General features: G+C 70.0%; 40 protein-coding genes and 3 pseudogenes (2 of these 43 running past the window's edge). 14 read left to right on the plus strand and 29 right to left on the minus strand.

Going from position 1 to position 57671, the window contains the following annotated elements; all coding sequences use genetic code 11:
- From WMF46_RS05335 to WMF46_RS05360, 6 genes are all read right to left on the minus strand, one after another.
- Window positions 1–1957, minus strand: partial view of a caspase family protein gene (locus tag WMF46_RS05335; RefSeq protein ID WP_437984602.1) — the 5' portion only. 1559 nt of this gene lie to the left of the window's left edge; 1957 of the gene's 3516 nt are visible here — the first part of the coding sequence; its start codon is at window positions 1955–1957; its stop codon lies off the left edge, out of view.
- Between the two features lie 355 nt (window positions 1958–2312).
- Window positions 2313–2531, minus strand: coding sequence for a hypothetical protein (locus tag WMF46_RS05340; RefSeq protein ID WP_012233609.1), 219 nt, complete (start codon window positions 2529–2531; stop codon window positions 2313–2315).
- Between the two features lie 36 nt (window positions 2532–2567).
- Window positions 2568–3173 (minus strand): PH domain-containing protein, encoded by a 606-nt coding sequence (locus tag WMF46_RS05345; RefSeq protein WP_437984603.1) that lies wholly within the window; start codon window positions 3171–3173, stop codon window positions 2568–2570.
- An 80-nt stretch (window positions 3174–3253) separates the two neighbouring features.
- Window positions 3254–3517: a GIY-YIG nuclease family protein gene (locus tag WMF46_RS05350; RefSeq protein WP_437984604.1), complete on the minus strand. Its 264-nt coding sequence runs from the start codon at window positions 3515–3517 to the stop codon at window positions 3254–3256.
- Window positions 3514–5901, minus strand: a complete 2388-nt coding sequence (locus WMF46_RS05355; protein WP_437984605.1) for a tetratricopeptide repeat protein — start codon at window positions 5899–5901, stop codon at window positions 3514–3516. The genes WMF46_RS05350 and WMF46_RS05355 overlap by 4 nt, the downstream gene beginning before the upstream one ends.
- A gap of 11 nt (window positions 5902–5912) precedes the next feature.
- Window positions 5913–6761 carry an SDR family oxidoreductase gene (locus tag WMF46_RS05360; RefSeq protein WP_437549869.1) on the minus strand — a complete coding sequence of 283 codons (849 nt, stop codon included), beginning with the start codon at window positions 6759–6761 and terminating at the stop codon, window positions 5913–5915.
- Between the two features lie 406 nt (window positions 6762–7167).
- Between WMF46_RS05360 and WMF46_RS05365 the strand changes: the two genes are divergently transcribed.
- Complete coding sequence (locus WMF46_RS05365; RefSeq protein ID WP_437984606.1) at window positions 7168–10086, plus strand: protein kinase domain-containing protein; 2919 nt, start codon at window positions 7168–7170, stop codon at window positions 10084–10086.
- A gap of 653 nt (window positions 10087–10739) precedes the next feature.
- Here WMF46_RS05365 and WMF46_RS05370 read toward each other — a convergent pair.
- Window positions 10740–11354: a hypothetical protein gene (locus WMF46_RS05370; protein ID WP_437984607.1), complete on the minus strand. Its 615-nt coding sequence runs from the start codon at window positions 11352–11354 to the stop codon at window positions 10740–10742.
- Window positions 11355–11927: 573 nt separating this feature from the next.
- Here WMF46_RS05370 and WMF46_RS05375 point away from each other — a divergent pair.
- Window positions 11928–12143: pseudogene (locus WMF46_RS05375) on the plus strand (Mu transposase domain-containing protein); the annotation flags it as partial.
- A gap of 352 nt (window positions 12144–12495) precedes the next feature.
- Here WMF46_RS05375 and WMF46_RS05380 read toward each other — a convergent pair.
- Together WMF46_RS05380 and WMF46_RS05385 are read right to left on the minus strand one after the other, a co-directional pair.
- The gene (locus tag WMF46_RS05380; protein ID WP_437984608.1) at window positions 12496–12645 is read right to left on the minus strand and encodes a hypothetical protein; all 150 of its coding nucleotides are present in this window, start codon (window positions 12643–12645) and stop codon (window positions 12496–12498) included.
- A gap of 251 nt (window positions 12646–12896) precedes the next feature.
- Entirely contained in the window at window positions 12897–14027 is a 1131-nt protein-coding gene (locus WMF46_RS05385; protein WP_437984609.1) for an IS110 family transposase, read from the minus strand.
- Window positions 14028–15671: 1644 nt separating this feature from the next.
- Between WMF46_RS05385 and WMF46_RS05390 the strand changes: the two genes are divergently transcribed.
- Window positions 15672–15815, plus strand: coding sequence for a hypothetical protein (locus WMF46_RS05390; protein ID WP_437984610.1), 144 nt, complete (start codon window positions 15672–15674; stop codon window positions 15813–15815).
- 154 nt (window positions 15816–15969) lie between these two features.
- On the opposite strand, the gene WMF46_RS05395 is transcribed toward WMF46_RS05390, so the two are convergent.
- Both WMF46_RS05395 and WMF46_RS05400 read right to left on the minus strand, forming a co-directional pair.
- Window positions 15970–16092 (minus strand): hypothetical protein, encoded by a 123-nt coding sequence (locus tag WMF46_RS05395; protein ID WP_437984611.1) that lies wholly within the window; start codon window positions 16090–16092, stop codon window positions 15970–15972.
- 490 nt (window positions 16093–16582) lie between these two features.
- Window positions 16583–18157, minus strand: coding sequence for an IS110 family transposase (locus WMF46_RS05400; RefSeq protein ID WP_437984612.1), 1575 nt, complete (start codon window positions 18155–18157; stop codon window positions 16583–16585).
- A gap of 377 nt (window positions 18158–18534) precedes the next feature.
- On the opposite strand from WMF46_RS05400, the gene WMF46_RS05405 reads away from it, so the two are divergent.
- Both WMF46_RS05405 and WMF46_RS05410 read left to right on the plus strand, forming a co-directional pair.
- A complete protein-coding gene (locus WMF46_RS05405; protein WP_437984613.1) occupies window positions 18535–19329 on the plus strand; it encodes a hypothetical protein in 795 nt (264 codons plus the stop codon).
- Window positions 19248–19664, plus strand: a complete 417-nt coding sequence (locus tag WMF46_RS05410; RefSeq protein WP_061614382.1) for a nuclear transport factor 2 family protein — start codon at window positions 19248–19250, stop codon at window positions 19662–19664. Before WMF46_RS05405 ends, WMF46_RS05410 begins: the two co-directional genes overlap by 82 nt.
- 56 nt (window positions 19665–19720) lie before the next feature.
- Here the strand turns inward: WMF46_RS05410 and WMF46_RS05415 are convergent, their stop codons facing one another.
- The 4 genes from WMF46_RS05415 to WMF46_RS05430 form a co-directional block, all read right to left on the minus strand.
- On the minus strand, window positions 19721–23911 hold the full coding sequence (locus tag WMF46_RS05415; protein WP_437984614.1) for an ATP-binding protein: 4191 nt from the start codon (window positions 23909–23911) through the stop codon (window positions 19721–19723).
- A 155-nt stretch (window positions 23912–24066) separates the two neighbouring features.
- A complete protein-coding gene (locus tag WMF46_RS05420; protein ID WP_148313982.1) occupies window positions 24067–24465 on the minus strand; it encodes a YybH family protein in 399 nt (132 codons plus the stop codon).
- Window positions 24466–24577: 112 nt separating this feature from the next.
- Window positions 24578–30007 carry a type I polyketide synthase gene (locus tag WMF46_RS05425; protein ID WP_437984615.1) on the minus strand — a complete coding sequence of 1810 codons (5430 nt, stop codon included), beginning with the start codon at window positions 30005–30007 and terminating at the stop codon, window positions 24578–24580.
- Window positions 29994–35225, minus strand: coding sequence for an amino acid adenylation domain-containing protein (locus WMF46_RS05430; RefSeq protein ID WP_437984616.1), 5232 nt, complete (start codon window positions 35223–35225; stop codon window positions 29994–29996). The genes WMF46_RS05425 and WMF46_RS05430 overlap by 14 nt, the downstream gene beginning before the upstream one ends.
- Window positions 35226–35733: 508 nt before the next feature.
- On the opposite strand from WMF46_RS05430, the gene WMF46_RS05435 reads away from it, so the two are divergent.
- Entirely contained in the window at window positions 35734–36243 is a 510-nt protein-coding gene (locus tag WMF46_RS05435) for a transposase (protein WP_437984617.1), read from the plus strand.
- 3 nt (window positions 36244–36246) lie between these two features.
- Here WMF46_RS05435 and WMF46_RS05440 read toward each other — a convergent pair whose 3' ends face one another.
- The 4 genes and pseudogenes from WMF46_RS05440 to WMF46_RS05455 form a co-directional block, all read right to left on the minus strand.
- Window positions 36247–36849 (minus strand): transposase, encoded by a 603-nt coding sequence (locus tag WMF46_RS05440; protein ID WP_437987858.1) that lies wholly within the window; start codon window positions 36847–36849, stop codon window positions 36247–36249.
- 262 nt (window positions 36850–37111) lie between these two features.
- Window positions 37112–37321 (minus strand): annotated as a pseudogene (locus WMF46_RS05445) (LysR substrate-binding domain-containing protein); the annotation flags it as partial.
- A complete protein-coding gene (locus tag WMF46_RS05450) occupies window positions 37322–37528 on the minus strand; it encodes a hypothetical protein (protein WP_437984618.1) in 207 nt (68 codons plus the stop codon).
- 66 nt (window positions 37529–37594) lie between these two features.
- Window positions 37595–39394, minus strand: coding sequence for a CotH kinase family protein (locus tag WMF46_RS05455; RefSeq protein WP_437984619.1), 1800 nt, complete (start codon window positions 39392–39394; stop codon window positions 37595–37597).
- A 178-nt stretch (window positions 39395–39572) separates the two neighbouring features.
- Between WMF46_RS05455 and WMF46_RS05460 the strand changes: the two genes are divergently transcribed.
- From WMF46_RS05460 to WMF46_RS05470, 3 genes are all read left to right on the plus strand, one after another.
- Entirely contained in the window at window positions 39573–40049 is a 477-nt protein-coding gene (locus WMF46_RS05460; RefSeq protein WP_437987859.1) for an enoyl-CoA hydratase/isomerase family protein, read from the plus strand.
- 728 nt (window positions 40050–40777) lie between these two features.
- On the plus strand, window positions 40778–41191 hold the full coding sequence (locus WMF46_RS05465; protein WP_437984620.1) for a hypothetical protein: 414 nt from the start codon (window positions 40778–40780) through the stop codon (window positions 41189–41191).
- A 51-nt stretch (window positions 41192–41242) separates the two neighbouring features.
- On the plus strand, window positions 41243–41779 hold the full coding sequence (locus WMF46_RS05470; RefSeq protein ID WP_437984621.1) for a transposase: 537 nt from the start codon (window positions 41243–41245) through the stop codon (window positions 41777–41779).
- 54 nt (window positions 41780–41833) lie between these two features.
- Here the strand turns inward: WMF46_RS05470 and WMF46_RS05475 are convergent, their stop codons facing one another.
- From WMF46_RS05475 to WMF46_RS05490, 4 genes are all read right to left on the minus strand, one after another.
- Entirely contained in the window at window positions 41834–42613 is a 780-nt protein-coding gene (locus WMF46_RS05475) for a hypothetical protein (RefSeq protein WP_437984622.1), read from the minus strand.
- Between the two features lie 525 nt (window positions 42614–43138).
- Window positions 43139–43288: a hypothetical protein gene (locus WMF46_RS05480; protein WP_437984623.1), complete on the minus strand. Its 150-nt coding sequence runs from the start codon at window positions 43286–43288 to the stop codon at window positions 43139–43141.
- Between the two features lie 462 nt (window positions 43289–43750).
- Window positions 43751–45325 carry an IS110 family transposase gene (locus WMF46_RS05485; RefSeq protein ID WP_437984624.1) on the minus strand — a complete coding sequence of 525 codons (1575 nt, stop codon included), beginning with the start codon at window positions 45323–45325 and terminating at the stop codon, window positions 43751–43753.
- Between the two features lie 823 nt (window positions 45326–46148).
- Window positions 46149–47105, minus strand: coding sequence for a LysR family transcriptional regulator (locus WMF46_RS05490; RefSeq protein WP_437984625.1), 957 nt, complete (start codon window positions 47103–47105; stop codon window positions 46149–46151).
- 84 nt (window positions 47106–47189) lie between these two features.
- Between WMF46_RS05490 and WMF46_RS05495 the strand changes: the two are divergent.
- A pseudogene (locus tag WMF46_RS05495) lies at window positions 47190–47303 on the plus strand (hypothetical protein); the annotation flags it as partial.
- A 310-nt stretch (window positions 47304–47613) separates the two neighbouring features.
- A complete protein-coding gene (locus tag WMF46_RS05500; protein ID WP_437988041.1) occupies window positions 47614–48177 on the plus strand; it encodes a hypothetical protein in 564 nt (187 codons plus the stop codon).
- 175 nt (window positions 48178–48352) lie between these two features.
- Here WMF46_RS05500 and WMF46_RS05505 read toward each other — a convergent pair whose 3' ends face one another.
- Together WMF46_RS05505 and WMF46_RS05510 are read right to left on the minus strand one after the other, a co-directional pair.
- Entirely contained in the window at window positions 48353–48985 is a 633-nt protein-coding gene (locus tag WMF46_RS05505; RefSeq protein ID WP_437984626.1) for a HupE/UreJ family protein, read from the minus strand.
- 16 nt (window positions 48986–49001) lie between these two features.
- Entirely contained in the window at window positions 49002–49586 is a 585-nt protein-coding gene (locus WMF46_RS05510) for a DUF6640 family protein (RefSeq protein WP_437984627.1), read from the minus strand.
- A gap of 84 nt (window positions 49587–49670) precedes the next feature.
- On the opposite strand from WMF46_RS05510, the gene WMF46_RS05515 reads away from it, so the two are divergent.
- Together WMF46_RS05515 and WMF46_RS05520 are read left to right on the plus strand one after the other, a co-directional pair.
- Complete coding sequence (locus WMF46_RS05515) at window positions 49671–50576, plus strand: LysR substrate-binding domain-containing protein (protein WP_437984628.1); 906 nt, start codon at window positions 49671–49673, stop codon at window positions 50574–50576.
- A gap of 169 nt (window positions 50577–50745) precedes the next feature.
- The gene (locus WMF46_RS05520; RefSeq protein WP_437984629.1) at window positions 50746–51636 is read left to right on the plus strand and encodes a LysR family transcriptional regulator; all 891 of its coding nucleotides are present in this window, start codon (window positions 50746–50748) and stop codon (window positions 51634–51636) included.
- 31 nt (window positions 51637–51667) lie between these two features.
- On the opposite strand, the gene WMF46_RS05525 is transcribed toward WMF46_RS05520, so the two are convergent.
- Window positions 51668–53980, minus strand: a complete 2313-nt coding sequence (locus WMF46_RS05525; RefSeq protein WP_437984630.1) for a hypothetical protein — start codon at window positions 53978–53980, stop codon at window positions 51668–51670.
- 306 nt (window positions 53981–54286) lie between these two features.
- The gene (locus tag WMF46_RS05530) at window positions 54287–55246 is read right to left on the minus strand and encodes a TetR/AcrR family transcriptional regulator C-terminal domain-containing protein (protein ID WP_437984631.1); all 960 of its coding nucleotides are present in this window, start codon (window positions 55244–55246) and stop codon (window positions 54287–54289) included.
- Between the two features lie 207 nt (window positions 55247–55453).
- Between WMF46_RS05530 and WMF46_RS05535 the strand changes: the two genes are divergently transcribed.
- Window positions 55454–56635 (plus strand): FAD-dependent monooxygenase, encoded by a 1182-nt coding sequence (locus WMF46_RS05535; protein WP_437984632.1) that lies wholly within the window; start codon window positions 55454–55456, stop codon window positions 56633–56635.
- On the opposite strand, the gene WMF46_RS05540 is transcribed toward WMF46_RS05535, so the two are convergent.
- Window positions 56589–57446, minus strand: coding sequence for a LytR/AlgR family response regulator transcription factor (locus tag WMF46_RS05540; protein ID WP_437984633.1), 858 nt, complete (start codon window positions 57444–57446; stop codon window positions 56589–56591). The two genes, WMF46_RS05535 and WMF46_RS05540, sit on opposite strands and share 47 nt — an antisense overlap.
- A protein-coding gene (locus tag WMF46_RS05545) for a sensor histidine kinase (protein ID WP_437984634.1) crosses the window boundary here: on the minus strand, window positions 57443–57671 show its 3' end. It continues 878 nt past the right edge of the window; 229 of the gene's 1107 nt are visible here — the last part of the coding sequence; its start codon lies off the right edge, out of view — the gene reads right to left on this strand; the stop codon is at window positions 57443–57445. The genes WMF46_RS05540 and WMF46_RS05545 overlap by 4 nt, the downstream gene beginning before the upstream one ends.

Genomic DNA, 57671 nt, shown 5'->3' on the forward strand with positions numbered 1-57671 from the left:
GCCGGCTCAGCTCGAAGAGCGTGAGGTGCCCGATGCTCACCGGCTCGAGGCGCTCGGACATCGATCCTGTCCCGCTCAGGTGCGGCGCTTGCTCCCGCGCGTCCAGGTGGGTCTGCATGCGCCTCGCGATCTCGTCCCTGAGCTCTTCGAGCGTGGTGCTCGGTGTCGCCGTCTTGAGCTGTTCGACCAGCGCCCATGAGAAGAGCCCGCGGCGGCCGTAACGCTCATCGATGTGCACCGTCGAAGCCTGCCGTCCGGCGCAGGCCCCGAACAGGGCCGCGTAGGATGCATCGCGGGCGAGGTCGAACAGCTTCGGCGGCGTGTCGGTGTCCATGATGAGCGTCTTGCGCCGTGAGCGGATGCGTTGGAGCGCCCTGTGAATCTCGTCCGGCGTGATCGACGGTTCGGCGTCCCCGGCGCCCGCTGCCGGGTCGAGGCTGCCGACGCGGTAGGAAGGGATCGCGTCGTCTCGAAGGGGCGAGAGGCCTCGGCAGCCGCTGTAGAAGACGACCACCGCGTCGTCCCCGGTCGCGGAATGGGCGAGCTTCTCGAGCGCGCCCAGGATGCCGTCTCGGGTGGCATCAGGCCCGCAGAGCAAGGTCACGTCGTCGTCGGCGAAGCGCCACCGGTCGAGCAAGACCTCGCGAAGCGAGCGCGCGTCGTTCGCCTCCACCGCGTCGTCGTCCGTTCCCTGGCCAGCGTGGCCGACGCCGATCAACAGCGCGCGCCGGGTTCCCGCGGTCGTGCGGCGCGCCGGGGCCTCCAGGAGATCGCGCGCGAAGGCCGCTCGCGGATCGCCGGGGTTCTTCGCGAGGAAGGACTCGATAGATTGCTTCGCGGCGCTCGCGCCGTGAGCCTTCGCGAGCGCGACGCCCAGGTAGTAAGCCGACTCGACCGCTCCGGCTTCGCCCCGGCTCACCACGGCCTGAAACGCCGGGATGGCGCGGTCGCAGTCCCCGGCATCGAGGCGCGCGAGACCCAGGTCCACCGTGTTGTCGACGAAGAGCTCGCTGGCCACGTCCAGGCTGACTCGATCGCCCAGGAACCGCGCGATGTCAGCGAGATCGCGGCCGAGCGTCTGCCGTTCCTCGTTGTCGAGCGTCGCCCTCCAGGCGAGGGGCAGGTTGTTGTCGAAGCCGTTTCCGCTGATCCATGGGTGTTGCGGCGTGGGCTCCGTGGCGGCGATCACATTCTTGCTCACATAATCGTAGAGGCTGCTCACCGTCACCTTGCCGGTGTCCTCCTCCGCGGCATCGCCGCCGAGCCCTTTGAGCAGGAAGTGCGTGAAGACGCCGTGGCCGCCGTCCCACTGTGCGCCTTCTTGCGCCGCCTCGTTCGCCCGCGTGGACGAGATCGTCGCGATCCCGGCCTGTGCCTTGCTGAGCGCCTCGGCTTGCTGGTTCATTACCTCGCCCGCGCTGAGGCTCTGCGCTCGTGTCGAATCACCGATCGGCGAACCGTGGCAGACATCGACCAGGATGACCCCTCGTTCGGCCAGCACATAGTCGTTCAGGGCGTTCTGCACCTCTCGCATCGGCAGGGCCGTGGACCCGATGTCTTTGGGGTCGGTGTCCCATGTGATCAGATAGAAGATGTTGCCCCGAGCTCCCACGTCCGGCTGGCCGTGGCACGCGAAGTAGAGGAGGATGATATCGTCCCTGGCAGCTTTTTTAAGGAAGCTCCGGAGCGCCCAGGTGATCTTGGCTGTCGTCGCTTGCTCGTTGAGCAAGAGCTGGACGTTGTCCCGCTTGAAGCCGCAGCTCACCGTGAGGATCTTGTCCAGGTCTTCGGCGTCGCGAGCTGCGTAATTCAGGTTGAGGCTCGCGTCCTTGTACCTGGAGATCCCCACGACCACCGCCCACTTCTCCGCATAGGTGCCATAGATGGAAGGGCTGACCGGCCGCACGTTCCGGTCGAACGCAGGCTCGATTGCGATGCTCCTCTCTCGAGCTGCCATGGGGTCGCTCGTCACCCTCGAACCGTCGGAGGTTTACTCGTCTTCTCGTGCGCTCGCGTGTCCGCCGCTGCGAGGGGCAGCTTCGGGAGGACGTGGCAACGGCCGCTCGGGGCTGCTCGCCGCGTGCTCGGATCGTGCGTGGCCATGCAGCCTCCGATGACCCAGCGCCGCTGCGCGTCGCCCTCCGCCTCGGGTGGGGCGGGCGGCGCGGAGCAGCCTGGCTCTGGAGGGGTCGCGAGCTTTCCCGCGGGTCGCCGGAGACGCCGGGGGCCACGAGACCCTGCGGATGCACGCGAAGCCCGACGAGACGAGGGCGTTCGCGAGGCGCAGGGAGGCGCCGCGCGCCGGAGCGCCCTCAGCGCACGCCGACGAGGCGCTGCATCAGGCGCTGGAACTCGGGGACCGAGAGGTCGATGTGCTCGACGACGCGGCCGTAGAGCGTGGCCGTGGGCACGTTGCGGCCGTTGAACTCCTTCTCGAGCTCGGAGAGCTTCCAGAGGATGATGCGCTCGGCGCGGGTCAGGCCGTCGCGCACGTCCGGGAGCTCGTCGAGCGGGGATCGCCTAGGGGGCATGGTCAGGCTCCGAGATCTGGCCTTCGTGGGCCGCGCTCACTGCACGACGCCGAGCACGCGCTGCTGGCGCGCGAGCTCCGCCGCGTTCTTGAGCGCCTCGAACAGGTCGCGCGACGCCGGAAGCCCCCGGATGACGAGCTCCGGATCGCTCGCGTCCTTCGTGAACACGCGGATCTCGGCGACGTCGAGCAGCCGCTGCATGAACGTCTGGCGGAGGTCGATGTCGAGGACCCGCCAGAGCTGCAGGGTCTCGATCCGGCGCGTGAGCAGGCCGGCCTCGTAGTCGATCGTGCGATCGGTGATCTTGTAGCGGAGGCTCTTGCGCTTCCAGTGCAGGATGCCGAGCCAGATGAGGCCCACCAGCACGAGCGAGAGCACGCTCGCCGCCACGTAGGACCAGAACCACGCCTTCCAGCTCGGAGTCCCCTCGAACAGGACGCGCGGCGCGCCCGGCGCGGGGGCGAGCGCGCCGCCGGCGGGGGCGAGCGCGCCGGGAGCGGGGGCGGCGGGGGCGAGCGGGGCCGCGGCCACCGGCGCTCGCTCGTCGAGCATGCTGCCGCAGAATCGGCACTTGATCGCGGCGTCCTGAATCTGCTCCGCGCAGAAGGGGCAGGGCTTCACCCCGACGATTCTAGTCGACATCCCGGGCGTGAGATCCACGGCAACCACCAAGCCTCGCGCCGCGTTGTCCTACATCCGAACATTTACGTGGTCGTGAACGTTTACGTTGCCTCCCGGCCCCCGGCGGCGAGCGCAGCCTTGCCCGCGCGTCCCAGCCGCCGGATCGCCGCCTCCCTCCGCAGGGCTTCCCCCCTGTCAGCCGCCGCCTCGACGTGGACCAGCGCGAGCGGCCCCCGTCCGCGCGTGTACCGCGCCCCGCGCCCCGCCGCGTGCTGCGCGAAGCGCGCCTCCACGTCGCGGGCGATCCCCGTGTAGAACGACCCGTCTCCGCAGCGCAGGATGTAGACGTGCCAGCCCGCGGTCACTCCTTCGGCCCCTCGTTGTAGCCCCGCGGCCGGTACTTCGGGTCCACTCCGCCGTGCGTCGCGCCGTTGTCGAGCGTGTCGGTCGCGAGGTACGCGAGCCACGTCCCGGGGTGCTCCTCCGCAAGCCGCCGGAGCTCCGCGTCGTGCGCCGCGAGGCGCTGCTCGTCGTGCAGGCACTGGAGCGCGAGCGCGATCAGGCTCAGCTCGTTCGGGCCGAGCTCCATGCCGCGCTGGTAGTGCGGGAAGGCCTCGTCGGGGCGGTGCATCCGGCAGAGCGTGTCGCCCGTGTACACGTGCGCCATCGGCCACGTCGGGGCGAGATCCATCGCGATCTTGCTCTCGGCGAGGCGGGTCTCGAGGTCGCCGCGGGCGCCCTTCATCACCGAGTAGTTGAGGTGCGCCTTGGCGCTGTTCGGGACCGCCTCCTTCGTCGCCGCCCAGAAGTCGAGGTCGTTGCGGTAGTCCATCGCGTGCCGGTAGGCCTGCGCGCACTGGAAGCCGAAGAAGAGCACGAACAGCGCCGGCGTCACCCACGCCCTCCACGACCAGCGCGCGCGCGGCGTGAGGGTCGAGCCCGCGAGCGCCTCGTGGAGCCACGAGAAGGCGACGGCGAGCACGAGCGACGAGCCGATGGCCGGGAAGTACCAGAAGCGCTCGGCGCGCACCGTCGGCAGGACGACAGGGATGTTCGAGTGCGGGAAGTAGCTCACCACGACCCAGGTCAGCCCGATCGCCGCGATGCACATCCCCGCGTAGCCGCGGCGCAGCGGCACCCAGGCGCTCCGGTCCGCCGTCGCCGGGCAGGGCAGGGGGCGCGCGCCCTCGACGAGCAGCCCGAGCCCGAGCAGGAACGCGGGCAGGAACGGCAGCGGCCAGAGCACGAGCGGCAGCGCCCGGAGCAGCGGCACGCGCCCCGCCGGGCGGAGCACGTGCCAGTCGTACGCCGCGAGCGCCGCCGCCGCGATCGCGAGGAGCGCCCCCGCGAGGAGCAGCGGCCACCTCCGCGACGTCGCCTGGCCGCCGTCCACCAGGAAGGCGGCGCGCACCGAGCGCCGCTCGCGCCGCTCCAGGTGCTCGCGGCGGAGGGCCGCGATCCACAGCGCGAGCGAGCCGAGCGGGGGCAGCACCATCATCGCGGCGCCGGCGACGCTGCCGAAGAAGACAAGCCTGTCCGGCACCGGCTCCTGCGGGTACGAGTAGTCGCCGCTCAGCGTCCACGGGAACACGATCTGGGTGAGGCCCCGCCAGTAGACGCGCAGCGCGCCGGCGATCCGGTGCTGCATGTCCGCGGCGCCGAGCGGGTTGTTGAGCGGATCGCGCGGCAGGGGCGCCTGGTGGAACCAGACGAGCGCCTCGTGGAGCGCGCGCTTCACGAGCGGCGCGCCCTCGGGGAGCGGCGCGGCGAGCTCGGCCGGCATGGGCGCGGGGAACCAGCGCCGCCGGAGCTCGACGTAGAGCACGAACGCCGCGGCCGCGGCGAGCAGCGCGAGCAGCGCACGGACGAACCGCGCCGGCCGCGTGGGGTGGGTGAGCGGCGCGGCGATCAGCGCGGCGAACGGGACGAGCGGCACGCAGACGAGCGCGCTCTCCTTGGAGAAGAGGCCGAGGAGCACGGCCGCGAACACGCCGAACGGCATCGCCCACGCGGGCAGCGCGAGGGCGGCGAGGGCGGCGATCGCCCCCATGCCCCCGAGCACGTCGGCGATGCCCACGATGCCGCTCACCGCCTCGGTGAGCACCGCGCAGCCGACGAAGAGCAGCCCGGTGAGGTACGCGAGCCCGCGCCGCCGCGTGAGCCAGAACGTGACGCACGTGAGCAGCGCGCCGTTCACCGCGTGGAAGAGGACGTTGTAGAAGTGGTGGAAGAACGGCTGCTTCGTGACAGCCCAGATCGTGCGCCAGAGGAAGTTCGGCAGCGGGCGGTAGGAGCCGACGCTCCGGTCGGGCGGCAGCCCCCAGAAATCGCGGTGGATCGCTTCGAGGAAGCCGATCCCGCCCTTCGCGTTCACGTACGGGTTGGCGAGGAGCGCCTCCTGCTCGTCGAAGATGTAGTTCGTCGACGGTGCGCGCGTGAAGAGGATGACGGCGACCAGCGCGAGCGGCGCGATCGCGGACAGGAAGGTCGGGTCGAGCGCGAGGAAGTAGTCGCGCACGCGCCGCGCGGCGTCCCCGAGGAAGGACGGCGTGGCGGGCGGCCCTGCCGACGGCGGCAGCCCGGAGGACGGCGGCGGGCCGGAGGACGGCGGCGGCCCGAAGGACGGCGGCGGCCCTGCCGACGGCGGCGGCCCGGAGGACGGCGGCCCGTACGGCGTCGTCGTGTCGTCGTCGAGCGCGCTGGACATGGGGTCGCGCGCGGCGGCAGGGGACGGGGGCCGATAGGTCACGCCGCGCCCTCTCAGCCCTTCACGTCCGGTGGAGCGCCCGGCGCGCCGTCCGGCTCGGGGATGGACCAGATGTCGCCCCAGAGCGGCTGGCCGCCGTCGACGCCGTAGACCGCGCCCGTGATGAAGTCGTTCTGGTCGCTGGCGAGGAAGACGATGAGCCGCGAGACCTCCTCGGGGGTGGCGAGGCGCTTGAGCGGCGTGGCGCGCCGCGCGAGCTCGAGCAGCTCGTCGCCGTACTGCGATGTGCCGCTCGACCGGATGTTGCTGCCGGGCGCGACCGCGTTGACCCGGATGCCGAGCGCGGCCCACTCGACGGCGAGCGAGCGGGTCAGGTTCTCCACGCCGGCGCGCGCGGCGCCCGTGTGCGCCATGCCCGGGAAGCCGCGGCTCACCGACGCGGTGACGTTCACGATCCGGCCGCGGCGCGCCGGGAGCATCGCGCGCCTCGCGACCTCGCGCGTCATGAAGAAGGTCCCGTTCAGGTTGTTGCGGACGACCGCCTCCCAGCCCTTCGGCGTCATCTCGCTGGCCGGGCTCGGGAACTGGCCGCCGGCGTTGTTCACGAGGACGTCGACGCGGCCGAATTTCCCGAGGACCTGGCCCACGAAGGCGGCGATCTGCTCCGGCTCGCGGATATCACACGGCGCGGCGAGCACGTCGTCGCCGGGGACGCCGTCGCCCGCGAGCGTGCTCGCCGCGGCTTCGAGCTTGTCGGCCCGGCGGCCGCAGAGGGCGACCTTCGCGCCGAGGTAAGCGAGCTCACGCGCGCACGCGAGGCCGATGCCGCTGCCCCCGCCGGTGACGATCGCCACCTGGCGTTCGAAGAGTCCTGGGGCGAAGATCGAGCGCACCTGGGTCACGCCCCGCGTTTACAACGGCTCTGCGGGCGCCGCCACACGCTGGGCGATCCTGGGGGGATCCGGCGTCCCAGGCAGAAAGGCCCCGGCGTTCGGGGGCGCTTGCCCGTCCGGCTCCGGCGCCTGGCGCGGAGTGCGCCGCGGCTCGGCGATCGCCCGGCGCGCCTGCCAGGCGCCTCGCGGCCAGCGCGCGGTCGGACCGCCGATCCCGCTGCGCGACGCCGGCGCTGCTCACGTGAGCGACAGCGCCTCTCGATCGAGGCATTGTTGAACGAATTGGGTCATTTGGGTGTCCTCACGACGTCCCCGGGCCCCGGAGCCGCCCTTGCCTCGGGGCACGATTCCGGCGCTCCGGTAGAGCGGACCGCGCGGAGAGCAGCGCATTCCACATGATATCCTCTCGCTCCTCATGGACTCTGCGTACCTCGAAGGGCATGTGATCGCCGATCGCTACCGCGTCGTTCGCGTGCTTGGCCGCGGCGGCAACGCGATCACCTACGAGGCCGAGGACCTCTCGACCGGGGGGCGCGTCGCCGTCAAACAGCTCCTGATCTGGAAGCACGCGGAGTGGAAGGCCCTCGATCTGTTCGAGCGCGAGGCGAGGGTCCTCTCGAGCCTCACCCACCCCAGCATTCCTCGCTATATCGATTACCTCAAGCTCGACGGCGCGCAGGGGCCTTGCTTCTATCTGGTGCAGGAGCTCGCGCCGGGGCGACCGCTCTCGGCCTGGGTCAAGGACGGATGGCGCGCCGAGGAGGCCGAGGCGACGACCATCGCGCGGCACGTCCTGCGGACGTTGCTTTATCTCCAGGGCTTCAGCCAGCCCATCGTCCACCGCGACATCAAGCCGCAGAACCTCCTCCGCCACGAGGACGGCTCCGTGTACCTCGTCGATTTCGGCGCCGTGGGGGAGGCGCGGGACACGACCTCGGGAGGGAGCACGGTGGTGGGCACGTACGGTTACATGGCCCCGGAGCAGTTCCGCGGCCGCGCCGCGCCCGGGAGCGATCTCTACGGGCTCGGCGCCACGCTGCTGCACGTGCTCTCCGGCCGCGATCCCGCGGATCTGCCCCAGAAGGGCATGCGGTTCGATGTCCGCGGCAGCGTCCAGGTCTCGCCCCCCTTCGCCGACTGGCTCGATCGCATGCTCGATCCCGACCTGGATCGCCGGTTCGCCACGGCGAGGGAAGCGCTCCTCGCGCTCGATCGTCCGGCGGAACGCGGCCCCCGGCGGGGCCTGTTCGCGGTGGCCGCGGTCGCCCTCGGCCTCACGGTCGCCGGCGGCGCCGCCCTGGTCGTCCATCGCACCCGATCGGCTCCGCTCCCCACCGCGGCCGTCTCGCGCGACGCGCCCGGCACGCCCGGCTCGCCCGCGACGACCGCCGCGAAGGAAGCGAAGGGACGGGCGTCCTTCGCCCCTCTGCGCACGCTCTCGGGCCACTGGTCCGCGATCTTCGAGGTCGCTTATGACCCCGGGGGCAAGCGACTCGCGAGCGGCAGCAACGATCTCGCGCTCAAGCTCTGGAACCTCGACGACGGCCAGCCGCTGCGCTCCTTCGCCGGGCACACGAAGCGCATCGGAGGGATCGCGTTCACGCCGGACGGCAAGGTGCTTGTTTCTGCGGCCGACTCGACCGTGCGGCTCTGGGACGTCGACTCCGGCGCGCCGCTGAAGACGCTCGACGCCGGCGCCGGGGTCATCACCGATCTCGCGCTGTCCGCCGACGGCGGCCGGGTCGCCGTCTCGAGCATGGATGGGACCGTGCGGGTGTTCTCGATCCGGACTGGCCAGAACGAGAAGACGTTCCAGAACGGCGGGCGCGTCATGTCCGTCGCCATGACGGCCGACGGCCGCGTGGTCCTGAGCGGCGACGACCGCGGGGCCGTCAGGGTCTGGTCGGTCGAGACGGCCAGCGAGATCGGCGTGCTCTCGGGTCACGCCGGCCCGGTGAACCGCATCGTGATCGGGCCCGACGGGCAGACCGTGATCAGCGCGAGCGACGATCGGACCATCCGCCTCTTCCACCTCGGCAGCCGGAAGCCGCTCAACACGCTCTCCGGGCACACCGACGAGGTCTGGTCGCTCGCGCTCTCACCGAGCGGCGACACCCTGGTGAGCGGCGGCAAGGACGACATGATCCGGGTCTGGGACGTTTACTCTGGCAAGCTCAGGAGAGAGCTGCGCGCCGGCCTGAACGGCGTGCTCGCGCTCGCCTTCCACCCGGGCGGCGCGCAGTTCGCCGCGGGCGGCGGGAACAACCAGATCCGCATCTGGGCGGCGCCGGGCAAGGTGTGGAGGCCGCCGGTGCCGCCCGCCGACCACACGCCAGTGCCCGTCGCCCCCGAGCCGTCGCCCTCCGTCGAGGCGTCGCTCGTCCGCGACGCCAACGCGCTGCTCGACGAGGCCAGATCGCAGAGCGTCTACCAGCGGGCGCGCGCGCTCCTCGATCAGGCGATCCGCACGAACCCCGCCTACGCGCCGGCCCACGCGGCGCTCGGCCGCGTCGCGTACAAGAGCGGTTACCTCCGTGGCAACGAGTACGAGCCCGACAGCCTTGTGCGCGCCCACGAGCACACGGACAAGGCGCTGGAGCTCGATCCCAGATGCCTGGACGCCCATGTGGTCAAGGGCTGGGCCTACCTCTTCCAGAAGAACCACGGCGAAGCGCGCAAGAGGGTCGAGGCCGCGGAGGCGCTCCGTTCCGACGCCGACGACGTGATCCTTCTTTCGGCCACCCTCGCCGAGCGCGAGGGGAAGACGGAGGAGGCCCTCGCGGGCGCGAAGCGGATCATCGAGACCAGCAAGAACCCGCAGGTGCTGGCGCGCGCTTACGACATCCTCACCGACGTCTACAAGGCCATGCGTGAGTGGGACGCGGTGGAGGACACCTATCTGGCGATCGTTCGCCTCGATCCGAAGTCCGCCTGGGCCAAGGGCAACTACGCCAACTTTCTCACGTGGAGAGAGGAGCACGATCGGGCGGTGGACATGGCGCGAGCCGCCCTCGCCACGAACGATTACCCGATTGGGCGCACGATCCTGGCCAGCGCGCTGTGCGGCAAGGGCCGGCAGCTGCTCGCCCGGCAGGACATCGAGGGCGCGCGGGCGCAGTTCCTCGCCGCGAAGGAGGCGTATCCCGGGAGCGCCGAGGCGCCGCACGGCATGGCGCTGTACCTCCGGGCGCTGGCGGACAAGGAGCAGGAGCAGCCGCGACGCGCCGAGCTCCTCGCCGAGGCGAAGAAGCACCTCGAGGAGGCGCTGCGGCTCGATCCCAAACACCGGGGCGCGCAGGAGGCGCTCGCAGCGCTCGACCGGCCCGCGCGCTGAGCGCGCTGGGATCGCGGGTCAGAAATCCCGCCAGAGAAACCGGCCGATAACGAGCGGTCGCTGGAAACATTAGCAATTTTATTAGTTTCCGCCTGTCTCGCCGCCGAGGGCGGCTCCGGTGTGGCCCAACGGAGCGCCCTCCGCCGCCGACTCGCCCGCGGTGGAGGGCCCGCGGCATCACCGATCGGGGTCGGCGCCTGGCCCGGCGGCAGGGCGGCGAGCGAATCTCCTTCGCTCGCCGCCCCACTGCCGGGCTCTTCGATGCGCTGCCGCCTGTGTCGGGATCGTGCGTGCGTCCCCCACTCTGCCGGCCTAACAACCCGACGAACTCAGGGAGAGCTCAGGCAAGGAGGCGCTCACAGCGTGAGTGCAGGCCGATGCGACAACTACCTTGACGGTCACCGATCCTGCACCAGCCGATCGAAGTTGGGGCCGACGGCGCTATATGCAGCGCTTACGCTGAATCGCACACCGGTGAACTTCACCGGCATCTGGCGCGGACTCCACCGGCATCCGGCGTGCCTTTCACCGACATCGGGCGCGGATTTCACTGCTGAACTTCACCGAATTCTCGCGGGCTACCACGATCATCTACAGCCAAGTGCTGCGGAAATCCGTTCTGGCAGCGCGAAGGTCTGAGGGAGCAATTGGTGCTAGCACTCGTAGGGAACGCGGCAGTGGAATGTCGGATAGTTGCAACACCCACAGATTCCGCGGCAATACCAATCGATGCCGCACCATGTCCCGCAATCGCTTTTTTCAGCGTCTGCGGAATGTAGCACGACAAGATTGGCCTGAATGTGAACATTACCGTACTTCTGCGCGAGAACCGTCCACCAAAGAGCCAAGGCTCGGCTCTGGCACGTCTCCAGAGTAGAAAGATCTTGCGATAGGATGACAGTTGCCGTTTTCTCGTTTGTGGTTACAAGAGGTCCACTATCATTGGATTGATCATAAGACAACCTAGCGGTATATTGGGGCTCGCCGATCAACAGCATCGATATATCTACTTTGGTATCATCTCCCTCCACCACGAATGCCCACACGTCGTCATCCTTTGTCAATACGCATAGCGTGTTGGTCGGCACTCCGAGCTTGGAAAGCGCAGCTGCGTCATCAGTCAGGAGGCAATGAAGTGTCAGTCGGCGGTTTGTCGCATCTGGACCTGCTGCGAGGATCCGGATGTTGGCTACCGAACTTATGTTCGGTGCGAGTTTTCCTGCTTCCATGTTGGAATCAATCCGATGGCTTACGTTGAGCGCTCTCATTCATTTTCTCCTGTGAGATCAGATCCTATAGTACTGAGGTAGTCTGGTAGCTCTCGCTCACGACGCCAATCGACAAGGGCATGGACTCGCGCGCGATTGGCCTTCGCCTGCCCAACTATCAGTCGATTGGTCAAGCGAAGCCGCCGGACCAGGTCTGTCTAGCTCGTCGCCTTTTGAGGCCTCCCCCACGGAAAGTCTCACGGATCGGCTCTGCGCCGCAAGGCCCAAATCCTGTCCAGCGCCATAGGGTACAGCCGGCTAACTCCGGCGGCAGTCGCTGCCTTTCCGGGGGGTCGGGAGCGCGTGGAGGGGGCGCGGCGGATGCGCTGCCGGAGGCGCCGCGTCGCGCCTGGGTGACACGGCGCGGCGGCCTCATCGCAAGGTTACCGGACACATCCGCGAGCACCGCAGAATAAGGGCAATGTCGAGGCGGGCGTCAAGTACGTCAAGCGCGACGGCCTGGCCGGTCGCGAGGGGCAGGACGTGGACGAGGTGCGCGCCGCGCTGGGTCGGTGGGTCGCCGAGATCGCGGGCACGCGGCGGCACGGCACCACGAGGCGAAGGCCGCTGGAGGTGTTCGAGGCCGAGGAGAAGAGCCGGCATTTGTCGCTGCCGCTGCGCCCGTACGAGCTGGTGACCTGGAAGCGAGCGCGGGTGCATCGCGACTGCCACGTCGAGTTCGGAGGACGGCTGTACTCGGTGCCTTGGCGGCTGGTGGAACGCGAAGTCTGGATACGTACGACGCCGTCGAGCGTGGTGGTGTACGCCGACGATGAGGTCGTAGCGCGGCACGATCGGCGCGGCGCAGGGTTGCGCAGCACGCTGGAGCGGCACCTGCCCGACGAGCGCGCGGCGCTGACATGCTCAAGCAGCTGCGCGCTGGCCGCGCCGACAGCAGCTACGACCGCCAGCTGGCCAGGCTCGTGGGGTCGACCTGCTCGTCGTCGACGACCTCGGTCTCCGCTCGTTGACCGTCGAGGAGGCACCCTCACGATGGGGCGCTATAAGCGACGTGACCGCCTACCGGCACGCAACCATCACGCGCGGGCGTTCTCAGCAGAGCCTGCGGGCGCTGGCGAGGGGCAACGCTCCGGCAGCGAGTCGACGCGAGCGGCGGGCCCGACGTTCGGCCCAAGCTTGCTCACGCCTCCGGTGCGACCGGCAGCCCGAGCAGGCGACCGATCGCCTCGTGAACGACCAGGGCTGCCTCCCCATCGCCGAGGGCGACGGCGCGGCTCAGGGTGCTGGCGAGCGAAGCGACCACCGCAGCCCGACGCGACGGCTCGGTCACGGCGAGCTCCCCAGGCCCGGGGCCTGACGGTTGGGCCCGGGTTCGGTCCATCCGCATTCACAGGCCGGCGGTCGCCCTGGTGGCCTGGATGCACACTGGGGTCCGAAACGGGACCGTGGAGGCGCATTCTAGGGGACGGCATGTTCGACCCACAGGCCGATTACCCGGGAGGCTTCCGCGCTCATCCACGTGGCCCTCTTTCACGCTCCCAGCGTGACGCGCTCGTGGCGCACGTTCCCGTAGGGGGAAACTCAGTGCATCGAGGCCGTCCTTGAGGTTGAAACCGGCCTCGACCGAGCCGTTGCCCGAGCGGTGCCGAGTCCCTTGTCGATCGAGCGCTGCCGGCGACGCGCCTTGACCGCGGCCTCCGTTATGCTTGTCGCCTGCTGCTCGATCGACTGTGCTTGCAGCCGCAGGCCCTTGGCCGAAGCGACCGCTGCGCTCTGCGCATCGTAGACCGTGTCGTCGCGCCACATGGCCCACAGCACCCCCGACAACCGCCGCGCCAGCGCCACGACCGCGACGTGGCGACCCCGGCGCTCATCGATGGCCTTTGCCCATCGGCCCAGCGGGTCGTCGCCGATCCTGTGCCGCAGGATCGTATGCGCGGCCTGCGTCAGCAGCGCGCGCAGATAGGCGTTTTCTTGCTTGGTGATCGAGCCCAGCCGCTGCTTGCCGCGCCCCCCGGAGGTGTCCTCCAGGGGTACCAGACCGAGATAGGAGGCGAGCTGGTGGGCGTGGTGAAAGTGCTTGGCTTCGTCCACCACCGAGACGAACGCGGCGGCGACGACCAGCCCCACGCCGGGTGCCGTGGTCAGCCGCACGATCACCGGCTCGTGGGTGCACAGCTGCTCGAGCGCGGGATCGGCCAGCGCGATCTGAGGGGTGAGCATCTCCGGCGCCGTCACCAGAGGTCCAACGAGCTGGCGAGTCTCGGCCGGCGAGGCTGCCGCGCTCAGCACCGTGAGGAATCCCTCGGTGGCGCACGTCGCGAGCTTGTGTCCGCAAGCGCGCAGGATGCCGGGCACGGTGGTGACGTACTGGGCCCGCGTCTCAACCAACGCGCGCCGGACGGCCAGCTGATGGCGAATGGCCCGCCGGTGAGGCGACAGCACGTGAGCGAGTGGAATGCCCCCGCGCTCGACGGCGCGCGCTAACGCCTCGGCATCAGGGCGGTCATTCTTGCGGCCGTGCTGGCCGATGCCGAGCTGACGAGCTCGCGTGGTGTCGACAACCCGCACGTCGTGACCCCAGTCGCGCAGCTTGTCGTGCACCGCCCAGGCCTCGCGGCAGGCCTCGATCGCCACCCGGGCCGGCGAAGACGACGGGCTGAGGAGATCTTGGAGCGAATCGAGCGAGCGGACCGTGCGTCGCATCACCACGGCCCCGCCCGCCACCTCGCAGAATGAGATCTCATGGCCCCCCCACATCCAGCGCTACACTTGTTGAAAGTCAAACTGGTTGATGCTCTCTCGCTCGGGCTGGCTGATGGCCATCGCGACGGTGAGCGGGCTTCGGTCACGGGCGTGATGGTCGGCCCATCGCGTCCTGAGCGTGCCGGGGTGCTCGGACGCGTCAAGGGTTCCCTCGCAGGGCTCGGCGGCTGCGCCGCCCTTGACGCGCCCCGCGCGCCCCGGCGGCCGCGGCGCGCGGGCGATGGGCGGACGGAGCCTCCGGCGGGGGCTCCGCGCACCGGATGGGCCAGCTATGGCCATCTCGCGCCTGAGCGAGCCCTCATCCTGCGTGAGCGAAAAGCGGCCCTCACCCATCATCTACCGCGAGCGTCAACAGCTAGCCACGTTGTTGTCGATGGTCCCTCCGAGACGCTCTTTGCCCTTCGAACGTGAGTTGCTCATTTGAGTCCGTCGCTATCTGGCGCAAAGATGCTTCATCGCTGGGTGAATCATCGTCTTGAGGAGGGACCGCGACTAACAGATCAAGTGACTGCCCCAGAACAATCCTGACACTCAATGTGCTGCCTAATATCCGGACCTGGCGGGCTTCGTCGACGAAATATCAGTGTAATGGGACCAGGTTGTAAAAACCGAACCTCGCAATGGTATGTGCCTGCTGATGTCCACTCGCGCTTTACCCTGGCCCGCGCTGGGGAAACCTGCTCTGGGGAGAAAGTCCACTCCCATATATATGGGAAGTCGCCTCCAGGGGAGTACGAGTACTCATAATCTTTGCCTGCACAAGGAGTAATTTCTCCCTCGATACGGCCAGCCATTTCTTGATCGCCTTTCATCTCAGCTCTGAGAACTTAGCAAAATTCGCACCAACAATGCGGAGCCCCCTGGGTGTCATAATAACAGCAGACCCGTGCAGAGTCCCCGCCACAGCTGCCACACGGGTAGTAATCGCACGTGAGTGTTCCTGAGGCAGCAAGGCCACGAAGGAATCCAGAAGCCTCCGGACCCGACTCCATCTGTGCCAGTTTTCCCGATAGAGATTGGAGGATTGTCCTGAGTTCACCTGTCGCGGCTCGCATGGCTGCCAAGCGCAGTAGTCAGAGATGTATGCCCTTTAGCGTGATCCGCGATCGGAATGAGGATCCTTGCCAGAGACTGTTCATTTGGGACAGCGTTTGTCCGTTCTTGCCGCTCCTCTTGCAACTATGAAGAGGTGCACTGTCGTGGCGTCTCTACCGAAGTGCAAGCTAAATTCGCGCAACAACTGTCTGTGTACAGCTGCCCACCTCGTGCTCGTAGGTGGGCTGGATGTCGCATGTCCTTCGTTGACCAGACCGCATCCCGTCCGCCCAACTATCAGTCGATTTATCAGCCGAAGCCGCCGGACCAGGTCTGTCTAGTTCGTCACGTATTATAGTTTATATAACAGAAATTCTACGGATCGGCTCTTCGCCGCAAGGCCCAAATGCTGTCCAAGGCCATCGGGTAGCAGGTGTATCCCTCGCCAAGCCGTTTCTGCCGGGCGGACACGACGCGTCGCCATACGCGGCGCGAACGCGTTGAGCAGAGGCTCGGGTCAGTGCGGTCGGCATGATGAGTCCAGGCGCCGCTTGGGTGCCTCATCCCATCCACCTGCCGCAGCAGAAGACGGCGTGGGGCAGCGCCGGGAACGATGCCGAGGTGACGACCAGGCTGGCTCGATCCGTCGTCGGCCGTACCCAGACGACGAGCCGGACGAACCTCGTGACATACCGGTAGCGGGCAGAGTAGCTCGCGAGATGATCGAGCGCCTCGCCGAGGCTCCTTCGACACGCTACTACTGCGCGAGCGATCTCAGCAAAGTCCGCGGGCGCTGGCCAGCAGCAAGGCTCCGGCAGCGAGCCCACGCGAGCTCGCGTTCGGCCAAGCTTGCTCACCCCTCTGGCGCCACCAGCAGCCCGAGCAGCCGACCGATCGCCTCGTGAACGACCCGGGCCCCCACCTCATCCCCGAGGGCGACGGCGCAGCTCAGCGTGCTGGCGAGCGAGGCGACCACGGCAGCGCGACGCGACTGGTCGGTCAGGGCGATCTCCCCGGACCCAGGGCTTGACCATTGGGCCCGGGTTGGGCCCATGCCTCCCGACGATGAGGCAGCCCTGAGGTCAAGGGCTTGAGCGCTCTCTTTGCGCGGCTGGTCGGCTTCGGCTCGGCAGCGACGGCGCTCGGCGTCGTCAGTGCAGGTCGTTTCGGCATGGACATCTCCCTTCGCCCTGGTCGGGCGTCGTTCCGCTTGTGCTTGAGCACCTCGTCGCGTCCGCAGGAGCGAGCTGTGGCTCGATCGACGATCCGCATTCACAGGCCGGCGGTCGCCCTGGTGGCCTGGATGCATGCTGGGGTCCGAAACGGGACCGTGGAGGCGCATTCTAGGGGACGGCATGTTCGACCCACAGGCCGATCACCCGGAAGGCTTCCGGGCTCATCCACGTGGCCCTCTTTCACGCTCCCAGCGTGACGCGCTCGTGGCGCACGTTCCCGTAGGGGGAAAGTCAGTGCATCGAGGCCCTCCTTGAGGTCGAGACCGGCCTCGAGCGAGCCGTTGCCCGAGCGGCGCCGAGTCCCTTGTCGATCGAGCGCTGCCGGCGGCGCGCCTTGACCGCGGCCTCCTTCATGCTTTGCGCCTGCTGCTCGATCGACTGGGCTTGCAGCCGTAGGCCCTTGGCCGAAGCGACCGCTGCGCTCTGCGCATCGTAGACCGTGCCGTCGCGCCACATGGCCCACAGCACACCCGACAGCCGCCGCGCCAGCGCCACGACCGCAATGTGGCGACCCCGGCGCTCGTCGATGGCCTTTGCCCATCGACCTAGCGGGTCGTCGCCGCTCTTGTGCCGCAGGATCGCGTGCGCCGCCTGCGTCAGCAGCGCGCGCAGATAGGCATTGCCTTGCTTGGTGATCGCGCCCAGCCGCTGCTTGTTGCGTCCCCCGGAGGTGTCCTCCGAGGGGACCAAGCCCAGGTAGGAGGCGAGCTGGTGGGCGTGGTGAAAGCGCTTCGCTTCGTCCACCACCGAGACGAATGCGGCGGCGATGACCAGCCCCACGCCGGGTGCCGTGGTCAGCCGCACGATCACCGGCTCGTGGGTGCACAGCTGCTCGAGCGCGGCATCGGCCAGCGCGATCTGAGGGGTGAGCATCTCCAGCGCTGTCACCAGGGGTCCAACGAGCAGGCGAGTCTCGGCCGGCAAGGCAGCCGCGCTCAGCACCGTGAGGAAGCCCTCGGTGGTGCACCTCGCGAGCTTGTGTCCGCAAGCGCGCAGGATGCCGCGCACGGTGGTGACGTACTGGGCCCGCGTCTCAACCAACGCGCGCCGGACAGCCAGCTGGTGGCGAATGGCCCGCCGGTGAGGCGACAGCACGTGAGCGAGTGGAATGCCCCCGCGCTCGACGGCGCGCGCTAACGCCTCGGCATCAAGGCGGTCATTCTTGCGGCCGTGCTGGCCGATGCCGAGCTGACGAGCTCGCGTGGTGTCGACGACCAGCACGTCGTGACCCCAGTCGCGCAGCGTGTCGTGCACCGCCCAGGCCTCGCGGCACGCCTCGATCGCCACCCGGGCCGGCGAGGACGACGGGCCGAGGAGATCCTCGAGCGAATCGAGCGAGCGAACCGTGCGTCGTAGCACCACGCTCCCGCACGCCACCTCGCAGAATGAGATCTCATGGACCCCCAGATCCAGCGCTACACTTCGCATGGCTGACCTCTCCTGGGCCCCCGTCTTCTGCGTCGTCGAACGCGTGGGGGTGCCCGCAGGCAACCCTGCAGGCGAGAGGTCAGCCACATTGCTCGCTGCTGCGAGCGGCTCTTTCTTGCTCGCTCCTCTCCAGAGCCTGGAGCCCCCGCCGGAGGCCTCCGTCCGCCCATCGCCCGCAGCTTTGTCCGGCTGGAGCGCGCAGGGGGAGTCAAGGGCGGCGGAGCCGGCGAGCTCCGCTCGCGAACCCTTGACGCCTCCGAGCACTCCAGCACCCTCGGCTGCCGATGGGCCGACCTCCACGGTGCTGCGGGCTGTCTTCGCAGGCCCCGCCGCGCGAATGCGTCGAGCAGAGGCTCGGGTCGGTGCGGTCGGCATCATGGGTCCAGGCGCCCCGTGGGCTGCCTCATCCCATCTAGGGGGTGCGATCCGTCGTCACGCTCCCCCCAGATCCCCGGGGAAGCGACGGAACACGCCGGTTCGCCCCCGCGGGACAGTCCCGCCAGGGATTTCTGCGACAGCGAGAAGGGGCCGGAAGATGGCTCGGCATTTCCAACACTTTCCGTCTGTCTTTCCGCCGAGCGGGGCTCGGCCGTGGCCCAACGTGGCGGTCGCGGCGGTCGCGGTGGAGCGCGCCGATCTCCCGCTGTTCTGCGCGGCGGTCTGCGGCGTCGGTCTGCAAGGCGCGTTCGTGCAGCAGTATCGCTTCGCGATCCTCGAGGGGCAGCCGAGCAGCAAGGGCGCCGGGCCTGCTGACCATGATCCAGCTCGCCAGCGCCGCTGGCATCGTCCCCGGCATCTCGCTCTTCGGCCTGCTGGAGGGGCGGACGTCCAGGTACATGCCCGCTGCCCTGCTGATGCTCGCGGCGCTCCAGCTCATGGCGGCGCTCTCGTTCGCGGCGTACGGGCCGCAGGAGGCGCGCGCCGCCGAGGCCTCCGCCGCGCCGGACGCGCGCGCCCGCGCGCTGTACTGGCCCATGGTGGCCATGGGCGCGGGCGCCTTCCTGGTGATGAGCCTCCTCATGGTGCCGACGCCGCTCCAGATGTGCGGCGTCGAGCAGCGCTCGGTCCAGCAGGCGAGCTGGGTGATCCAGGTGCACCTCCTGAGCATGTACCTGCCCTCGCTCTCGGTCGGCGCCCTCCTGAAGCGGATGTCGATCGCGCAGCTGCAGGGCGTGGGGCTGCTGTTCCTGCTCGTGGGGTTTCTGGTCAGCTGGGTTCCGGGGTTCGAGGGGGCACCTGGTCGGCTGGCGCTGGTCGGGGTCGTGTGGTGTTACGTGTTCGTGACCGCGACGACCCTTGTCGCGCGCAGCCGCCCGGGCTCCGAGCGCTTTCGCGCGCAGGGCGTCGCGCGTCGCCTCCGGGGTGCTGTATGCTCGGCCGAGATCAGGCTCGGATCGGTACGGGAGCAGCGGATCGCATGGAGTCCTCGGAGAGAAAGCCGGCAAGTCCAGAAGATTCGGTTCGCCAGATGCTCGTCGAGTTCGCGCGCGCCTTCGAGCGAGGCGACGTGGACGCGTTATGCGACATGTTCGTACGTGACGATGCCCTGATCTTCTACGGCACACACGACAAGCTGCACTTCACGCGCTGGGCCGAGATCGAGGCCTCGTTCCGGCGGCAGAGCGAGATCCTGAAGGACCTCGTGTGCAGGATCACCGGCGATGTCCAGGTGCGGCTGCTGGCCGGGGGAGCGGCCGCCTGCGCCGGGACGGCCGGCTTCGGTATCCACGCCACCATGGGCGGCGTGCGCTTCGACCTGCCCGCGCTCCGACTGACCTGCACGGTGGAGCGCCACGGGGATCACTGGCGGTTCGTGCAGCTCCACCTCTCCGTGTCGGACAGGCCGTTCCTCGACAGCGTGGGCCACGTGCTCGAGAGCGCCTGAGAGCGCCTGAACGCCGCGCCGCCACACCACGCCGGTGCGGCGGCGCGGCCCGCGCCTCACGTGGGGACGTCGCTCGACTCCGCCAGATCCCGGAGCGCCCTCTCGCTCCGGCGCAGCGCCTCCTCGGTCCGCTGGACCTTCAGCGCCTCCTGCTCCAGCTCGCCGCGGAGCACGGTGTTCTGCAGCGACAGCGCGGCCAGGAACTCGAGGAGCGGCAGCCGGCGCAGGATGAACGCGCCGTGGACCAGCCGGTTCTCCAGGTAGAGGAGGCCGCCCACCTCGCCGGGGTTCTTCATGAGCGGCATGCACAGCACCGACTTCGGCCGCTCGCGCACGAGGTACTCGTCCCCGGCGAAGGCGCCGCTCGCCCCGACGTCGCTGAGCACCACCCGCTCCCGCGTCCGCTCGACATAGTTGACGATCGACGCCGGGACGCGGGTCGCGAGCGGCGCCGTGCTCCGCTCGTACACGCGGATGCTGATGCCGTCGCGGTCCACCACGGCCTCGGCGGCGAGCCGCAGGCCGTCCCCGGTGAGCAGGAGACAGCACCGCTCCGCCCCCTCGTGCTCGACGACGAGCCGCATGAGCGACTCCATCATCTCCTTCGGCGTCATGTCGCTCGAGAGCGACCGCGAGACCTTGACCGCGGTCTGCGCGTCGATGGCCTCCGCCGCCATCGTCATGACGCCGCTGCTCGTCGCGCGGCGCTGCTCCTGGTTCAGGACGAGCGCATGCCGCTGCTCGAGCTGCCTCACCTTCTCGCTCGCGCCCCAGCGCGAGTACGACGCCACCGCCTCCCGCAGGTAGAGCCCCGGCAGGCCGCTGTAGCCGCGATCCAGGTAGAACCGGGCGGCGAGCTCGCTCGCGAGCGCCTCCTGGTGGATGAACCGGGACTCGCGGAAGGCCACGATCGCCTTATCGTAGAGCGCCGCGGCCTCGTCGCGCCTGCCGTCGACGCGCGCGCGCTCCGCCGCTACGAGCGCGTGTTTGCCGGCGAAGTTGTCGGGGCAACTCTCGGCCCAGACGCGCAGCTGCTCCTCGTGGCCGGCGAGCGACCGCCGGAGCCCGGCCTGCTCCTCGGCCGGGGCCCCGGAGAAGCGGGCCGCCCGGGCGAGGGCGCCGAAGTAGTGGTACTCGGCCGAGAACAACATCCCGTTGCCCCCCGAGATGTTGCGCTCCGCCTTCTCCGCGGCCAGGGCCGCCTCGTCGGGGTTGGAGGCCAGGAGGTGCTGCGCGGTCTTCATCACGTAATGGACGAGCCGCACGCTCGGGAAGCTCTCCTTCTCGAGGCGGTCCTCGAACGCCTGCTCGTCGAAGTCGTCCGCGCTCATCGTGCCGAGGTGGCGCGTGGCGCCCCTCATCGCCTGGACCAGGCGCAGCATGCTCGTCACGGCGTCCGCGGCGAACGTGATCTTCGCCTTCGTCGCGTAGTCGAGCGCGCTCACCGCGACCTTGTACGCCTCCTCGATCGGGTCGCCCCGCACGATCACGTTCAGGGTGAGCTGGATGTTGCTGAAGCTCCCCCACGTCAGGTTCCCGACCTCGTTCGCGGCCTGGATGCTCACGCGCTGGCAGGCGATCCCGGTGTCGATGTGGCGCGTCCAGACCGAGATCAGACAGCCATAGAGGTTGGCCACCTCGGGCTTGTAGACGAGCGCGTTCATCTTCTCGGTCAGCTCGTAGCCCACCCTGCCGATCCGGTCGCCGTCCTGGTACGCGCCGAGCTTCTGGCAGAGCGCCTTGCCGAGGCACGTGTACCCGATGCCGGTCGGCTCCGCGTTGCCGTGGAGCAGGCTGAGCCGGACCATCTGGCAGACCAGGAGGTCGTTGAGGTTCGGATCGGTGTAGAAGGTCGAGGCGTACATCACGGCCATCACGCCCATCGCCGCGAGCATCGGCGGCGCCGTCATCCTCGGCTGGCCGAGGATCTCGTCGGCCGTGCGATCGCGGAGCGCGTCGCGCAGCGCCGTGATCTCCGCGACAACCTCCTCGTCGGCCGGCTGCCTCCCGAGCTTGATGCCGAGCAGCGCGAGGCACTCCAGCCCGACGCCGATGCACGCGTCGTGCTCGGACCGGGCCATGTGGTTCTGCATCAGGACGCGGTAGGCCGCCGCCTTGTCGAGCTGCGTGCGCGCGCGCTCGAGGAGCACCGAGCAGAGGTCGATGGACCGATCGAACTCCCCGTTCACGCACGCGCTCTCGGCGAGATCGAGGTGCAGCGCGAAGGCGAGCAGATCGTCGGCTCCCGCCCAGTCGTCCTCCCCGGTCAGCGCGCAGCCCGCGGCGAAGTAGGCCACCGCGGAGCCGTAGGCCCCGGAGGCCCTCGCCTTCCTGCCGGCGCGGAGGTTCAGCTCGGCCGTCCTGCGCCGCTCGCCCGGATCGGTGATGAAGGAGGCGCCGATGTTCAGCTGGTTCGTGATCTCGAACAGCCGGTCCTCCAGCGCCTCCTCCGGCGTCTGGACGAGCAGCAGGCGCCCGATGCGCAGGTGCGTCGAGGCGTGGTTGCCCTCGCGGATGAGCAGGTACGCGGCCTGCTGCACGCGGTCGTGGAGGAACTTGTACGTGCTGCCTCGGCGCGCCACGAGCCCCTCGCGGATGGCCGGGGAGATGGCGGCGTGCGTCGTCTCGGTCGACTCGCCGTACATGGCCGAGAGGACCTCGGCGTCGAAGCGGGCGCCGAGGCACGCGGCGAGGGAGAGGACCCGCTGCGTCTCGCCGTCCAGCCGCCTGAGGCGGCCCAGCACCAGGTCGACGACGTTGTCGGTCAGGTTCTGCGCGGCGATGGCCTCGATCTTCCAGCACCAGACGGCGCTCACGGGATCGACCCAGACCAGCTTCTGGCGATAGAGCTCCGTCAGGAACTGGCCCACGAAGAACGGGTTGCCGCCCGTCCTCTGGACGAGGAGCCTGGTGAGCTGAGCCCCCAGCTCGTCCTCGCAGCGGAAGGTGTCCATGACGAGCTCGAGGACGTTCTCGTGCGGGAGCGGGTCGAGGCTGAGCGTCGAGACGCGCGCGCCCGTGGCGTGGATCTGCCGGAGCACCTCCATGAGCGGGTGCGACGGGGTCACCTCGTTGTCGCGGTACGCCCCGATCACGAGCAGGTGCCGCTTCTCGGGCGCCGCGACGACGTCGCGGATGAGCCTCAGGCTGGCGGGATCTGCCCACTGCAGGTCGTCCACGAACAGCACGAGCGGGTGCCGCTTGCGCGCGACCACGCCGAGGAACGCATGGAACACGCGGACGAAGCGGCTGCGCGCCTCGTTCGGCGCGAGCGGCGGCACCGGCGGCTGCTCGCCGAGGATCAGCGAGAGCTGCGGGATGATGTCGATGATGACCCGCCCCTCCTCGCCGAGCGCGTCGCTCAACCGGTGCTTCCACCCCGCGAGCGACTGCGGGCTCTCCGTCAGGATCTGCCGGACGAGCTCCCCGAACGCCTGGGCGATCGTGCGGTAGGGGATGTCGCGCTGGAGCTGATCGAACTTCCCGGAGATGAACGCCCCGCGCTCGCGGACGATGGGCGCCTGCACCTCCTTCACGAGCGAGGTCTTCCCGACGCCCGAGTACCCGGCGACGAGCACGAGCTCGGCCGTGCCCGTGGCGACCACACGCTCGAACGCCTCGAGCAGGATCGCGCGCTCGCGCCTCCTGCCGTAGATCTTCGTCGGGAGCTGCAGCCGGTCCGGGATGTCGGCCGTCCCGAGCGGGAACGAGTCGATCATCCCGAGCTCCTCCAGCTCGGTCTGGCACATGAGGAGATCCGACCAGAGCCCGCGGGCGGTCTGATAACGCTCCTCCGGAGACTTCGCGAGGAGCTTCATCACGATCTCGGAGACGATCCGGGGCACGTCATGCACCAGCTCCGCGAGCGGCACAGGGGCCCTCGCGATGTGGGCGTGCGCCCACGCGGGCGCGTCGTCCGCGTCGAGCGGCAGCTTGCCGGAGAGCAGCTCGTACAGCGTGACGCCGAGCGAGTAGAGATCGGCGCGCTCGTCGATCGGCCAGTCGACGCGGCCCGTCCGCTCCGGCGCGATGTAGGGCAGCGACTCCGGCTTGATCTTCGTCTCGTCGGAGAGGCCGAGATCGCCGCGCACCGCGGCCAGCCCACCGTCGAGCGCAACCTCCCCGCTCTCCGGGTGCACGGAGAGGTTCGCGGGGCGGATGTCCAGGTGAAGCGTGCCTGACTTATGAAGTTTCGACAGCGCAGATGCGATCTGCACCGCGTGCGTGAGGAACCGGCGAAGATCCATGAGAGCCCTGATGATCGTCGATAGGACGATCCTGAGTGTACGGTACTCGAAGCAGGATCCCTGTCAACGTTTCCTCCGGCCTCGCCGGCGAGGCGCCGGCCGCCGGAGCGCTTCGACGCGGTCGGCGCGGTCGGCGCGGTCGGCGCGGACGTCGATCACGACGCGTCAGGGATCCTCGTCGTGTGGTGCACGAGGGCTTTCCATTCACCGCCCTTGAGCTCCCAGACCGCGGTGAAGGCGATGGTGTTATCGAGCTTGACACCGCCCTTGAGCTCGGCGCGCGAGCGGTAGACGCCGCTCACGATAGCGACGTCCCCGCCGACGATACGCACGTCGCACTGCCGGAGCTCCTGCGTGTACGTCAACATGCTGTCGACGAGCTTCAGGTACTCGTCCTTGCCGCGCTGCACTCCGTTGTAATCGACGTACCGCCAGCCTTCGGCCAGGTGGCGATCGAGGAAGCCGTAGTCCTTGACGGCCCCCACCGCCTTCGTCCACGCCTTGAGGAGCGCGACGTGCTCCTCTCTCGCCTGCTCCGCGGTGATCTTCGACATTCTCCACCTCCGCCGCGCGCCCTGGCCGCACTCGAGCCCGCGCGACCGCGCGGGGGCGTCGCCGTCGCCGCTCCACACCCATGGTAAAGAGCCCGCCGGCCGGGCGTCAACATCAGCCCTGATGTCCCGCCGCCTCGAGGGCCGCGCGCAGATGATCGGCCATGACTTGCACGTTCGGCGGCAAATTCATGGTGATGTGATTGCCAGGGACCTCGTGGACAGTGAGCTGGCCCTGGATCAAATCGAGCCATCCCCGCGCCGGGTTGTTCACGGTCATGGCGTCGCGCTCGCTCGCCTCGAAGAAGAGCACGTCACCCGGGTAGGGGCGGGGGACATAGCGCAGCATCGCCTGCAGGTTGGCGGTGACGATCTTGCGGAACGTGGCGAGCTCCTGGAGCGCCAGCTTCGGGAACATCCGGGAGACACCCTTCTTGCGCTGGAGCACGTGGAGCAGCTGCTCGTCCGGGGAGAGGTGCCGGATCTCCTCCGCGGGGACGGGGAGACTCGCATCGCCGCTGATCAGGTAGGCGAGGCGCTCGGGGGTGTCGAGATCCTCGGGGAACACCGCCGAGGGCGCGGGCGTGTCGATCATCATGAGAAGCGCGACGCGCTCGCCCCCGGAGATGAGCTGGTGCGCCATCTCGAAGGCGACGACCCCGCCGAAGGACGACCCGCCGAGCACGTAGGGGCCCTCCGGCTGGATGTGCCGCCGTACCGCCTCGAGGTAGCGCGCGGCCATCTCCTCGACGCGGGTCAAGGGCGGCGCCTTGCCTTCGATGCCCTGCGCCTGCAGCCCGTACACGGGCTGCGCCGGGTCCAGGCAGGTGGCGAGATCGTGGTAGAAGTAAACGTGCCCTCCGACCGGGTGCATCAGGAAGAGCGGCCGCCCGGTGCCGGGCTTGATCCGCACGAGCGACGCGGGCAAGAGGCGCGCGGGAGAGCGCCTCGACAGCGAGGTGGATGAGGGCGAGTCGGACTGCGCGATGAGCTCGGCCAGGGCCGCCACGGTCGGCGCGTTGAGCAGGCTGTGGCCGGGGAGATCCATGTTCACGACGCTGCGCAGCCGGGAGATGAGCTGGACGGCGAGCAGCGAGTCGCCGCCGAGCGCGAAGAAGTCGTCGTGGACGCCGATCCGCTCGATGCCGAACAGCTTCTCCCACGTCTCGGCGACGGCGCGCTCCAGCGGATCGCGCGGCGCCACGTAGGCCGTGCCGAGGTCGGGCCGCGGGTGGACCGATCTCGGGATGCCCTCGGACTCGACGTCCCGCGAGGGCGGCGCGATCGAGCTGGCCGAGGGGCGCTGCTTAGCCTGCGCTTCCCGCTTCAGGACCAGGACGTGGGGCGTGGGGCTCGTGAGGACGCGCATCCAGGCGTCGAGCGCCTCGTCGCGCGAGATCCCCTCCTCCGCGGCGGCCGCGCCGCCCTCGCTCGAGTCGGCCGCGGGCTCGGGATCCTTGCCGCGCGAGGCGTCCTGCCGCTGCCACGGGTCCCACTCGATCGCGATCGTGAGCGGGCCGTCACCGGCGGCCCGCCGCTGCGCGAAGGCGCCGAGGAAGGCGGTCGCGGCGCACTGGCCCGCGAGGCCCGCCCCGCGGGCGCCCGCGGTCCGCGCGGCGCACAGCGCGACGAAATCGGGCCGGAGGCCCCGGAGCGACTCGTCGAGGACGAGCGCGCCGTCGAGCTTCGGGGCGAGGAGCGCCTCGCCCTCCTCGCGCGTCATGCGCTGGAGGGGCACGGCGCGGCGGGCGCCCGCCGCGTGGATCACGCCGTCGATCCGCCCGAAGCGCTGGAGCCCCTCGGCCACCGCGCGCTGCATGTCGTCGAGCCGCGTGACGTCGGCCGTCACGAGCAGCACCTCGGCGCCCAGCCGCTCCATCTCGAGCACCGCGCCGATCTTGCGGCGTAGCGCGTCGAAGGCGCCCGCGCCGGCGAGGCCGTCCCAGGCCTCCCGGGGCGGGAGCGCCGTCCGGCCCGCGAGCACGAGCTTCGCGCGCGCGACCTTCGCGAGGTGCTCCGCGAGGGCGGAGCCGACGGCCCCGAGCCCGCCGGCGATCAGGTAGACGCCGCCCTCCCGGAGGCGCGGCGGCAGGCCCTCGGCGCGGTCCATGCGCGCGGGCTCGAAGATCCGGACCCAGCGCTCCCCGTTCCGGTAGGCGATGACGGGCTCGGTCTGCTCCAGCGTGACCTCGGCGAGGAGCTGGTCGATGAGCCTCGCCTCCTGCAGCGTCCGCGGCTCCGGCAGGTCGATGTCGACGCTGATGCACGAGACGTTCGGGTACGCCCTGGGGATGGCCTCGCACGGGCCGAGCAGCGTGGCCTTCTCGGGGCAGAGCACGGCCGCGTCGGTCACCTTCTGCATGTGGCTCGTCACGACGCCGAGCCGCACCTCGTCGCGAATCCCCGCGTCGCCGATCCCCTGGGCCAGCGCGACGAGGCTGGCGAACCCGAGCCGCTGGGCCTCCGCGAGGCGGCCGGCGTCGAGCGGCGCGCGCGCGGGCTTGGTCACGCCCCACAGGAACATGATGCGCGAGGGGGACACGCCCGCCGCGCGCAGCGCGCCGAAGAGGGACGCGTGGTCCGCGCGGCTCGCGGGGGCGACGGTGAACTCGCCCTCGCCCGTCTCGGCGAAGCCCTCGCCCGGCCGCACGGTGATGACCTTGTAGCCGTCCCGGCGGAGCCGCATCTCCATCCGGGCGCCCAGCCCGTAGCTGTCGGCGAAGACGACGCAGCACTGCGCCCTGGCCGGCCGGGCCGACGCCTTCATCGACCCCGACAGCACCGAGCGCTTCCAGGCCAGGAGGTGGATCAGGCCGGCCGGCTCCGGCGCGCTGCGCGCCGGCCGGCGCGCGGCGCTCGAGGGCGGGTCGATCCAGTACCGCTTCCGCTCGAACGGGTAGGTCGGCAGGGGCACGCGCCGGCGGGGCTCGTGGGTGTAGAAGCCCGACCAGTCGACGCGGACGCCGGAGAGCCAGAGCTGGCCCAGCGTCTCCAGCAGGAACCCGATGTCGGACTGGCGGTGGTGGACGTGCCGGATCGACGAGAGCATCACCCGGCGGGCGCCCCGCGCGGGGTGCTGCTTGGCCAGGGTCGCGAGCACCCGGCCCGGGCCGACCTCGAGCAGGGCGCGCGTCGGATCGGCGAGCACCTCGCCGAGCCCCGCCATGAAGCGCACCGGCTCGCGCACGTGCCTCGCCCAGTACCCGGGGTCCTGCGCGTCGGCCGCGGACAGCCAGGTGCCGGTGACGTTCGACGCGATCGGGATCTTCGGGGCGCTCGGGCGCGCGCGGGCCACGATCGCGGTGAACGACGCGAGCATCGGCTCCATCATCCGGGAGTGGAACGCGTGCGACGTCTGGAGGCGCGTGCACTCCAGCTCGCGCTCGGCGAAGAGCCGGTCGGAGAGCGCCTCGACGGCGTCCTCGGGCCCGGCCACGACGCAGGCGGCCGGCCCGTTGACGGCCGCGAGCGAGAGCGCGCCGCCCCCCTCGTCGAGCAGCGGATGCACCTCGGCCTCGGGCAGCGGGACCGCGAGCATCGCGCCCGGCGGCATCTCCTGCATCAGCTTGCCCCGCCGGGCGACGATCTTCAGCGCGTCCTCCAGCGAGAAGACGCCCGCGAGGCAGGCCGCGACGTACTCGCCGAGGCTGTGGCCGATCATCGCCGCGGGCCGGATGCCCCACTCCATCCAGAGCGTGGCGAGCGCGTACTCGATCACGAAGAGCGCGGGCTGGGCGAAGCGCGTCTGCTTGAGCAGCTCCGCGGCCGCCGCCTCCCGCCCCGGGGGCGGGTAGATCACCTCGCGGAGATCGAACCCGAGCTCGGGCTGGAGCATGGCCGCGCAGAGATCGACGCCGGCGCAGAACGTGGGCTCCCGCTCGTACAGCTCCCGCGCCATGCCGGCGTACTGCGTGCCCTGCCCCGGGAACATGAGGACGACCGGGCGATCGATGGCCTCCTCGACGTGCGCGAGGACCCGCCGCTCCCCGAGCGTCGACAGCAGGCTCACCGCCTCGTCTGTGTCGTTGCAGACGAGCATGCGCCGGTGCGGGAACGTCTTGCGGCCGACCTGGAGCGTGAACGCGACGTCCGGCAGGCTGACGTCCGGGTGCGCCTTGAGGTACCCGACGAGGTTCTCGGTGATCGTGTCGAGCGCGGTCCTCGTGCGGGCGGAGAGCAGGAGGAGCTGCCAGGACCGCCCGCCGGGCGCCGCCGCCGCGTGGGGCGCCTCCTCGAGGATGGCGTGGGCGTTGGTGCCGCCGATGCCGAACGAGCTCACGCTGGCGCGGCGGGGCCCGTCGCCGGGCTCCCAGTCCGCGAGCGCCGCGTTGACGTAGAACGGGCTGTTCGCGAAGTCGATCTCCGGGTTCGGCGTCTTGAAGTGCAGGCTGGCCGGGATCTGCCGGTGGCGGAGCGCCTGCACGACCTTGATCACGCCGGTGATGCCGGCGGCGACGTCGAGGTGCCCGACGTTCGGCTTGACCGAGCCGAGCGCGCACCAGCCCTTGCGCTGGCCGCGGGACCGGGCGCGGAACGCCCGGGTGAGCGCCGCGACCTCGATGGGATCCCCGAGGCGCGTGCCGGTGCCGTGGGCCTCCACGTAGCTGATCGTCTCGGGATCGGTGTTCGCCATCGCCAGGGCCTGCGCGATGACCTGCGCCTGCCCCTCCACGCCCGGCGCGGTGAACCCGATCTTGCCCGAGCCGTCGTTGTTGACGGCCGAGCCCCGGATCACCGCCTCGATGTGATCGCCGCTGTCGAGGGCGTCCTCGAGCCGGCGCAGCACGATGACGCCCGCGCCGTTGCCGACCACCGTCCCCTGCGCCTCGGCGTCGAACGCGCGGCAGCGCCCGTCGGGCGAGAGGATCATGCCGTGCCGGTACAGGTAACCCGACCGCGTGGGGACGTTGATGGCCACGCCGCCGGCCAGCGCCATGTCGCACTGGTAGGTGAGCAGCGCCTGGCAGGCCATGTGGACGGCCACGAGCGAGGTGGAACAGGCGGTCTGGACCGCGACGCTCGGCCCGCGGAGGTTCAGCTTGTACGAGGTCCGCGTGGGCAGGAAGTCCTTGTCGTTGGCGACGTAGACTTGATAGTCCATCGCCTTCCTGAGCTCGTGGTTCGGGTAAAGGTTGCTCAGGAAATACGTGTCGTGGCCGCTCGCGCCCGCGTAGACGCCGATGGTCCCCTTGAACGCCTCGGGGTTGTACCCGGCGTGCTCGAGCGCCTCCCACGCGCACTCCAGGAAGAAGCGGTGCTGCGGATCCAGGATCTCGGCCTCTCGCGGGGTCATCCCGAAGAAGGCCGCGTCGAACCACTCCACCTCGTCGAGCACGGCCCGCGCGCGGACGTAGCTCGGGTCCGAGGCCACCTCCGGGGGCACGCCCGCCGCGGCGAGATCCTGATCCGAGAGCGCCGCGATCGACTCGACCCCATCGCGCAGGTTCTGCCAGAAGGCGTCGACGCTCCTCGCGCCCGGGAAGCGGCCGGCCATCCCGATGATCGCGATTTGGTCCTCCGGGACGGGTTGATCAAGCGGATCCATTCTGTCTGCTCTTGGCTGCCTGCTTCTTTCGTTTCAGGATCTCTCGCTGCTTCAGCGCCCGGGCGTCGGCCTCCGAGAGGTCGCTCCCGCCGCCGCTGCCGCTCGCGAGGAACGCGGCGAGATCGGTGACCGTCGGGCGCGCGAACAGATCGACGATGGAGAGATCGCTGCCGAACGACTCCCGGACGCGCTCGTGGAGGCGCATCAGGAGCAGCGAGTGGCCGCCCAGATCGAAGAAGTTGTCCTGCACGCTCACGCGCTCGATGCCGAGGACGTCCTGCCATATCGCGGTGAGCCGCTCCTCGAGCGAGCTCCGCGGCGCCACCATGGGCGCGCTCTCGGGGCGGAGCTCGACGGGGGCCGGGAGGGCGCGGCGGTCCACCTTGCCGTTGCCCGTGAGGGGCAGCGCGTCGAGCAGCACGATGGCCGAGGGGTGCATGTAGTCGGGCAGCCGCCGCTGCACGTGATCGCGGATCGCACGCTCGAGCCCGCCGGTCGGATCCGCCATGAACGGGCGCGCGCGGACCCCGGCTTGCGCGGGCGGCGCCGCGGCCCTGCCGCCGTGCGGGACGACGTACGCCACGAGGCGCCGGTCGCCCGAGCGCGCCGGCTGCGCCACCACGACCACCTCGCGCACGGCCGGGTGCTCGCCGAGGACCACCTCGATCTCGCCGAGCTCGATCCGGTAACCGCGGACCTTGACCTGCTGATCCATGCGGCCGAGGAACTCGAGCTGCCCGTCCGGCATCAGGCGGACGCGATCGCCGGTCCGGTACAGCCGCCCTCCCGGCTCGCCGCCGATGGGATCGTGGATGAACCGCTCCGCGGTGAGCTCCGGCAGATCGAGGTAGCCGCGCGCGAGGCCCTCTCCGCCGATGCAGAGCTCCCCGGGGACGCCGGCCGGGACCTCGTTGAGATCCCGGTCGAGCACGTGCACCCTCGTGCCGGGGATCGGGCTTCCGATGGGCACCGTGTGGCCGACCGGGCGCTCCACCGCGGCGCAGCAGGCGAACGTCGCGGCCTCCGTGGGCCCGTAGCCGTTGATCATCCGGCACCCCGGGAGCTCGGCGAGGACCCGGTTGACGTGCTGCGGGGACAGGACGTCCCCCCCGGCCACGATCTGGCGCAGGCCGCGCAGCGCCGTGATCCGCTCGTCCACGAGGAGGTGGAAGACGCCGGCGGTGAGCCACACCGTGGTCACCCCGTGCTGCCGGATCACGCGATCCAGGTCGTCGAGCGACGCGGGCGCGGGGGGCATGACGACCAGCCGGCCGCCGTTGAGGAGCGCGCCCCAGATCTCGAACTGCGACGTGTCGAAGGAGATCGACGCGAGCTGCAGGAAGACCTCGTCCGGCGCGAAGCGCGCGTACGTCGTGCCCTTGACGAGCCGGGCCACGCCCCGGTGCGGCACGGCCACGCCCTTGGGCCGGCCGGTGGAGCCCGACGTGTACATGACATAGGCGAGTTGGTCCGGCGTCGCCAGCTCCGTCGGGTTGTCGTCGCGCGCCCGGCCGATCTCCTCGGGATCCGCGTCCAGGCAGAGGACGCGCGCGCGGCACCCCGGCAGCACCGCGCCGACGCGCACCTGGGTGAGCATCACGCGGACCCGGGCCTGCTCCAGCATGAACGCGAGGCGCTCGGTGGGGTAGGTCGGATCCAGGGGCACGAAGGCGAGGCCCGCCTTCAGCACGCCGAGGAGCGCGACGATCATCTCGATCGACCGGTACATGCACACGGCCACGCGGTCTTCGGGCGCGAGGGCGCCCTCGTCGGTGCGCGCGAGGGCCCCCTCGTCGGGGCCGGGCGCGGCTTCGGGCCCCGGCGCCCCCGGCGCCCCCGGCGCGCGGAGGCCGAGCAGGGTGTGCGCGAGCTGGTTGGCCCGCCGGTTCAGCTCCCGGTAGGTGAGCGACGTGACGTTGCCCGCGCCGTCGTCGAAGACGACCGCGACGGCCTCGGGAGAGCGCTCGACCTGGGCCTCGAAGAGGCGGTGAATGCACGCGTCCGACCCGGGGCCGGCCGGGGCGGTGCCCCACGCGCGGAGCGCGCTCCGCTCCTCGGGCGTGAGCAGCGGCAGCGCCGAGAGGCGCAGATCGACGTCGCGCGACGCGCCCTCGAGCAGGGCCTCGTAGTGGCCCGCCATCCGCTCGATGGTGCGGGCGTCGAACAGCGCGGTGCTGTACTCGATGCGCCCGATGATGCCGTCCTCGCGCTCGTCGAGCTCCAGCATCAGGTCGAACTTGGACGCGCCCGTGTCCACGTCGAGCTGGCTCAGGGTCCAGCCCGGATCGAGCGCCGGCACGGGCGGCTCCAGCACGAAGGCGACCTGGAACAGCGGGTTCTGGCCGGGGACCCGCTTCGGCTGGAGCGCCTGCACGACGCTGGCGAACGGCACGTCCTGGTGCGAGAGCGCGGCCTGGCTCACCGCCCGCACGCGCCCGAGCAGCTGCCGGAACGTCGGGTCGCCGCGCAGGTCGGTGCGCAGCACGAGCGTGTTCAGGAAGAAGCCGAGGAGGTCCTCGGTCTCCGGCGGGTGGCGGCACGACGCGGACGTGCCCACGACGACCTCGTCCTGCCGCGCGTACCGGTAGAGCATCGCCTTGAAGGCCGAGAGCAGGACCACGAAGAGCGTGACGCCCTGCTCCCTGGCCAGCGCCTTCAGCCGGAGCGTGAGCTCCCGCGACAGGGCGACGCAGTGGCGGGCCCCCGCGAGGCTCGGGGCGGCCGGGCGCGGCCTGTCGGTCGGCAGCTCCAAGGTGGGCAGGTCGGCGAGCTGTCGCCTCCAGTAATCGAGCTGCGGCTGGAGGGCGCCGCTCAGCTGCTGCTCCCGCTGCCAGACCGCGTAATCGGCGTAGTGGATCGCGCGCTCGGGCAGCGGCGACGGCCTGCCCGCGGCGAACGCCTGGTAGAGCGCGTGGAGCTCCCTCGGGAGCGCGTCGAAGATGGAGACTCCATCCATCAGGATGTGGTGCACCACCACGAACAGCACGTGGTCGGCCTCGTCGAGCCGGACCAGCGTGGCCCGGAGCAGCGGGCCGCGGGCGAGATCGAACGGGCGCCGGGCCTCGTCTGTGGCGAGCGCGACGGCGCGCCCCCACCGCGCCTCGGCCGGCAGCGCGGTCAGCTCGACGACCGGCAGATCGAGCGGCGCCGGGGGCAGGATCTGCTGCACGGGCTCGCCGCCGACGACCGCGACGACGCTCCTCAGGATCTCGTGGCGCCTGAGGAGCTCGTCGAGGGCGCGCCCCAGGACCGGGACGTCGAGGGGCCCGCGGAGGCGCAGGGAGAACGGCTCGTTGTAGAACAGCGCGCCCGGGTGGAGCGAGGCGTGGAGCCAGATCTGCCGCTGCCCGTGCGAGAGGGGGATGGGCCGGTCGCGCGGCGCAGGCCGGATGGCCGCGGCGGCCGGGCGCTGCTTCGGCCGGGGGAGCGACTCCACGAGCTCGGCCAGCGCGGCGACCGTGGGGGCGTCGCACAGGCTCTGCAGGGAGAGCTCGACGCCGAGCGCGCGGCGCAGCCGCGACAGCACCCGCGCGGCGAGCAGCGAGTGCGCCCCGAGGTCGAAGACGTCGTCGTGGACGCCGAGGTGCTCGATCCCGAGCGCCTCGGCCCACGCCGCGGCGATCGCCGCCTCGATCTGGTTGCGCGGCGCGAGGGGCTCGCCGTCGCCGCGATCGGGCCGGGCGGCGTCCGGCGGCGGCAGGGCCGCGCGGTCCACCTTCCCGCTGGGGCCGAGCGGCAGCGCGTCGAGCAGCACGAACGTTGACGGGATCATGACCTCGGGGAGGCTCTCGCGGAGGAAGCTGCGCAGCGCGGGCACGACGGCCCGGGGGGCGGCCGGGGGCGCGTCCGGCGCGTCCGGGCGCGCGACGACGTAGGCGACGAGGCGGCCCTCGCTGGCGACGGCCACCGCCGCGCGGACGGCGGGGTGGCGCCCAAGCGCGGCCTCGACCTCGCCGAGCTCGACGCGGTGGCCGCGGATCTTCACCTGCTGGTCGACGCGCCCGAGGAAGGCGAGATCGCCGCCGGGCAGGCGGCGCACCACGTCCCCCGTGCGGTAGAGCCGGGCCTCCGGGGTGGAGCTGAACGGATCGGGGACGAACCGCGCCGCCGTGAGCTCGGGCCGTCCCAGGTAGCTCCGGGCCAGCCCGGGTCCACCGAGGTAGAGCTCGCCGGCCTCGCCGTCCGGGACCGGGCGCATGGCATGGTCGAGCACGTAGCAGCGCGCGTTCCTGATCGGCCGGCCGATGGAGAGGGGCTCGCCGGGGTCCCGAACCGGGTCGAGCCCGTCGGCCATCGTGGCGCACACGGTGAACTCGGTGGGACCGTAGGCGTTGATGAACCTGCGCCCCTGCGCCCAGCGCGCGGCGAGGTCGGCCGGGCAGGTCTCGCCGGCGACGATGAGGGTCCGGAGCGCGGGCAGCGAGCGCTCCGCGCCCTCGGGGAAGGCGGCGAGCGCGGAGGGGGGGAAGGTCGCGATCGACACCTCCTCCGCGCGCATCCGATTGAGCAGCGCGGGCCCGGGGATCATCTCGGCCTGCGCCCCCATCACCAGGGTGCCTCCCCGGGCGAGCGTCATCGCGATCTCCCAGACCGACGCATCGAAGCTGAGGGACGCGAACTGGAGCACGCGGCAGCCCGGCGCCACGTCGAATCGCTCGGCCAGCGCGCGGGTGAGGTTGGTGAGGCCGCGGTGCGTCAGCAGCGTGCCCTTGGGCCTGCCGGTCGAGCCCGACGTGTAGATGACGTAGGCGAGGTCGTCGGGGCCCGTGGTGTCCGGCGGGTCCTCGCCGCTGAAGCCCGCGGTCAGATCGCGATCGCCGTCCAGGAGGACCACGCGCGCCCCGTGGCGCGGCAGCGACGGGAGCAGCCGCGCCTGGGTGAGCAGGACGGGCGCCCCGGCGTCCTCGAGCATGAAGGCGACCCGCTCCCGCGGGTACGCGGGGTCGACAGGGACATAGGCGCCGCCGGCCTTGAGCGCCGCGAGCAGCCCGATGAGCGCCTCCAGGGAGCGCTCGGCGCAGAGCGCGACGAGGACGTCGCGGCCGACGCCCAGGCTCCTCAGGTGGTGCGCGAGCTGGTTCGCGCGGCGATTCAGCTCCTGATAGGTGAGCCGGTCAGGGCCGAAGGATGCGGCCACGACGCCGGGCGTGCGCCCGGCCTGGAGCTCGAACGAGCGGTGAATACTGGCGTCCTCGGAGCTGAAGTCGTGATAGCTCATGTCGTGTGTGGTGGTAGGAGTCTCTTCAGGGGCAGAACATCAGCCGCCGTGTGCGAGCCCGAGCAGCGACGCGAGGGCGTCACGCATCTCGTTCAGAACCGTCCCAGGAGCACCGGAGTGAGCTCCAGGGCGGCAGCCGGTGACACGGGCGCGCCCCCGACGTTTCAGGGGCGCGGTCGGCACGGATACCATGCTGCATCACGCTGGTACTCACGCTTCGATGGGCGAGTCCATCGACGCCGTGGCAGGGTGACGGTCCACAATTCAAGGCTATTCGCAGCGCAGCCGATTACACACAACCGCGGAATGAAGGTCAAGCGGGACGTACGGCTTTTTTCGGCGTGGAGGGGCATGTGGTCGCGGCGCTGCGTCATGAGGCGATCGCTCCCGGCCGGCAGTCCTGTCCCGCGTGGCCCGCGTGGCCCGCGTGGCCCGCGACGACCGCGCCGGGCTCGCACACCGCGACGGAGCCCGCCGCGAACGAGGCGTCGGGAGCACTCATAATCAGGTGGTGATCGACGATGTCCCGATTGCCGATCGTACGGGTTTCATGAATCGAACATCGCCGATCTTCAGAGGTCGCCGAGAGGGGCTGTCGAGCGTCCGCCCCGGCCCCGACCGCGCCGAGACATCCCTCGCGCGGAGCCCTGCCGCGGGGCGGGCCCGCGGCGCGTCCATCGCCGGCGCCGCCTCACCGCGCCTCCGCGGCGGACGCGCCGCGACCCGGACCGGCGAAAGCGATCCCTCGAAGTTCGCGGTCACGACGCTGGGGACCAAGATGTCCAAGAAGCAGATCGTACGCCAGTACAAGGAGCGCTATCGAACTGAGCAGGCCTACGAAGAGATGAAGGGCGAGCTGGGGCTCGATCACTTCGAAGGGCGGCGATTCCGAGGCTGGCACCACCATGTTTCCGTCGTCCTGTGCTGTTACGCCTTCATCGTGGCCGAGCGTGATCGGTCTTTTTTTCCCTCGGCAGACGCCGAAGGTCACGCCCACCCGCTCCGCTTCGCGGCCTGAGCGTCACTTCGCCGACTCGCTCGCGACCGTTCGCCGCGCGATCGCTCGCGCCTTGATCGCGTGGCTGCCTCGTTGCCCTGCGTGCCACCGCCCGCCGTTACGCCGCAGCGCGCATTGGTTCGTGTCCGCGCCGCGCTGACACAGTAGTGGTAGGCTCTTCTGGCTTCGCAGGGCGCGGTCCGATGCGCTTGCGCGCCAACGTGGGCGACTTGCCGAGGCGAGCACGCCAGCGTACTTGACGGTGTGAAAGCGCGGCGGCGGGACGCTGGCCGCGAGGCGGCACACGAGCGAGAGCGGATCCATGTCCACCGCGACAGTCCCGTCAGCGAAGGCGCGCCTCCGCGACAGCCGCACCAGGCCGTCCTGCTGCGGCTCGACGCGCTCCTTTGCGATCGGGGGTCGCAGCACGTAACGCAGCAGCGCCTCCCTCGCCGCGGCATGGTGCGCACCGGCGCGCGTCGCTGCGTGCGAGGTGAAGCCATCGAGCGCAGCGCACAGCGGCTTGTCGTACGCGAGCGCGCTCGGAGAAGACGGCGAGAGCCCGCGGAGCCACTGCGGGGCGACGACGTATGGCGCGGCTCTCGTCCCGAGACGGCGGAGGCACAGAGCGCTGCCTCGGGCTCATCGTCCTCCTCGACGTCGTGCTCGAGCTCGAGATGCCCGTGCCGCCGGAGAAGCCGGGCGATGACGAGCGGCCACCGGAAACAGTAGATATTTCATCGTTTTCGCCTGTTGCGCGCAGAGGGCGGCTCCGGTGTGGCCCAACGGGGCGCCCTCCTCCGTCGCGTCGCCTGCGGTGAAGGGCCCGCCGCATCACCGATCGGAGTCGGCGACTGGCCTGGCGGCGCAGCACCGCGATCACGGTGCGGGTGAGGCCACGCGCGGCCAGCGCCTCGTCCACCGGGCCCCTCGCGCTCCCGCGACGCGAGACCACCACATGCCCGTACTCCGCATAGCGCCGGGCGCTCACCTTGCCTTCGGTGACGAGCGGGTGTCCCTCCCGGACTGCGCCGACGAACTGGTCATGGAAGAGCGCCTGGACCTGAACCTCCGGCCCGGTTTGGCCGAGGACACCAATCTATAGATCAATCGCTCCGTCGCGCAGCGCTTGCACGTCCTTGTCTGGCTTCGGCGCAAAGCGCAGTCGCACCTTCGGGGCTGCCTCCATGACCGTCGCGATGAGCCGGGGACCAACGACCTCCACGAACCCATCGCCCGCGCGAAGGTTGAACGTGCGCTCGAGACGTGCGAGGTCGAGCGCCGAGGGGGCCGGTGCCAGCACCATCACGACCCCGAGGCCGAGCGCGACGACCAGCGCCGTCCTGCCGGGCGGAGCAGAATCGGCATCACGTCAGAATAGACCGCCTCCGATGACGGTCGCCTCGAAGGAGCCCGTGACCGGCGCTCCCGACTCCGTCGAGGCCTCGTCGAAGTGGATCTTGCCGTCGCCGAACAAGCCCGTGAGCACCGGCTCCGACTGCGTGTAATCAAGCGCGAACGCCATGACCGATTGCCAGTCGTACGGGCCCTCTTTTCCGGCGGCGAAGACTTCCGGGTCCACGAAAAACACGAGGGCGCGCACCGTCCCGTCGGGGAAGCTCCCGACGACCGTCACCTGGGCGCGGCCGCTCGTGATGGACTCGACCCCTGGCTCGGAGCCTTCATAGCCCGCCGCGGAGCCGACGGTCCGGGCCGATTGCGGGTCATCCGCAGGGAACGCGGCGTCGAACGTCCCCGTCCCCGCGGCGAAGGGATCCGGCTCGGTGAGCGACCCCCACGTCGTCGAGAACGTGCCCTTCACGGTCCCGACCGTCGTCAGGCACGCGATGGCGGGCTGCGGGAACGTCCACGCGGGGGGCGTCGGCGCGATCTCGGCGGTGATCGTGGCGCGGCGCCCGCTCACGAAGCTGCGTATCGCGTCGGTCGCCCCCCCCACGGCCGCCGCGTCCGCGCGCACGTACGGCGCGAGGAGCTCCTCCATCCGGTCGATCTCGAGGAGCAGCGCGTCCTCATTCCAGGCCGTCTCGAAAAGGTCCATCATCGCCTCGGCATAGGCAGCGCGGAGCTCCGGGGTCTGGTAGAGCCGGTTCGCGATGGCGCCCTTTGCCGAGACCGACTGCGGCCGCCCTGGCGGGCCAAGCGGGTCGTCCGCGTCGAATGACATGTCGGGGCCCCACGGCAAGAAGGACATCTTCCCGGACGCCGGGTCGAAATACACGAAGTGGTTGTTCGTGTTGCCCGCGTAGCCGTCCCACGCGCCGATCAGCGACTCGGTGGCCCAGTACCGCCGGAAGGTCTCGATATCCAGGACCGCGCCGAGCGTCGCGTCGAGCTCGGCGTCGCTGGTCAGGAGCGCGGCGGAGACCGCGTCGAGCTCGCTCAGGTCGGGGTCGTCCTCGTTGGTCTTCTTTTCGTACGTGGCGGTCCATCCGTCGCGGAAGTCGCTGAGCTGGCCCTCGTAGAGGTCGCCGCTCGCGTCCGTGAAATGGCGCTCGAGGAGGCGCTTCCCGGCCGGCTCCACGTGCGCGTAGATGCCGAGGTCCTGCCCGTTGACGGTCACGTGGGCGAAGTTGCAGCGCGAGGCGGGCAGGCCGGCGTCGCGGAAGACCTTGAACGCGAGGCACGTCTTGATCAGCGAGGGATCCTGACGGGCGTTGTTGAGGGTCATCCCTTCGAGGCCGGCGTACTCGCGCCCGTCCACGTATTCGTCGAAGCTCACCTTGAGCGACGGCTTCGACAGGCTGGCGGAACCGAGGAAGCCCTTCTTGCGGACGGACGACATCTCGAGCGTGGTGCCGTCGACGGTGACGGTCGCGGGGAACTGGGTGTAAGGGCTCCTCTTGGGGCCCTCCATGCAGCCCTCGCCGAGCACCTCCGAGACGTCGCGGGACTGGCGGCGGAGCGTCTCCCAGTCCTCGGGCGCCAGGGTGATTCCCACCTCGATGACGTGGTCGGGATCGAACATGGCGTCGCTCGGGTCGGGATCGGGTGTGTCGGGGCCGCCGCCGTCGCCGGACGGGCCGCCGCCGCCGGAGGGGCCGCCGCCGTCGCCGGGGGGGCCACCGCCGGAGGAGGCGTCGGGGGTTTCGCCGGGCGTCTGCGGCGGGTCGGAGCCGCACGCGGACGCGCCGAGGGCCAGCGCCAACGCCATCACCGAGAGCATGCTGCGTGCACGAACGAGCGTGGTTGTGTGTTTCCGTACCATGAGACAAGTGTCTAGCACGTCCGGCCGCCTCCGCGGGGCCGCCTGACACGCTATCTTGCGCCATGAGCGGCGCTGCGCGATGCATCTCGCGATGCAATGCGTCGAGGTGCTCACCCGTGACGGCATGGCCGAGATCACGCCGAACCGACCCAAGGTCAACGCCATGAACCAGGCGTTGCTCCGTGAGATGACCGACGTCTTCGGGCGGCTCGCGCAGGACGACGCCGTGAGCGGCGTTCTCGTCCGCGGCACCGGACAGCGCCTGTCCGCGGGGCTCGATTTGCACGAGCTCGCATCGCTCGATCGGGAGAGGCTCTCAAGCTTCCTCGACGATTTCGACGCCGCCTTCGGCGCGGCGTTCCGCCTCCCGAAGCCGCGCCGCCCAGGGTGCTGGCGAGTGAGGCGACCACGGCCGTCCGAGGCGACGGATCGATCACGGCGAGCTCCCCAGGCCCGGGGCTTGACCCTTGGGCCCGGGTTGGGCCAATGCCTCCGGAGGGGGTGCGATCCGTCGTCTCGCTCCCCCCAGATCCCCGGGGAAGCGACGGTTCACGACGGTTCGCCCCCTCGGAATCGTCCCGCCAGCGAAACCGGTCGATGACGAGCGGTCGCCGGAAACGGGAGCGGCTTTCCTAGTTTCTGGCTGCTTCGCCGCCGAGGGCGGCTCCGGTGTGGCCCAACGTGGCGCCCTCTTCCGCCGCGTCGCCCTCGCAGTCCCGAACGGCAGCACCCGCGCGCGATCCAACGTGGGAACCGATGGCGTTCGGGTTCGACGCGGCGTAGGTGGGCACCCGGCCCGAGCCTGTCATGGCGAACGCACGTCGCGGTCGTCGAGCCAGAGCTGCACCCAATGCACGGCGCGCGGGCCCTGCGACGGGGCGAGCGGGTGTCTGATCGGCCAAAACAATAACAGCTCGCCAGGCGCCGTCCCCGCGGAGGGCTTGATACGGACGAAAGTTCTACGGTTTCCTGTCCGCCCGTAGCGTGCTTCTGGGGATTTCGCTGTGCCCGAAGCGCCGGAACGCCGCGGCATCGGACGCGGATTTCGCCGGCGAGCTTCACCCAATTACCGCGGCTTGCGGAGATCATCTACACCGTGTCACCAACGCGGCGATGAAGTGCGCGCTCGCATTCGTGCCGACGATGACGATGGCGAGCACCGCCAGGGCTGAACCAGGCGTACGGGTCCACGCGGAAGCTGAACCAGGCGTACGGCTCCACGCGGAAGCTGAACCAGGCGTACGGCTCCATGCGGAAGTCGATCCGTTGCCATTCGTGCGCGGCGGCTACGGTGGCCAGGTCGGCGTGCGCGACGATCGGATCGCGCGTGTGCGTGTCTCACTCGCCAGCTTCTCCCGCGACGTTCCCGACTTCGTGGCGCAGCTCGGTGGGAACGATGACTTCCACGTGTGCGTGCGGCCGAGCGCCGCCGTGTACGTCCTTTATTACCCGTCAGCGGAGCGCAACGGCCTCGCGGTCGGTGGCGCGGTGCGATACCTGCGCCTGCGCTACACGAACGACGCCTTCCCCGGGATGCGGGACGAGACTTCCGAGGTGTCACCCGAGGCGATCGCCGGCTACAAGTGGCACCCGTCGAAGTACGGCTTCTACCTCCTGCCGTGGCTCGGAGCGTCGATGACCGCGTGGAGATCGAGCGACGCGGTCGTCGGCGAGCGCACGTACGATCCGTTGCCGGTGCAGCTGTTCCTTACAGTGAACCTGGGCTGGGAGCTGGCGCTGTGAACACCAGCAGGCGGCTCGGAGACGTCAAGCCCCAGCTGCGGGGCGCGACGGGTGCGCGAGCGTGCGCTCCTTTGGCTACGGTTCCGCGGTTACCTCGACGAGCGCGCGGCCGAGGAGCGCAGCAACGAGACCATCGAGCCCTCCGCGCTCGATGCGTGTACCCAGCTCGCACTCGCAGGTGGAGCGTATCTTGCGCGGCCTTTCGAGCACAAGGACAGTCCCGACGCGGCATTCGAGCGCCGAGAGCGACGCTTCTCCGCGGCGTGCGACGGGTTCGACGTGCATTGCGCGGTGCGCATCGCGGCGGATGACGGCGGTCGACGACCCGCGCGCGAGAGGCTCGTTCGGTACTGCTCCCGCCCGGCCTTCGCACTCGATCGAATCGAGCTCCTGCCCGATGGGCGTATAGCGTACTTGCTGAAGACACCTCAGCGGGGACGCACTCACCGCGTCATGAGTCCAATGGAGTTCATGGCCCGGCTCGCGGCTTTGATTCCTGCTCCATCCTCGGCACATCCTAGCCTCCCGGCCGAGGGCGCGCCCAGGCGTGTTCGGCCGCGACCGGCGGCGCCAGCCGACCCCGCCTGAGCAGTTCGCCGCCCCGCCGGTGGCGGCTGGCCGCGGCCTGCTCCTCGCCGTGGCCTACTTGTCGCCGTGGATCGAGAGATGATAGCTGTTGCCGGGATCCACCTGCGCGACGGCGACCCTGTAGGTGTCGTTGTTCTCGGTCTCGTACGAGATCACGCCCCCGGTCTCCGTGACGGTCTGGGCGAAGGTCAGGACCCAGTCGCCCGAGAAGTTCTTGTAGTGCACCCGCAGCTCCACCGTGCCCGACGTGGAGTCCACGTGGGCGTGGAACCACTTGACGCCCTTGAGCTCCTCCCAGTGGTAGTCGGTTCTGCTGGTCCAGCAAAAGTTGATATCGAGGCCGCTGACGTCGCACCAATCGTCCACGAACTCGCTCGCCGTCAGGGCCTGCGCGGCGGTCCCGAGCGGCTCTCCGGCGCCCGCCTGAGGCGGCGCCGCCTCCTCGATCACGTCGGGCTCCGTCGCGGCGCGGCGCTCGCCGCGGGCGAGCCGTCCCTCGCCCATGCGCTGCTGCGCCGCGATCAGCGCTGGCGGCGCGGCTTCTCGCGAGAGCGCCTCGTAGAGCCCGACGGGGGGCAGCCGCTCCAGGGACTCGGGGATCCTGCCCGTGGTGAAGGCCAGCACGCGCCCCTCCTCCGGTTCGTAGAAGTGGACCTCGGCGCCGTTCTCGCTGTGCAGGATCGCTATTGGGGCGAGCCCCTCCTCCACGGCCTCGGCCCCCGATTCCTGCTCCACGGCGCAGCCGCCAACGAAGCAGAGCCCCAGGGCGAGGGCCGCGGCGCGGTGGGCGGCGCGAGCCATCGAGAGGTCACGAAGCATCGAATCGATGATCATTGTAATTCTCCTATGTCGTTCATGGGTCATGTGCGGACGTCTGCCCGCGTGTCCGGCCAGCGCGCGGCGCGACCCCGCTGTGCGACGCTCGCGGCACGTCCGCGGGCCTATCGGCGAGACCGTGGGCTCGACAGCGCGTCGTGCGAGGCGTTCGCCTTCGCCTTGAGCGGATGAGCAAGGTTGGGGCCAGAGGCGATGTCGGCCTGCGAGCGGTCGCGGGTTCCACCCGGGATTCACGAAGGGCGCTCTTTCTCCCGGCCCGCGCTCCGCATGGTGCTTCCCCCGGAACGCGCGTGCCTGTCACGCGACGCCCGGATCCCTGCCACACCGACCGGGTGTGGCAGGTGTCAGGTGTGGCAGGGGTGACACCTCGCATCCGTGACCGCAGCGGGCGCGCGATCTAGGGAGCGCCTGCCCGCGAAGGCGCCGGTGACGGGGGTGAGGCCGGCGCGCCCACTGGAGAGCGGCAAGGCTCCGGCAGCGAGTCGACGCGAGCGGCGGGCTCGACGTTCGGCCCAAGTTTGCTCACCCCTCCGGTGCCACCGGCAGCCTGAGCAGCCGGCCGATCGCCTCGTGAACGACCCGGGCCCCCACCTCGTCCCCGAGGGCGACGGCGCGGCTCAGGGTGCTGGCGAGCGAGGCGACCACCGCAGCCCGACGCGACGGATCGGTCACGGCGAGCTCCCCAAGCCCGGGGCTTGGGCGCTGGGCCCGGCTTGGGTCCATGCCTTCCACGATGAGGCAGCCCTGAGGTCAAGGGCTTGAGCGCTCTCTTTGCGCGGCTGGTCGGCTTCGGCTCGGCAGCGACGGCGCTCGGCGTCGTCAGTGCAGGTCGTTTCGGCATGGACATCTCCCTTCGCCCTGGTCGGGCGTCGTTCCGCTTGTGCTTGAGCACCTCGTCGCGTCCGCAGGAGCGAGCTGTGGCTCGATCGACGATCCGCATTCACAGGCCGGCGGTCGCCCTGGTGGCCTGGATGCATGCTGGGGTCCGAAACGGGACCGTGGAGGCGCATTCTAGGGGACGGCATGTTCGACCCACAGGCCGATCACCCGGAAGGCTTCCGCGCTCATCCACGTGGCCCTCTTTCACGCTCCCAGCGTGACGCGCTCGTGGCGCACGTTCCCGTAGGGGGAAAGTCAGTGCATCGAGGCCCTCCTTGAGGTCGAGACCGGCCTCGAGCGAGCCGTTGCCCGAGCGGCGCCGAGTCCCTTGTCGATCGAGCGCTGCCGGCGGCGCGCCTTGACCGCGGCCTCCTTCATGCTTTGCGCCTGCTGCTCGATCGACTGGGCTTGCAGCCGTAGGCCCTTGGCCGAAGCGACCGCTGCGCTCTGCGCATCGTAGACCGTGCCGTCGCGCCACATGGCCCACAGCACACCCGACAGCCGCCGCGCCAGCGCCACGACCGCAATGTGGCGACCCCGGCGCTCGTCGATGGCCTTTGCCCATCGACCTAGTGGGTCGTCGCCGCTCTTGTGCCGCAGGATCGCGTGCGCCGCCTGCGTCAGCAGCGCGCGCAGATAGGCATTGCCTTGCTTGGTGATCGCGCCCAGCCGCTGCTTGTTGCGTCCCCCGGAGGTGTCCTCCGAGGGGACCAAGCCCAGGTAGGAGGCGAGCTGGTGGGCGTGGTGAAAGCGCTTCGCTTTGTCCACCACCGAGACGAATGCGGCGGCGATGACCAGCCCCACGCCGGGTGCCGTGGTCAGCCGCACGATCACCGGCTCGTGGGTGCACAGCTGCTCGAGCGCGGCATCGGCCAGCGCGATCTGAGGGGTGAGCATCTCCAGCGCTGTCACCAGGGGTCCAACGAGCAGGCGAGTCTCGGCCGGCAAGGCAGCCGCGCTCAGCACCGTGAGGAAGCCCTCGGTGGTGCACCTCGCGAGCTTGTGTCCGCAAGCGCGCAGGATGCCGCGCACGGTGGTGACGTACTGGGCCCGCGTCTCAACCAACGCGCGCCGGACAGCCAGCTGGTGGCGAATGGCCCGCCGGTGAGGCGACAGCACGTGAGCGAGTGGAATGCCCCCGCGCTCGACGGCGCGCGCTAACGCCTCGGCATCAAGGCGGTCATTCTTGCGGCCGTGCTGGCCGATGCCGAGCTGACGAGCTCGCGTGGTGTCGACGACCAGCACGTCGTGACCCCAGTCGCGCAGCGTGTCGTGCACCGCCCAGGCCTCGCGGCACGCCTCGATCGCCACCCGGGCCGGCGAGGACGACGGGCCGAGGAGATCCTCGAGCGAATCGAGCGAGCGAACCGTGCGTCGTAGCACCACGCTCCCGCACGCCACCTCGCAGAATGAGATCTCATGGACCCCCAGATCCAGCGCTACACTTCGCATGGCTGACCTCTCCTGGGCCCCCGTCTTCTGCGTCGTCGAACGCGTGGGGGTGCCCGCAGGCAACCCTGCAGGCGAGAGGTCAGCCACATTGCTCGCTGCTGCGAGCGGCTCTTTCTTGCTCGCTCCTCTCCAGAGCCTGGAGCCCCCGCCGGAGGCCTCCGTCCGCCCATCGCCCGCTGCTTTGTCCGGCTGGAGCGCGCAGGGGGAGTCAAGGGCGGCGGAGCCGGCGAGCTCCGCTCGCGAACCCTTGACGCCTCCGAGCACTCCAGCACCCTCGGCTGCCGATGGGCCGACCTCCACGGTGCTGCGGGCTGTCTTCGCAGGCCCCGCCGCGCGAATGCGTCGAGCAGAGGCTCGGGTCGGTGCGGTCGGCATCATGGGTCCAGGCGCCCCGTGGGCTGCCTCATCCCATCTGGGGATGCGATCCGTCGCCACGCTCTCCCGAAATCCCCGTGGAAGCGACGGATCGCGACGGTTCGCCCCCGCGGAATCGTCCCGCCAGAAAAACCGGTCGATGACGAGCGGTCGCTGGAAACAGTAGCGATTCTCATGGCTTCCGCCTGTTTCGCCGCCGAGGGCGGCTCTGGTGTGGCCCAACGGGGCGCCCTCCGCCGTCGCGTCGCCCGCGGTGAAGGGCCCGCGGCATCACCGATCGGGGTCGGCGCCTGGCCTGGCGGCGCAGCGCCGCGGGATTCTCCTTCGCTCGCCGCCCTGTTGTCGGGCCCCTTGATGCGCTGCCGCCTGTTTCGGGATCGTGCCTGCGTGCCCGCACTCTGCCAGCCCAACGCCGCGTTCAGCGGCGAGGGCGGCGCGCAGCGACCCCATCGTCCGCGGCAACGGGTTGTTAGCCACGTCGCGCTCCATTTTCGAGGCCTTTGAGCCAAAAACGCACCGCAGCAGTTTGCGCGCGATCGATCGTGCAGCAACGATCGATTTCGTCGAGGCTCTCGACGATCGCCTTCGACCTGAAGACATCGGCAAGGTACCAGTCGCCTTTTGTGACCTCCCCGATGGAAAATCTTACGGATCGGCTCTGCGCCGCAAGGCCCAAATGCTGTCCAGCGCCATAGCGTAGATCCATCTAACACCGGCGGCAGTCGACGCCTCCGTCTTCGGCATATGTCGACCTCCGCACGGGCAAAGCAGCCGCCCAGGCGCGGAGGCGACGCGTGTTGCTCTCGTGACCGCCCGGGAAAACGCCTCAGCGCTCGTTGCGCTTTCGCCCGGCGGCCCTGGGGGAGCGCGCGCGGTCTGCGGCGTGCTGCAGGAGCGGGCTCACCTCTCGCGCGGCCTCGATCAGCGCTCGCACCATGGGCGCGCCGTCGTCCTCCGCGCGCCACGTGACGACTTCGCTCAGATCGATGTGGAGATCTTCGACGGGCCGCCACAGCAACGAGGTCTGCGAAGCCAGCTCCCAGAACTTCTCTGAGAGGAAGGTGACCGCGTCGCCGATCACGACCAGGGCCATGAGCGCCTCCAGGTCGAGCACCTCCGCCGTCACGTGCAGCGTCACGCCCTGTGCGCGCGCCGTCGTGATGATGTCCGCGTGGAGCCTCGGATAGAGGTGACGTGGCTGGAGCAGCACGCGCTCGCTCTCGAGGTCTCGAAGCCGGATCTTCTTGAGCCGTGCGAGCCGATGCTCAGGGGAGAGCAGCAGCCCCAGTCGATCGCGGGTCATCTCGAGGTGGCCGAGGGCGTCGTCTTCGGGCGCGTAGGCCCCATAGCCGAAGGCGATCGTCCCCTGCCGCAGCGCCGTCCACTGCTCCAGGCTGCTCATGGGGACGAGCTGGAGGCCGACGCGGGGCGTTCGCCGACGAAACGCCGCGACGAGGGACAAGAACAAGCCCATGAAGGTCGTGCCCGTCTCGAAGCCGATGACCACGGTTCCGAGCCTGCCTTCTGCGATTCCCTTGGCCTCGTCGACGGCCGCGTCAACGCTCGCGAGGATGCTCCTGGCTCTCTCCGCGAAGGACTTCCCGGCGGCCGTGAGCTTGATCCCGCGTCCCTCGGGCGCGAAGAGCTCAACGCCCATCTCCTCCTCGAGGTCCTTCATCTGCCGACTCAATGGAGACTGCGAGACGTGGAGCCTGGTGGCGGCTCGGCGGAAGCTCTGCTCCTCGGCGATCGTGACGAAGTAGCGCAGGTGTCGGAGCTCCATGGTCTCGACCGTTACCCTACAGGCATCATAGCCGTGCGATCAATGTCTTGGACGGCTCGGTTCGAGAAACATACCGTGCTCGCCATGAACTCGACGATCCCGACGCGTCCCGCCTCCCGGGTGCTGGTCTCCGGCGCCAGCGTCTCCGGTCTCACCGTCGCCTATTGGCTCGCCCGCCACGGCTTCGCGGTCACGGTGGTCGAGCGTGCGCCGCATCTACGCCCGGGCGGGCACGCGCTCGACGTTCGGGGGCCGGCCCTGGAGGTCGCGGAGCGGATGGGCATCCTCGCCACGCTTCGCGATCGAAGCACGAGGCTGACGGGCATCTCTGTGGTCGACTCGGCCGGTCAGGAGATCTTTCGGAGCACGGAGAGCACCTTGACAGGCGGCCGGCTCGACAGCCCCGACGTCGAGATCTTGCGCGACGACCTGTGTCACGTGCTTCACGAAGCCGTGGGCTCCCGGGTCGAGTACCTCTTCGCCGATTCCATCACGTCGCTGACCCAGGATGGGCCTGCGGAGGGATGTCCACGCGAGGACGTATCTCGGCTTCAACGCGCCGAAGGGGATCGACCACGACTTCCGCGACATCGACGCGCAGAAGCGATTGCTCGCCGACCGCGTCGCAGGCGCAGGCTGGGTCATTCCGCAGATCGTGGAGCATATGCTGCGCGCGACCGACTTCCATTTCTACTCGCTGAGCCAGGTCCGCATGAGCAGCTGGTCACGCGGGCGGATCGTGCTGGTCGGCGATGCTGGCTACGCCGTCTCTCTGGGTACGGGGCAGGCCACCTCGGTCGCGATGGTCGGCGCTTACGTTCTGGCCAGTGAGCTCGCCATGCACGAGGATGATCTGGTGGGTGGCATCGCCGCGTACGAGGACGCCCTGCGCGCCTACGTGATCCGCAATCAGGACATCGCTTTGGACCAGAACGCAAAGCCTGACGAACCGACCGACGAGGGGCAGACCGCCCCCGTCGGCAGCATCCCGGACTTCGGAGCGCTGACGCTGCCGTTCGATTTCAAGAGCTACGATGGCGGCGCCGGCGATGCCCTTCCGAAGCGGCGGTAGTCAGGGGCTTGCGATCTTTCTGGACGTCCACCAGGATTCCAGTACGGCGGCCCTCGGTTGGGAGAGCGTGCTGGAACATCGGTCGGCTCGCCGAGCGCGGAGAGGAAGCGGACGATGTTCCGGGGCTCAGTGACCATGGCGACGAGCTTCATCCGTCGCGGCGAGCCGCTTCCAGTCAGATGCCGACCCCGCGCACCAGAAGGACCATCCCCGTCCCCATCACGGCGGCGCCGGCATAGCGCAGCCCCCGCGACAGGGACTCTCGACCGGCGGCGAGCTCGCCGAGGACGAGACCGCAGAGATGAAGCACGGTCGTGCTCAGCAGAAAGCCCATGGCATACAGCGCCGGGCTGACCGCATGAGGCATCTCCAGGCCGTGGGCATGTCCGTGAAAGACACCGAACATCGCCACGCATCCGGAGAGCAGGAACGGTGAGGAGCCACGGGTCGTGGTGACGATGCCGAGACCGAGCGCCGCGACCGACGCCGCGATGCAAAGCTCACCCAGGGGCATGGGCCATCGCGCCATCCCCAGGAGGCCGCCGACCAGCATCGCGGCGACGAACGTGGCGGGGATCCGGAGGAGGTGCTTTCCGCCGAGCTGCGAGCTGACGACACCGACGCTCACCATCGCGAGCAGGTGGTCCGCGCCGAACACCGGATGGAAGAGGCCCTTCAGAAATCCCGCATCGGCGCCGCCCGGGTGCGCCCAGCTCACGGAGGGCCACGAGACGAGCGTGGCGACGAGCAGGGCGCGCGCGCCGGGACATGAAGCCCATCCCATCGTCTTTTGGATCGTGGATTTCATGAAGCGCCTCTCCTCGTCAGGCGTTCGCCACGCGCGCTGCCGTCGATGCAGGATCGCTGTGGAAGAGCTTGTAGGCGAGCGCCGCGAGCAAGAGCTCGGTACCTGCGATGAGCACGTTCGGGTAGAGCGGGATGCCCGCGACGACCGGGAGCGGCACCTCGGGTCCCGCGAGCAGGCTGGTCCCCGGGATGAGCCACGTAATGTAGAAGAAGGGCGTCCAGATGATGACGACGATCCAGGCCGCCACGTTGAACCCGACCTGCGGCTCCATGGACCGCCGCCACACCATCCACAATCCGACGATCGTCACGCCACACAGGATGAGCAGCATGAGGGCGTCATGAAAGCGCGCATGCTCATGCCATGCAGGGTTGAACAGGTGGGTTTTATTCCAGTCCACGCCGACAGCGACGATGGCGCCGCTCGCCAGAACGAACGTGAGAACGACTCTTCCCAGGGTACTTCGGTTCATGGTGATAGGCTCCTGACCGGCGGGCACGATCGATTTGCTGTGACGAGCCACCCATTTCCGCACACCGGTGACTCCGTTGGCTATCAGCATTGGCCAGTAGGTGGCGGGCGCGTCGGCCAGGAAGACCATAGCCGCCCATTCACCCAAATAACAATATATTGATCCAATCGATCGATTTGATCTGCTGATTGATCCATGGTACGGTCGAATGTCGTGGACCTACGACACCTTCGCTATTTCCTGGCCGTCGCCGAAGAACGCCATTTTGGCCGCGCCGCGCAGCGACTGCACATCGTTCAGCCGGCGCTGAGCATGCAGATTCGGGCGCTCGAAAGCGAGATCGGCGGCGCGCTGTTCGTGCGGACGAGTCGGCGCGTGGAGCTGACCGAAGCCGGCGCATTGCTGGTCGTCGAGGCGGAGCGGGCGGTCGCGCAGGCGGAGCGGGCCAAGGCGATCGTCCAGCAATCGCTGCGCGGCGACATCGGCAAAGTTCGCATCGGTTACGCGGGCAACGCGATCCTCACTGGCAAGATGACGGACCACCTGCGAGCGTTCCGCAAAGCCCATCCTGCCGCGGAGATCGAGCTGCGCGAGATGCCACCTTCGAGGCAGGCGGAGGCCGTGTTGACCGGCGAGGTTGACGTCGGCTACTGCTCGGCGTTCGCTCTCAAGGTAGATCCGCGGTTGAGCGTCCAGCCGATCGGCGCCTGGCCGCTGGTGGTCGCGATGGCAGAGGAGCACACGCTCGCGGCGCACAGGCGCGTGACGCCGAAGATGCTCGCCGGAGAGCCGCTCATCATGTTCCCATCGGAAGAGGCCGGTGGCGACGTGCTGAAGAGATTGATTCTCTTGATAGGACGCGAGCCACGCCGGGTCCACCGCGCCGACACCACCTTGAGCATGCTGTCGTTGGCCGGCGCAGGCCTGGGCGTGGCGCTGGCTCCAAAACCGCTGATTCAGGTGAAGGTTCCCCGCATCGTCTATCGTCCGTTCGTCGCGCCGAAGAACGTCTTCGCCGAGCTGCACCTGATCGGCCGCGCTGACGAGACCGCTGGCGCTGTACGCGCCTTCGTGAAGCTAGCATCCGGCTCCTCGGATCGGGCCACCTCACGGTTGTAAGCTTCCTTTCGTCGATGTCGTCATGCACGCACAGAATGGTTTCGATAACGACGGATCGCGACGGTTCAGCGCCGCGGAACAGTCCCGCCAGAAATGCCGGGGCGCTGTCCGTGCGGGCCAGCCTCATGGCGTTCCACCTGAAGGCAGACTGGGCTAAGCTCGACCCCTCGTGACCAAGCCGTCAGACCTCGACTGGAACGACCTTCGCTACGCCCTCGCCGCGGTGAGGGCCAAAACGTTGGCTGGCGCGGCGCGCTCGCTGGGCGTCGAGCACTCGACGGTAGGCCGCAGGCTCGTGGCGCTCGAAACGGCGCTGGGCGCCCCGTTGCTCACGCGCGGCCCCGAGGGGCTTTCGCTCACGGCGATAGGCCAGACGGTCGCGCCGCTGCTCGAGCAAATGGAGCAGGCGGCGCTCGCGGTGCAAGCGGCCGTGCGGTCGCAAGCGGTCCGGGTCAAGCTGGCCACCCCCTCGGCCTTCGGCCGCTTGCTCGCCCCGCACATCGGCGCCTTCCAGGCCGCCCGCCCCGAAATCGTCCTGGAGATACTCAGCGGTAGCCGCCCGGCCGACCTCAGAAAGGGAGAGGCCGACGTCGCGCTGCGCTCGGGCACGGTCGATGGCGATGATCTCATCGCCAGGAAGATCGGCGAGCTCGATTGGTCGCTGTATGCCTCGGAAGCCTACCTGGCGCGGCACCCGGCTTCGGCCGGCTCGAGCGACCTCCGGGGGCACGACCTGCTGGGTTTCGAGGCGGGCGTCAGCAACGCCCCTCTGGCCCGGTGGCTCGAAGAGCGCAGCGAGGGCGCCCGCGTGCTCATGCGGTACCGCGAGGTGAGCGACCTTCTGGCCGCCTGCGTCGCGGGAATGGGCCTCGCCATCTTGCCTTGCCTCCTCGCCTCGCTCGAGCCGTCGCTCCGGCGGCTCACGGGCGAGAGCCTCGGCAAGAGCCGGCTCTCGATCGTGTACCGCAAAGAGGCGCCCCTCGCCGAGCCGGTGAGGGCGGTCATCGATCTCGTCACCGAGGCGTTGCGCGGGCACCTCGGGACCCCAGGGCGCCGCTGACGAGCGGCGCCCTGCCCGGGGCCATTCGGGGTTAAAGGTCCCGCGAACGGTGCCAGAGGGTGCCGTCGGAGCTCACGACGAAGATGTCGAGCCTGCCCGGGGCCGAGCTCACGATGATGGGGTCGCCGCCGACGTCGACGGCGAGCGTCGCCCACTCGGTCTGCCCGGGCCACCAGCTGCCCGCGCTCCACTCTTTGTAAAGCAATCGACCATCCGTGCTCCGGGCGACGACCTCGAGGTGGCCGACGTCCGACGAGACCAGCGACGGGGGCCCCGCGAGGTTGCCGCCCATGTCATACCACTCGGTCTGGCTGGGCGACCAACCGGACGCGTCCCAGGCCTTGTTGTACGCGCGGCCGTCGGCGCCGCGGCCGACGATGTCGAGGTGGCCGGGGCCCCACGAATCGACGACCGGGGTTTCGGCGAACTGCTTGCCGCCGAGGCCCTGCCAGCCCGTCTGGGAGGGCCACCAGCCGGCCGACGCATTATAGACCTTGTTGTACGCCCGCTTGCTCGCGTCGAGCGCGATGACGTCGATATGGCCGGCGCCCCACGAGGCGGCCGTCGGCGCGGAGCCCATCGTGCCAAGGTCGTTCCAGCCAGATGGAGAGGGCGACCACTGGCCCGTCGAGGTCGACCACGACTTGTGCAAGACCTTGCCCGACGCGCCCAGCGTGAATACGTCGAGCGAGTCGGGGTCGGGCGAGACGGCGACCGGCGGTGCCGCAGCGGGGCCCCCGAGAGAGTCCCACGTGGTTTGCGAGGGCCACCAGCCGGCGAGGAGAGGATCCCACACTTTGTGGTAAATCGAGTTGTCGTTGCCGAGCATGAAGGCGCTCAGGTGGTCGCCCCGCCGGACGAGCGCCGGCGCCTTGCTCGACGAGCCGCCGAGGCCCGCCAGGCCGAGCTGCGAAGGCCACCACGAGGGGGGCGAGCCGGGGATTTGCACCTTGTTGCCGAAGGTAGCGTCGGCGTTCCTGACGACGAGATCGAGCTGGCCCGACGGCTTGGTCGCGGCGGCCGGAAGCCCCCGTGCCCCGCCGCCGACGGACTCCCAGGCGCCCCAGCCTCTGCCGATGCCGAGCGCGGGCCTTTTGCCCTGGGCGCCGGCGAACCACGACGAGTCGACGTCGTAGCTCAGAACGCGCTTCACCTGCTCGACCTGCGAGTCGCTGAGCGACCAGCGGTCGCCGGTGTAGCCCGGATCGTAGTTATAGCTCATGAGGTTGGCGCCCAGGTTCGGCGCCGACGGCGTGTGGCCGGGCAGCGTGAGGCCGAGGCCCTTCAATCCGTCGTCGCCCGTATAAAGAATGTCGCAGGCCGAAGGGAAGCTGACGCAAAGGCACGTCTGGCTGTAACCGGGCTCGGCCTGGTTGCAGTCGGCGTACTCGAAGCCCGTGCGCGGCACGGCCAAGCGCAACGCGCGGTCGGGCTCGGCCGGGGGGCAGTTGTTGAGCGAGCCGTAGCAGGCGAAGCCGAGCGGGTTCTGCGCCCAGCCGCTGTTGCCTTGAATGGGCCGTAGCGACGATTCGGGGTAGCTCGCGGCCTGCGCTCGGCTCGAGAAGTAGACGTTGGTCGTGGTCGCCGGGGGCAGGTCGGCGGGTTTGTAGACGAGGTCCCAGAAGTCGGCGAGCTTGGCCGGGGCGCCGGTCGCGGGGTTCTTCAGGTTGGGGCTCGACAGATCGTAGCCGAGGCCCGCGCCGCGGAACGAGTGCGAGAGGCCCAAGTAGTGCCCCAGCTCGTGGGCGAAGGTGCGGTTGCCCGCGCCCATGTTGTAGCGTTGTATGATGATGCCGTTGCCCTCCCAGGGGTAGGCGCCCCAGGCCTGGCTGCTCGAGCGCACGGTGAAGACGACGATCTCGTTCTCGTTGCCGCAGAGCGAGGCGGCGCGAAAGAGGGCCATCTCCTCCGACTCGGTGCCGCTCAGCCCCGGGGCCGCGCAGCCGGGGTTGAAGGCGACGGGGGGCGCCGACGAGGGGGGCGAGGGCCAGGCGTAGCTGCCGCCGATGGTGGTGAAGGTCGGGCTCGTGACGACGACCGATGCGGCCAGCGAGAAGCGAATGCCCGCCTTGACGAAGGCGGCGTTCGCGCCGGTGATCTGCTCGTTCAGGGCGGTCCGGCCGAGCGAGTCGTCGGTGCCGTCGACGAACTGAACGAACCGGATTGGGATCTCTCGGTGGATGACGGCCGTCGAGGACGATAGCCCGGCCGACACCTCGGCCACGGGGGCGTCGTCGGGCGCGGGCTCGAGATCGACGGCGGGGGTGCCGCAAGCTGTGTGCAATAGAATGGACGCCGGAAGGGAGCGTGCCAGGAGAGACAGGTGAGTCGATCGAAATGTCATTGGGGTTCCTTGGTGCGTGAAATGACGGCGCCCTGAACGGGTCGGGGCGGCGCGCGCCCCCGCGATGGGGCGGGCGGCGCGGGGCCTGCCCTGCCGTCGTTGCAATGCTTTGGTACCCGCTGGCGGACGAACCGTCGATTCGCAATGTGCGCCCAGGCCCGTGCAAAAATGCACACACCGACACGGGGGTAGTGATCTGCCCTCCTCGCCCTGGTGAACGCCTCGGCTGCCGGGTCGAGGCCTCGGCGCTACGCCTTCACGGCGGGGGCCCGCTCGCTCATCGCGCGCTTTGCGCTGCGGGCTCGTTCATTCGCGCGGCCGCAACGTCTTCATGAGGCCGTCGATCATCGGCTGGAGGCCGAACTCGAACACGCGATCGAGGTTGAAATCGTATCCGCCCGAGAGCTCGTTCAGCAGCCTGGCGAAGCTCGGATACGGTCCCGACGTCGCGATCGCCAGGAACGCGGCCCCCTGCGATTCGTTCCACTGCGCTTCGGTCATCCCCGTGGTGGCCTCGGCCTCGCGCTCCGACTCGAGGTTCACGGCGACGCCGCGAACGTAGCTGTAGAGCGTCATGTGCGCCTCGAGCCGGGTCGCCGCGTCGATCCCGGGGGCTTCCATGGCACGCAGGATCCACTCGGCGTGCGCGATCACGTTGCGCAGCGCGACCGGCCGCGCGAGCGGCAGCACGTGCGCGAGCCATCCGTGCCGCCGGTACAGCGCCCATTGCGCGCGGGCCGCGCGGATCAGGGCCTCGCGCAGATCGCGAGGAGGCGACCCCGGCAGCGGGTGCTCGCCGAACACCGCGTCGATCATGAGGAGCACGAGCGCGTCTTTCCCCTCCACGTAACGGTAGAGCGACATCGTCGGCACGCCGAGCTTCGCGGCGACACCGCGCATGGAGAGGGCGTCGAGCCCCTCGTCGTCGGCGAGCCGGATGGCGGCCTGCACGATCCGCTCGCGCGTCAAGGCGCCGCCTCGCTCGGACGGCTCACGTGCCGCGCGATCGCCCTCGGCCACCACATGGCCCGAGCGCGGGACCGACCGGATGAGCCCCTCGTGGCGCAGGGTCGACAGCGCCTTGGTGGCGGTGGCGAGCGCGACGCCGAAGGAGCGAACGATCTGGCGCGTCGAAGGGACGCGATCGCCCGCACGGAGGCGCCCGGACGCGATGCGCGCGCGCAAGTCGCTCGCGATCTGCAGGTAGGGCGGTCCGTCGGCCGACTTGCGGCGGTTCGTCGACGCGCCGCGCTTCACCGGGGGCATGGTGACTGTACTAGCACAGATGGTCGGTTGAAAGCGCGCGGGATGGCTGCCGGGACGCAGTCCGCGACCGCAGCTGTTCTAGCCTAGAATCTTCGGCCAAGGCGCCGTTCGCGGGGTGCCGAGCGCCGCCGTCGTCGCCATGCTCGTGCGTACGTCGTACGCGGTCGGTTGCGTACGTCGTACGCAACCATCCCCTCCGAGGTCCCCATGTCGAATGGCACCGTTCTCGTCTCCGGCGCAGGCATCGCAGGCCCCGCGCTCGCCTACTGGCTCTCGCGTCGCGGGTTCACCCCCACCGTGGTCGAGCGCGCCCCCGCCCTGCGGGCAGGAGGCAACGCCGTGGACTTCCGCGGGCCGACGCACCTGCGCGTCCTCGGCGAGATGGGGGTGCTCGACGCGATTCGACAGCATCAGACCCACATGCGGGATCTCGCGATGGTGGACGAGACCGGCCGGCGCCTCGTCACGCTCCCCGCGGCGTTCGCGAGCGGCGACGTGGAGATCGAGCGCGGCGACCTCAGCCGCATCCTCCACGAGGCCGCGAAGGACGCGGCCGAGTTCGTGTTCGGCGACAGCATCGCCTCGCTCACCGACACGCCCGACGGCGTCGACGTCACGTTTGAACGCGGCCGGCCGAGACGCTTCGACCTTGTCGTGGGCGCCGACGGGCTGCACTCCCGCGTGCGCGCGCTCGCGTTCGGCGACGAGTCGAGGTTCCTGCGCTTCCACGGCCATTACGTGGCGACGTTCGCCGCGCCGAACCACCTCGGCCTCGATCACCAGGGCCTCATCTTCAGCGAGCCGGGGAGGGCCGCCAGCATCGCGAGCGCCCGCCGCCCCGAGGAGGCAACGGCGCTACTGATGTTCGCCTCCAGGCCGCTCGACCACGATCCGCGCGACGTGGCGCGGCACAAGGCGATCCTCGCCGAGCGGTTTGCGGGGATGGGGTGGGAGGTGCCGCGTCTGCTCGAGGCGATGAGGCAGAGTCCGAGTCTGTATTTCGACGCCGTGGGGCGGATCGACATGGATCGCACTTCGCGCGGTCGCGTCGTGCTCCTGGGCGACGCCGGCTACGGCGGCACCATCGGCGGACAGGGGACCGGCCTCGCCGTGGTCTGCGCGTACGTGCTCGCGGGTGAGCTGGCCGTCGCGAAGGGAGACCACCGCGCCGCGTTCCAGCGCTACGAAGCGCGGATCCGTCGATATGCCCGGCGCTGCCAGCAGGGGGCGAAGCACGTCGGCTCGTTCTACGCACCGCCGACCCGCGTGCAGCTCGCGCTGCGCAACGCGATGTACCGGGCGCTCACCTCGCGTCCGCTCTCCCGCTGGTTCGAGAAGATGGTCACGAGCGCGGCCAGCGACCTCGTGCTCCCCGCGTACCCGGCGTGACCTCCTCGCAGTGTCTCGATCGCGTGGGCTCGTTTCCGCGGCGCAATCCAGCGGTGTTTGCGAGCAGCAAGTCGAGCACCTGCTGCGCGCGCTCACGCGCGACCGGCACGTGGACACCGCGACCGTGCGCGGCGAGGCCGTCGCCCACCCAGACGCGGGTCTCGCCCTCCCGCGTGAGCTCCTTGACGTGCGCCACGTTGATCAGCCAGTTGCGATGAACTCGCGCGAAGGACCGCCCGAAGGACGACTCGATCGCCGCGAGCGAGAGGTCGATGTCGAAGGCGCCGTGGGAGGTGTGCACCTGCGTCAAGCGCTCCGCCGCCTCGAACGCCCAGACCTCGTCTCGGTCGAACAGCACGAGGCCCTTGTTCCGCCGCGCGGCGATCCGCAGCGGACTCGCGCGCTCCGGCCGCGGGGCGCGCGCCCGCAGCCTCTTCATACACTGCTCGACACGCTGCTCGGTGAACGGCTTCAGGAGGTAGTCGGAGACACCGAGATCGTAGGCCTCGAGCGCATGCGTGTGGAACGCGGTCGCGAGCACGAGCAACGGAGCGCCTGGCAGCGCCGCGAGCTCGCGCGCGACGTCGAGACCCTCGTTGCGACCGCCGGAGAGGCGGACGTCGAGGAACACCACATCGAAGGCGCGGCGCCCTTCTCCGAGGAGGAGCTCCCGTGCTTCATTCGCGGACGACACGGCGCCCGCGACCTGCGCGAGGTTCGAGCCATCGAGGAGCTCGACGAGGTAGTCGCGCGCCGCCCACTCATCCTCGACGACGAGCGCACGTAGCTTCGCGTCGCTCTCCGTGCTCATGCCGTCGCTCCTCGAGTCATCAGCACCTCGACGACCGCAGCGGTTCCTTCGCTCGATGACGAGAGGCGCAGCTCTGATCCAGGGCACCTCAGCTGGAGTCGTCGGCGCACGGTGTGGAGGCCGAGCGCGCCCGAGCGCGGCTCGGTCGCCGAGAGACCGGGCCCGTTGTCCGTCACGGTACATACGAGCTTCGATGACGTGCCGGCCTCATGGAGCGCCGCCCGC

The sequence above is a fragment of the Sorangium sp. So ce117 genome, from assembly GCF_051524395.1.
Classification (GTDB): Bacteria; Myxococcota_A; Polyangia; order Polyangiales; family Polyangiaceae; genus Sorangium; species Sorangium cellulosum_B.

What these genes read in the sequence shown, in the direction of transcription:
- WMF46_RS05365 (WP_437984606.1), top strand. Translation starts at nt 7,168, where the DNA reads ATGGACTCTGCGTACCTCGAAGGGCATGTGATCGCCGATCGCTACCGC.
- WMF46_RS05540 (WP_437984633.1), bottom strand. Translation starts at nt 57,446, where the DNA reads ATGAGCACGGAGAGCGACGCGAAGCTACGTGCGCTCGTCGTCGAGGAT.
- WMF46_RS05340 (WP_012233609.1), bottom strand. Translation starts at nt 2,531, where the DNA reads ATGCCCCCTAGGCGATCCCCGCTCGACGAGCTCCCGGACGTGCGCGAC.
- WMF46_RS05425 (WP_437984615.1), bottom strand. Translation starts at nt 30,007, where the DNA reads ATGGATCCGCTTGATCAACCCGTCCCGGAGGACCAAATCGCGATCATC.
- WMF46_RS05455 (WP_437984619.1), bottom strand. Translation starts at nt 39,394, where the DNA reads ATGGCGTTGGCGCTGGCCCTCGGCGCGTCCGCGTGCGGCTCCGACCCG.
- WMF46_RS05450 (WP_437984618.1), bottom strand. Translation starts at nt 37,528, where the DNA reads ATGGTGCTGGCACCGGCCCCCTCGGCGCTCGACCTCGCACGTCTCGAG.
- WMF46_RS05460 (WP_437987859.1), top strand. Translation starts at nt 39,573, where the DNA reads ATGGCCGAGATCACGCCGAACCGACCCAAGGTCAACGCCATGAACCAG.
- WMF46_RS05530 (WP_437984631.1), bottom strand. Translation starts at nt 55,246, where the DNA reads ATGCCCCCGGTGAAGCGCGGCGCGTCGACGAACCGCCGCAAGTCGGCC.
- WMF46_RS05525 (WP_437984630.1), bottom strand. Translation starts at nt 53,980, where the DNA reads ATGACATTTCGATCGACTCACCTGTCTCTCCTGGCACGCTCCCTTCCG.
- WMF46_RS05400 (WP_437984612.1), bottom strand. Translation starts at nt 18,157, where the DNA reads ATGATGCCGACCGCACCGACCCGAGCCTCTGCTCGACGCATTCGCGCG.
- WMF46_RS05500 (WP_437988041.1), top strand. Translation starts at nt 47,614, where the DNA reads ATGGGCCTGCGGAGGGATGTCCACGCGAGGACGTATCTCGGCTTCAAC.
- WMF46_RS05415 (WP_437984614.1), bottom strand. Translation starts at nt 23,911, where the DNA reads ATGGATCTTCGCCGGTTCCTCACGCACGCGGTGCAGATCGCATCTGCG.
- WMF46_RS05410 (WP_061614382.1), top strand. Translation starts at nt 19,248, where the DNA reads ATGCTCGTCGAGTTCGCGCGCGCCTTCGAGCGAGGCGACGTGGACGCG.
- WMF46_RS05405 (WP_437984613.1), top strand. Translation starts at nt 18,535, where the DNA reads ATGATCCAGCTCGCCAGCGCCGCTGGCATCGTCCCCGGCATCTCGCTC.
- WMF46_RS05430 (WP_437984616.1), bottom strand. Translation starts at nt 35,225, where the DNA reads ATGAGCTATCACGACTTCAGCTCCGAGGACGCCAGTATTCACCGCTCG.
- WMF46_RS05490 (WP_437984625.1), bottom strand. Translation starts at nt 47,105, where the DNA reads ATGGAGCTCCGACACCTGCGCTACTTCGTCACGATCGCCGAGGAGCAG.
- WMF46_RS05535 (WP_437984632.1), top strand. Translation starts at nt 55,454, where the DNA reads ATGTCGAATGGCACCGTTCTCGTCTCCGGCGCAGGCATCGCAGGCCCC.
- WMF46_RS05345 (WP_437984603.1), bottom strand. Translation starts at nt 3,173, where the DNA reads ATGTCGACTAGAATCGTCGGGGTGAAGCCCTGCCCCTTCTGCGCGGAG.
- WMF46_RS05420 (WP_148313982.1), bottom strand. Translation starts at nt 24,465, where the DNA reads ATGTCGAAGATCACCGCGGAGCAGGCGAGAGAGGAGCACGTCGCGCTC.
- WMF46_RS05370 (WP_437984607.1), bottom strand. Translation starts at nt 11,354, where the DNA reads ATGAGAGCGCTCAACGTAAGCCATCGGATTGATTCCAACATGGAAGCA.
- WMF46_RS05485 (WP_437984624.1), bottom strand. Translation starts at nt 45,325, where the DNA reads ATGATGCCGACCGCACCGACCCGAGCCTCTGCTCGACGCATTCGCGCG.
- WMF46_RS05505 (WP_437984626.1), bottom strand. Translation starts at nt 48,985, where the DNA reads ATGAAATCCACGATCCAAAAGACGATGGGATGGGCTTCATGTCCCGGC.
- WMF46_RS05475 (WP_437984622.1), bottom strand. Translation starts at nt 42,613, where the DNA reads ATGATCATCGATTCGATGCTTCGTGACCTCTCGATGGCTCGCGCCGCC.
- WMF46_RS05510 (WP_437984627.1), bottom strand. Translation starts at nt 49,586, where the DNA reads ATGGTCTTCCTGGCCGACGCGCCCGCCACCTACTGGCCAATGCTGATA.